Annotated in this window: 26 protein-coding genes and 1 pseudogene (1 of these 27 running past the window's edge); 19 read left to right on the top strand and 8 right to left on the bottom strand. The window is 72.4% G+C overall.

Annotated features, from left to right (window positions below; translation table 11 throughout):
• The 9 genes from ACZ3OF_RS35200 to ACZ3OF_RS35160 all read left to right on the top strand — a co-directional run.
• Positions 1 to 5,223, top strand: the final stretch of a protein-coding gene (locus ACZ3OF_RS35200; RefSeq protein WP_467308910.1) for a type I polyketide synthase. The gene continues 13,752 nt to the left of window position 1, outside the view; only the last 5,223 of its 18,975 coding nucleotides appear in the window; its start codon lies beyond the left edge, outside the window; the stop codon is at positions 5,221 to 5,223.
• An 82-nt stretch (positions 5,224 to 5,305) separates the two neighbouring features.
• The gene (locus ACZ3OF_RS35195) at positions 5,306 to 6,238 is read left to right on the top strand and encodes an ABC transporter ATP-binding protein (RefSeq protein WP_361680498.1); all 933 of its coding nucleotides are present in this window, start codon (positions 5,306 to 5,308) and stop codon (positions 6,236 to 6,238) included.
• Entirely contained in the window at positions 6,235 to 6,972 is a 738-nt protein-coding gene (locus tag ACZ3OF_RS35190; protein ID WP_467308908.1) for an ABC transporter permease, read from the top strand. The genes ACZ3OF_RS35195 and ACZ3OF_RS35190 overlap by 4 nt, the downstream gene beginning before the upstream one ends.
• A gap of 134 nt (positions 6,973 to 7,106) precedes the next feature.
• On the top strand, positions 7,107 to 7,709 hold the full coding sequence (locus ACZ3OF_RS35185; RefSeq protein WP_361680610.1) for a dTDP-4-dehydrorhamnose 3,5-epimerase family protein: 603 nt from the start codon (positions 7,107 to 7,109) through the stop codon (positions 7,707 to 7,709).
• Positions 7,706 to 8,722 (top strand): NAD-dependent epimerase/dehydratase family protein, encoded by a 1,017-nt coding sequence (locus tag ACZ3OF_RS35180; RefSeq protein WP_467308906.1) that lies wholly within the window; start codon positions 7,706 to 7,708, stop codon positions 8,720 to 8,722. The genes ACZ3OF_RS35185 and ACZ3OF_RS35180 overlap by 4 nt, the downstream gene beginning before the upstream one ends.
• Before the next feature lie 38 nt (positions 8,723 to 8,760).
• Positions 8,761 to 10,089, top strand: a complete 1,329-nt coding sequence (locus ACZ3OF_RS35175; protein ID WP_467308904.1) for an activator-dependent family glycosyltransferase — start codon at positions 8,761 to 8,763, stop codon at positions 10,087 to 10,089.
• Between the two features lie 22 nt (positions 10,090 to 10,111).
• Complete coding sequence (locus tag ACZ3OF_RS35170) at positions 10,112 to 10,822, top strand: class I SAM-dependent DNA methyltransferase (protein WP_361680509.1); 711 nt, start codon at positions 10,112 to 10,114, stop codon at positions 10,820 to 10,822.
• 14 nt (positions 10,823 to 10,836) lie between these two features.
• Positions 10,837 to 12,216, top strand: coding sequence for an NDP-hexose 2,3-dehydratase family protein (locus ACZ3OF_RS35165; protein ID WP_467308901.1), 1,380 nt, complete (start codon positions 10,837 to 10,839; stop codon positions 12,214 to 12,216).
• On the top strand, positions 12,213 to 13,322 hold the full coding sequence (locus tag ACZ3OF_RS35160) for a DegT/DnrJ/EryC1/StrS family aminotransferase (protein ID WP_467308899.1): 1,110 nt from the start codon (positions 12,213 to 12,215) through the stop codon (positions 13,320 to 13,322). The genes ACZ3OF_RS35165 and ACZ3OF_RS35160 overlap by 4 nt, the downstream gene beginning before the upstream one ends.
• Positions 13,323 to 13,344: 22 nt before the next feature.
• Here the strand turns inward: ACZ3OF_RS35160 and ACZ3OF_RS35155 are convergent, their stop codons facing one another.
• Together ACZ3OF_RS35155 and ACZ3OF_RS35150 are read right to left on the bottom strand one after the other, a co-directional pair.
• Positions 13,345 to 14,541: a cytochrome P450 gene (locus ACZ3OF_RS35155; protein WP_467308897.1), complete on the bottom strand. Its 1,197-nt coding sequence runs from the start codon at positions 14,539 to 14,541 to the stop codon at positions 13,345 to 13,347.
• A gap of 34 nt (positions 14,542 to 14,575) precedes the next feature.
• Positions 14,576 to 15,322, bottom strand: coding sequence for a thioesterase II family protein (locus ACZ3OF_RS35150; protein ID WP_361680521.1), 747 nt, complete (start codon positions 15,320 to 15,322; stop codon positions 14,576 to 14,578).
• 287 nt (positions 15,323 to 15,609) lie between these two features.
• Here ACZ3OF_RS35150 and ccrA point away from each other — a divergent pair, with 287 nt between their 5' ends.
• Together ccrA and ACZ3OF_RS35140 are read left to right on the top strand one after the other, a co-directional pair.
• Positions 15,610 to 16,866 (top strand): crotonyl-CoA carboxylase/reductase, encoded by a 1,257-nt coding sequence (ccrA, locus tag ACZ3OF_RS35145; RefSeq protein ID WP_361680524.1) that lies wholly within the window; start codon positions 15,610 to 15,612, stop codon positions 16,864 to 16,866.
• Positions 16,867 to 16,950: 84 nt separating this feature from the next.
• Positions 16,951 to 41,523 (top strand): type I polyketide synthase, encoded by a 24,573-nt coding sequence (locus tag ACZ3OF_RS35140; protein WP_467308895.1) that lies wholly within the window; start codon positions 16,951 to 16,953, stop codon positions 41,521 to 41,523.
• Positions 41,524 to 41,596: 73 nt separating this feature from the next.
• Here the strand turns inward: ACZ3OF_RS35140 and ACZ3OF_RS35135 are convergent, their stop codons facing one another.
• The 3 genes from ACZ3OF_RS35135 to ACZ3OF_RS35125 form a co-directional block, all read right to left on the bottom strand.
• Positions 41,597 to 44,578 (bottom strand): ATP-binding protein, encoded by a 2,982-nt coding sequence (locus ACZ3OF_RS35135; RefSeq protein ID WP_467308894.1) that lies wholly within the window; start codon positions 44,576 to 44,578, stop codon positions 41,597 to 41,599.
• Between the two features lie 347 nt (positions 44,579 to 44,925).
• The gene (locus ACZ3OF_RS35130; protein ID WP_467308892.1) at positions 44,926 to 45,501 is read right to left on the bottom strand and encodes an alpha/beta fold hydrolase; all 576 of its coding nucleotides are present in this window, start codon (positions 45,499 to 45,501) and stop codon (positions 44,926 to 44,928) included.
• A gap of 100 nt (positions 45,502 to 45,601) precedes the next feature.
• Entirely contained in the window at positions 45,602 to 45,814 is a 213-nt protein-coding gene (locus ACZ3OF_RS35125; RefSeq protein ID WP_467308890.1) for an alpha/beta fold hydrolase, read from the bottom strand.
• A 150-nt stretch (positions 45,815 to 45,964) separates the two neighbouring features.
• Between ACZ3OF_RS35125 and tap the strand changes: the two genes are divergently transcribed.
• From tap to ACZ3OF_RS35105, 4 genes are all read left to right on the top strand, one after another.
• Complete coding sequence (tap, locus tag ACZ3OF_RS35120) at positions 45,965 to 48,127, top strand: telomere-associated protein Tap (RefSeq protein WP_467308888.1); 2,163 nt, start codon at positions 45,965 to 45,967, stop codon at positions 48,125 to 48,127.
• A gap of 3 nt (positions 48,128 to 48,130) precedes the next feature.
• A complete protein-coding gene (gene tpg, locus ACZ3OF_RS35115; protein WP_467308886.1) occupies positions 48,131 to 48,688 on the top strand; it encodes a telomere-protecting terminal protein Tpg in 558 nt (185 codons plus the stop codon).
• Between the two features lie 356 nt (positions 48,689 to 49,044).
• On the top strand, positions 49,045 to 50,235 hold the full coding sequence (locus ACZ3OF_RS35110; protein WP_361680543.1) for a serine hydrolase domain-containing protein: 1,191 nt from the start codon (positions 49,045 to 49,047) through the stop codon (positions 50,233 to 50,235).
• A 79-nt stretch (positions 50,236 to 50,314) separates the two neighbouring features.
• Positions 50,315 to 51,139, top strand: a complete 825-nt coding sequence (locus ACZ3OF_RS35105) for a class I SAM-dependent methyltransferase (RefSeq protein ID WP_467308883.1) — start codon at positions 50,315 to 50,317, stop codon at positions 51,137 to 51,139.
• 167 nt (positions 51,140 to 51,306) lie between these two features.
• Here ACZ3OF_RS35105 and ACZ3OF_RS35100 read toward each other — a convergent pair whose 3' ends face one another.
• Positions 51,307 to 51,834, bottom strand: coding sequence for a transglycosylase SLT domain-containing protein (locus ACZ3OF_RS35100; RefSeq protein WP_361680549.1), 528 nt, complete (start codon positions 51,832 to 51,834; stop codon positions 51,307 to 51,309).
• A gap of 566 nt (positions 51,835 to 52,400) precedes the next feature.
• Between ACZ3OF_RS35100 and ACZ3OF_RS35095 the strand changes: the two genes are divergently transcribed.
• Entirely contained in the window at positions 52,401 to 52,574 is a 174-nt protein-coding gene (locus tag ACZ3OF_RS35095; protein WP_467308881.1) for a hypothetical protein, read from the top strand.
• Here the strand turns inward: ACZ3OF_RS35095 and ACZ3OF_RS35090 are convergent.
• A pseudogene (locus ACZ3OF_RS35090) lies at positions 52,553 to 52,967 on the bottom strand (ATP-binding protein). The gene ACZ3OF_RS35095 and the pseudogene ACZ3OF_RS35090 overlap by 22 nt on opposite strands.
• Before the next feature lie 761 nt (positions 52,968 to 53,728).
• On the opposite strand from ACZ3OF_RS35090, the gene ACZ3OF_RS35085 reads away from it, so the two are divergent.
• From ACZ3OF_RS35085 to ACZ3OF_RS35075, 3 genes are all read left to right on the top strand, one after another.
• Complete coding sequence (locus tag ACZ3OF_RS35085) at positions 53,729 to 54,067, top strand: MerR family transcriptional regulator (RefSeq protein WP_361680554.1); 339 nt, start codon at positions 53,729 to 53,731, stop codon at positions 54,065 to 54,067.
• Between the two features lie 231 nt (positions 54,068 to 54,298).
• Positions 54,299 to 54,502 (top strand): cold-shock protein, encoded by a 204-nt coding sequence (locus ACZ3OF_RS35080; protein WP_030325187.1) that lies wholly within the window; start codon positions 54,299 to 54,301, stop codon positions 54,500 to 54,502.
• Positions 54,503 to 55,301: 799 nt separating this feature from the next.
• On the top strand, positions 55,302 to 56,534 hold the full coding sequence (locus tag ACZ3OF_RS35075; protein WP_361680557.1) for a PP2C family protein-serine/threonine phosphatase: 1,233 nt from the start codon (positions 55,302 to 55,304) through the stop codon (positions 56,532 to 56,534).
• 428 nt (positions 56,535 to 56,962) lie between these two features.
• Here ACZ3OF_RS35075 and ACZ3OF_RS35070 read toward each other — a convergent pair whose 3' ends face one another.
• A complete protein-coding gene (locus ACZ3OF_RS35070; protein WP_467308878.1) occupies positions 56,963 to 57,451 on the bottom strand; it encodes a MarR family winged helix-turn-helix transcriptional regulator in 489 nt (162 codons plus the stop codon).
• Between the last annotated feature and the right edge of the window lie 220 nt (positions 57,452 to 57,671).

The raw sequence follows: 57,671 nt of genomic DNA, 5'->3' as shown, positions 1-57,671 counted from the left end.
CGGCCCGCCGCCCTCGCCGAGACGGACGACCCGGTCGTCATCGTCTCGATGAGCTGCCGCTACCCCGGCGGCGCCGACTCCCCGGAGCGCTTCTGGGAACTGGTCGCGGCCGGGACCGACGCCATGTCGCCGTTCCCCGCGGACCGGGGCTGGGACCTGTCGGGAGCAGGCGGGTTCACCGCCGAGGGCGGATTCCTGCACGACGCCACGGAGTTCGACGCGGACCTCTTCGGCATCTCGCCCCGCGAGGCCGTCGCCATGGACCCGCACCAGCGGGTGCTCCTCGAAGCCTCCTGGGAGCTGCTGGAGCGCGGGGGCATCGCGCCGACCTCCGTACGGGGCACGCGCGTCGGCGTCTTCGTCGGCGCCTCCGCCGCGGGCTACGCCATGGCCGGTGTCCTGCCGGAGGGCTCCGAGAGCCACGCCCTGACCGGAACCTCCAACAGCGTGCTGTCCGGCCGTATCTCCTACACCTTCGGCCTCGAGGGTCCGGCGGTGACCGTCGACACGGCATGCTCGTCCTCGCTGGTGGCGCTGCACCTGGCGGCGCAGTCGCTGCGTACCGGCGAGTGCTCCATGGCGCTCGCGGGCGGCGTCACCGTGATGCCCTCGCCCGCGGTGTTCGCCGAGTTCGGCCGCCAGGGCGGCCTGGCTTCGGACGGTCGGTGCAAGGCGTTCGCGGCTGGTGCGGACGGCACGGGCTGGGGTGAGGGTGTGGGTCTGCTGCTGTTGGAGCGGCTGTCGGACGCGCGTCGTAACGGGCATGAGGTGCTCGGTGTGGTGCGGGGTTCGGCGGTGAATCAGGATGGTGCGTCGAACGGTCTGACGGCGCCGAACGGTCCCGCGCAGCAGCGGGTGGTGCGGGCTGCGCTGGCCGCGGCCGGGTTGGAGACGTCCGAGGTCGACGCGGTGGAAGCACACGGCACCGGTACGCGGCTCGGTGACCCGATCGAGGCGCAGGCCCTGCTCGCGACGTACGGGCAGGACCGTGAAGAGCCCCTGTATCTGGGGTCGGTGAAGTCGAACATCGGGCACACGCAGGCGGCCTCGGGTGTCGCGGGTGTCATCAAGATGGTGGAGGCGATCCGTCGGGGTGTGCTGCCCCGGACGCTGCACGTGGACGAGCCGACGCCGCATGTGGACTGGTCGGCCGGCGCGGTGGAGCTCCTCACCGAGGACCGGCCCTGGCCGGAGACGGGTCACGCGCGCAGGGCCGGCGTGTCCTCGTTCGGGATCAGCGGAACCAACGCCCACGTCCTCATCGAGGAGGCCCCGCGTGAGCAGTCGCCGCAGGTGACCCCGCCGTCCGCCGACGAGCCCGGCAGCGCCGCTTCGCTCGTGCTCTGGCCGATCTCGGGCCGGTCCGAGGACGCGCTGCGAGCCCAGGCCGACCGGCTCCGCTCGCACCTCGACCGCACCGGCGCAGCGCTCGACCTGCGCGCTGTCGCCCGCCAACTGGCTACCGCCCGGGCCGTCCTGGAGCACCGGGCCGTCGTGCTGGCGCCCGACGCCGACGGCCTGCGCCGCGGGCTCACCGGGCTCGCCGGAACCGCCGGTGGCGTCACGGGAGCTGAGATCGTCCGCGGCGTGGCCGCCGGCGGCGACCTCGCCTTCGTCTTCTCCGGTCAGGGCGCACAGCGCGCCGGCATGGGCCGCGAACTGTACGAGAAGTACCCGGTGTTCGCCGACGCCTTCGACGCGGTCTGCGCCCACCTCGACCCGGACCTGGACCGCCCCCTGCGCGACGTCGTCCTCCATGACGCCGACGCCCTCGGCCGCACCGCCTGGACGCAGCTCGCCCTCTTCGCCTTCGAGGTGGCCCTCTTCCGGCTGCTGGAGTCCTGGAACGTGACCCCCGACCGGCTGGCCGGGCACTCCGTGGGCGAACTCGCCGCCGCGCACGTCGCCGGCGTCCTGTCGCTCGCCGACGCGTGCACCCTGGTGGCCGCCCGGGCCCGGCTGATGGGGGCGCTGCCCGAGGGCGGCGCGATGGTGTCGGTGCGGATGTCCGAGGCCGAGGCGCGCTCCGCACTCGCCGGGTACGAGACCCGCGTGGCGATCGCCGCCGTCAACACGCGCGACGAGGTCGTCCTCTCCGGCGACGCCGACGCTCTGGCGGAACTGGCCGAGGAAGGCAGGCGCACCGGCCGCAGGATCCGCTCCCTGGACGTCTCGCACGCCTTCCACTCCCCGCACATGGATCCCGTGCTCGAAGACTTCCGCGCCGTGGCCGGGACCCTGGGATACCGCCCCGCCCGTATCCCGTTGGTGTCCACGGTCACCGGTCTCGACGACGACGGTGCGATGTCCACCCCGGAGTACTGGGTCCGACAGATACGCGCCACCGTCCGCTTCTCCGACGCCGTCGGCACCCTCCTCGGCCAGGGCGTGACCCGCTTCGCCGAGATCGGGCCCGGGGCCGCGCTCACCGTCCCGCTGGAGCGGACCCTGGAACGCGCCCGCGCGCTCGACGACACCATCGCCCCTCTCGCCGTGGCGCTCCAGCGCTCCGGCCGGCAGGAGCCCGTCGCCCTGCTCACCGCCGTCGCGCGGCTGCACACGGCCGGTGTCCCCGTCGGCTGGGAGGCGCTCCTCGGGCCCGCCACCGGGCCCCGCCCCGATCTGCCGACGTACGCCTTCCAGCGGCGCCGCTACTGGCCCGCACCGCACCCCGTCGCGGCGCGGGACGCCGAGCGGACCGGCCGCTACCAGGTGACCTGGCGCCCCCTGCCCGAGCCGGGCCGGGCCGTGCCCCACGGCACCTGGCTCGCGGTGGGCGCCGGCGACGGCGGCGCCGCAGCCCTGCTCGCGCAACTGCGCGAGCAGGGAATGCGGGTGGCCGAGGTTCCCGACGCGGGGGACGACAGGCAGGCATGCGCCGAGGCGCTGAGGAGGGCTCACGAGGAAGCGTCCCCGGTCACCGGTGTGCTCTGCCTGGCCGACGAACCCGCCACCGTACTGGCCCTCGCCCAGGCACTCGACGACATCGCGGCGGACGCCCGCCTGTGGTGCCTGACCACGGGTGCCGTCGCCACCGGGCCGGCCGACCCGCCCGCCGACCCCGCCCGCGCCGCCGTCTGGGGACTGGGCCGCACCCTGGGCCTGGAGGCTCCGCACCGCTGGGGCGGCCTGGTGGACCTGCCCGCGAGCCCGGACCCGAGGACCGCGGCGCGCCTGGCCGCGCTGCTCGCCGCCGGTACGCCGGGCGAGGACCAGATCGCCCTGCGGGCCACCCCCATGGCCCGCAGGGTAACCACCGCCCCGCCGCCCGCCGGCGCCGCGCCCTGGCAGCCCTCGGGCAGCGTGCTGGTCACCGGTGGAACCGGCCGGCGCGGCCGGGCGCTGGCCACGGCGCTCGCCGCGCACGGAGCCGGACATCTCGTGCTCCTCAGCCGCCGGGGCGCCGACGCGCCCGGCGCCCGCGAGTTCGCCGCGAGCCTGCCCGTCGAGGTCACCCTCGCCGCCGCGGACGTCACCGACCGGGCCGCCGTCGCCGAGGTGCTGGCGGCGATTCCCGCCGACCGGCCGCTCACCGCCGTCGTCCACGCGGTGGGCGCGGAGCCGGACACCCCCTGGACGGAGCTGCGCCCGGGCGACCTGCGCGCCTCGGCCACGGCCGACGGCGCCCAGGTGCTGCACGACGTGACCGCCGACCTGGCCACCGGTCTGGAGGCGTTCGTCCTGATCTCCTCGGGGACCGGCGTCTGGGGCGGCACGGGAGCCTCCGTTCGCTCCGCCGGGAGCGCCCGGACGGACGCTCTCGCCGCGCACCGCCACTCCCTCGGCCTGCCCGCGACCTCGGTCTCCTGGGGGCCGTGGGCGACCGGCGAGGAGGACCCGGAAGCCCCGCGTTCCGGCCTGCGCCCCCTTGACCCCGCCACGGTCTGGGGCGCCCTGGCCGAGGCGGTGGCCGCGCCGGCGCCCTGCGCCGTCGTCGCCGACGTGGACTGGGGACGCTTCCACCCCGCCTACACCCTGGCCCGGCACCGCCCGCTGTTCGACGAACTCCCTGAGGTCCAGCGGCTGTCGGCCGCCCCCCGTACTCCGGCACCGGACGCGGACACGGGACCCGGCCTCACCGGGCCGGACCGGCAGCGAGCGGGGCTCGACCTCGTCCGTACGACGGCCGCCAGCGTGCTCGGGCACACCGACACCACGTCCGTCACTCCCGACCGCCCGTTCCTGGAGCTGGGCGTCGACTCGGTCGCCGCGCTGGAGATCCGCGACACGCTGGAGCAGGCCACGGGCCTGTCGCTGCCGGGCACCCTCGTCTTCGACCACCCCACGCCCGCCGCCCTCGCCCGCCACCTCGTCGGAGGTACGGCCGCCGACGGCGGCACCACCCCGGCAGGGACGGCGCCCGCCCCGGTGCTCGGCATCTCGCCCACCGACCGCAACCCGGTCGGCCTGCTCGACTCCCTCTACCGGGAGGCCGTGCGCACCGGGCGGATCCAGGAGTTCCTCGAACTGGTCGGCGAAACGGCGAAGTTCCGGCCCATGGCCGACGACGTGGCCGAGGCGGGCGGACCGGCCGTGCTCACCACCCTCGCCGACGGCCCGGCGCCCGAGCTGCTGGTCTGCGTCAGCGGCCTGACGGCCGGCGGCGGCCCGCACGAGTTCGCACGGCTGGCCGCACCGCTGCGCGGCGCACGCCGCGTGGCCGCGGTGCCCGTCCTCGGCTACGGCCGCGGCGAGCTGCTGCCCGCGACCCCCGAAGTCGCGCTGGACTGGCAGGCGCAGGGCGTCCTCGCCCACGCCGAGGACACCCCGGTCGTCCTCTTCGGGCACTCCGGAGGCGCGCTGCTCGCCCACCGGTTGGCGGTGCGCATGGCCGAACTGGGGGCCCCGCCTGCCGGGTTGGTGCTGGCGGACGTCTACGCTCTGGACGACCCACTGATGGTGGAGTGGAACGCCGAGCTTTCCGAGGGAGTCTTCGACCGGGTGGAGCAGTTCGTCGCCATGGACGACAGCCGTCTCACGGCGATGGCCTGGTACGGCAGCCTGTTCTGGACGAACCCGGACACCGACACCCGCTTCCCGACCCTTCTGCTGCGTGCCTCACAGCCGCTGCGCGAGCCCGCCGACGGCCGTGACTGGCGCAGCACGTGGAAGGCCGCCCGCGACGTCGTCGACGTACCGGGCGACCACTTCACGATGATGGCCGAGCACGTCGGGACGACGGCTCGCGCAGTCCACCGGTGGATCGGGGAACTTCCCCGATGACCACCGTGAACCCCACCACACCGACAGTCCGGCCGGCCCCGCCGGGAGCATCCGGAAGCGCCCGTTCCATGGAGGAACCCCGATGACCATCCAACCGCTGGCCCGTGCGATCGGGGTCTCCCGGCGCTACGGCGAGACGACGGCCGTGGACGGCATATCCCTCGACATACCCGCCGGCCAGCTGATCGGCCTGCTCGGCCCCAACGGCGCCGGCAAGAGCACCCTCATCAACCTCTTCACCGGCCTGCGCAAGCCCACGCAGGGCAGGGTCGAGCTGTTCGGCCGCGACCCCCGGCATGTGGAGGCCCGCCGCCGGATGGGCATGACCCCGCAGGAGACCGGCCTGCCCGAGACCCTCAAGGCCACCGAGGTGATGGACTTCGTGGCGGCGCACTTCACGCGCTCCGCCGACACGAAGGAACTGCAGGAGCGGTTCGGCATCACCGAGTTCGCCGGCCGCCAGGTCGGCGGCCTCTCCGGTGGCCAGAAGCGCCGCCTGGCCATCGCGCTCGCCTTCGTCGGCGAACCCGACCTGGTGTTCCTGGACGAGCCGACCACCGGCCTGGACGTCGAGGCCCGCCGCACGCTGTGGGACGGCATCCGCGCCTTCCACCAGGGCGGCGGCACGGTGGTGCTGACCAGCCACTACCTCGACGAGGTGGAGGAACTGGCCGAACGCGTCGTGATCATCGACCAGGGCCGCTGCGTCGCCGACGACAGCGTCGCGTCGCTGCGCCGGGTGAGCGGCCTGCGCCGCGTCACCGTCCGGATGGCCGAGGTACCCGCCCTGCCCGGCCTCGTCGCCGTCGAGCGGGAGGGCGACCGGGTGCACCTGATCTCCCAGGACTCCGACCAGATGGTGCGCGACCTGGTCGCCTCCGGCGCGGCCTTCGACGAACTCGACGTCAGCGCCGGGTCCCTGGAGGACGCCTTCCTCGCACTGCTCGGCCGTAACCGGGACGAGGCCCCGGGCACCGGCGAAACCACGCCCGTCGCGGAGGCGATCGCACGATGAACACCACTCTCGCCTATGTGAAGTTCGAGATCCTGGAGGCCCTCCGCATCCCCGCGGTCTTCTTCGGGCTGCTCTTCATGCCCGCCGGCGGCATGTTCGTGTTCGTCGTCCCCACGCTGGGCTCCGACCCCGCGACGGCGACCATGGGCACGGCCTCCATGTGCCTCTTCGCGGTGCTCATCATCTGCTCCGCGCAGTACGGCATGGGCATCGCCGACGCCCGGATGAAGCCCTGGGGAGGGTACGTCCGCACACTGCCCGGCGGACCGGTGCCGCGCATGGTCTCCATGGTGACGCTGAGCCTGCTGATGACCCTGCTCGGCGCGATCCCGCTGATCCTGGTCGCCGCCATCGGCACCGAGGCCAGTGTCTCCCCGGGCCGGCTGCTGCTCGGACTGCTGGCCCTGATGCTCGCGGTGGTGCCCTTCGCGCTCTTCATGCTGGCCATCGGGTACGCCGTCAACCCCTACCTGGTGGCCATGCTGACCAGCATCACCCCGCTGGTCCTGGTCGTCCTCGGCGGCCTGCTCGCCGACCCGTACGCGACGGAAGGCTTCATCGCCACCGTCGCTCCCTACACCCCGGTCCGCGGTGCGGCGGAGCTGGTGTGGGCAGCGGTGAGCGACTACACCCCGCAGCCCGCCTCGCTGATCGCGCAGGGCGTCTGGACCGTCGTCCTCGCATTCATCGCGTTCCGTGCCTACCGCGCCGACGAGGGCCGCCGCTTCCGCTGAGCGCACCCGCCCACTCCACACCCCCCACCCACACCCCCCACCCACACCGCGTGCGCCCCGTCCGCCCAACCGTGAGGTCTGCCGTGCCCGAAGTCCCGTCCGCCACCGCGCGCGACGCCGCCGTCACCGGCTCCATGTCCGTCCGCCCCCTGCGAGTGGAAGGCGCCTACGCCTTCACCCCGAAGGTCTTCCCCGACAGCCGGGGCGCCTTCCTCTCGCCGTACCAGGAGCCGGCGTTCACCGCCGCCCTCGGTCACCCGCTCTTCCCCGTCGCCCAGACCAACCACAGCGTCTCCGCCCGCGACGTGGTGCGCGGCGTCCACTACACCCTCACGCCGCCCGGCGCGGCGAAGTACGTCTACTGCGCGCGTGGCAGCGCCATCGACATCGTGGTGGACGTCCGCGTCGGCTCGCCCACGTTCGGCGCCTGGGACTCGGTGCTGCTCGACCAGACCGACCACCGCGCCGTGTACTTCCCGCTCGGCCTCGGCCACGCCTTCATCTCGCTCGAGGACGACACGGTCATGTCGTACATGGTCTCCAGCAGCTACGTCCCCGAGCACGAGCTGGCCCTCACGGTCCTGGACCCCGCGCTCGGCCTGCCGCTGCCGGACCGTGACCGAATGGTCCTCTCCGACCGCGACTCGGTCGCCCCCACCCTTGCCGAGGCGGCGGAGGCCGGGACACTGCCGTTGTACGAGCAGTGCCGGCAGATCGAGAAGGCGATGTACGCATGACGGCACGCCCCGGCGGCGACGGCCGTCCCCTGGTCGTCGTGCTCGGCGCGTCCGGCTTCATCGGCTCGCCGCTCACCCGCGCCCTGGCCGCCAGACCCGTCCGGCTGAGGCTGGTGGCCCGCCGCGAGACCCCCGTCCCCGACGGGGCGGTCGCCGACATCGAGGTGCACACGGCGGACCTCGCCGCCCCGGGCGCGATCGCCGACGCCGTCGAGGGGGCCGACGCCGTCTTCCACCTGGTCGCGGCCACCGAGGCGGGCTGGCGGGTCACCGAGGACGACCTCGCCGCCGAGCGGTTGAACGTCGGCCTGGTCCGCGACCTCGCCGCGGCGCTCGGCGCCGGAGACCGTGGCGCACGGCGCCCCGTCGTGGTCTTCCCCAGCACCACCACCCACCTGGGCGCCGCCCCCGGCGGGGCGATCGACCCGGGAGACGTGAAGAGCCCGTACGTACGGCAGAAACTGCTCGCCGAGAACGTGCTCGCGCACGCCGCCGCCGAGGGCGTACTGCGCAGCGTCTCGCTCTGCCTGCCCACGGTCTTCGGCCACGGCCCCGCCACCACCGCTCCCGACCGCGGCGTGGTCGCCGCCATGACCCGCCGGGCCCTGGCCGGCGAGCCGCTCACCGTCTGGGGCGACGGCTCGGTCCGCCGCGACCTGGTCTACGTCGACGACGTGGTGGAGGCCCTGCTGGCCGCCCACGACCACGCCGACCGGCTCTCGGGCGGCTACTGGGAGATCGGCACCGGCACCGGCGTCACCCTGCTCTCCCTCTTCACCGGCGTCGCCGAGGCCGTCGCCGCGCAGACCGGAAGCCCGGCCGTCCCCGTCGTGACCGTGCCCCCGCCCGACCACGCCGACCCGGCCGACAGCGAGGACGTGGTGGTCGACCCGGCACCCTTCCGCGCGGTCACGGGCTGGCGTGCGCGGGTGGAACTGCGGGACGCGCTGCGACGCACCGCCGCCGCGCTGGCGCCCACGGCCGCGCACTGGGGTGGAGCAGGCCAGGTGTAGGGGGGGTAGGGGGTGTTCGGCGCGTACGACCAGTCCCTATGTTCCTGCCGAGTACACCACCTCAGCGAACCCGGCCCGTTCCCGTCAACGGTCCCGTCTGGAGGACGGCAATGCGCATTCTCTTCGTGGCACATGCGGAGAAGACGCACTTTTTCAGCATGGTGCCCCTGGCGTGGGCGCTGCGCACTGCGGGCCACGAGGTCAGGGTCGCCACCCAGCCGGAGATGGCGGAGACCGTCACCAGGACCGGGCTGACGGCGGTGCCGCTCGGCGGCGACCACCGGTGGAAGCAGGTCATGGAGGCCAGCCAGGACGAAGGCTGGGGGTCCCGCGTCGCCGAAGCCGTCACGCGCTCGGCCGACCTGGGCCACGAGGAGCTCCTCCGCTTCTTCGACGAGACCACCTCCCGGTACTTCCGGACCGTCAACAACGACGAGTTCACGGACGCGCTGGTCGACCACGCCCGTTGGTGGCAGCCCGACCTGATCGTGTGGGAGCAGTTCACCTGGGCGGGAGCCATCGCCGCCCGGGTCACCGGTGCGGCACACGCCCGCATGCTGTGGGGGGCGGACGTGGTGACCCGCTCCCGCAACGACTTCCTGGACCGCCTCGCGGAGCTCCCCGAGGACCAGCGGACCGACCCGCTGCGCGACTGGCTCACCGAGTCGCTCGCCCGGCACGGCGCGGCCTACGACGAGACCGTCGCCAACGGACAGTGGACGATCGACGTCAGCCCGCCCGGCCACCGCATCGACAACGGCCTGCCGGTGGTCGGCGTGCGCTACATCCCCTACAACGGCCAGGCAGAGCTGCCCGAATGGCTCGCCGCCGAGCCGTCCAAGCCCCGCGTCGCCGTCACCGCCGGCATCTCCGTACGCGGCTACTTCGGCTTCGACATGTTCAGCATCGGCGCCCTCCAGGCCTTCGCCGGCCTCGACATCGAGCTGATCGCCACGCTGCTGCCGGCCCCGGGGGAGTCGGCGGACATGGCACCGGACAACGCCACCGTCATGGACTTCGTACCCATGCAGGGCCTGCTGCCGACCTGTTCGGCCGTGGTCCACATCGGCGGAGCGGGCGTGCAGTCCACCGCCGCCTACTACGGCGTCCCGCAGCTGATCCTGCCCGGCTTCTGGGACACGGTCGTACGCGCCGAACTCGTCCAACAGTCCGGCGCGGGCATCTCCCTGCCGCCGGGCCAGGTCACACCCGAGGGCGTGCACGACTCCCTCGTACGACTCCTCGAGGACCCGTCGTTCCGCACGGGCGCCGAGGCGCTCCGCAAGGACCTGCTGTCCGCGCCCTCGCCCAACGAAGTCGTCCCGGTCCTCGAGGACCTCACCGCCCGCCACAAGAGCGCAGTCTGAGCAGTCCGAGGGGACCACAGCCGTGTACGGTGCAGAATTCGCCGAGATCTACGACCTGATCCACCAGGGCCGGGGCAAGGACTACGCCCTAGAGGCGCAGTTCGTCGCCGGCCTCGCCCGCGAGAAGGCCCCGGCCGCCACCTCGCTGCTGGACGTGGCCTGCGCCACGGGCTCGCACCTGGGTGCCTTCGCCGAGACGTTCGAGACGGTCGCGGGCGTGGAGCTGTCCGCGCCCATGGTCGAGGTGGCCCGCCGCAAGCTGGGGGACACCGTCCACCAGGGCGACATGCGCGACTTCGACCTCGGGGCCCGGTTCTCCGTCGTCACCTGCATGTTCGGCTCCATCGGTCACGCCATGACGGAGCCCGAACTCGTCGCCACACTGCGCCGGTTCGAGGCGCACCTCGAAGACGGCGGCGTGGTCGTCGTCGACCCGTGGTGGTTCGACGACACCTTCACCCCGGGCCATGTGGCGGGCGACGTGTGCACCGTGGACGGGCTCACCATGGCCCGCGTCTCCCACGCCACCCGCCAGGACGACAAGTCCCGTATGGAGGTCCACTACACCGTGGCGGGTCCGGACGACGGCATCCGCCACTTCGTCGAGACCTACCTGGCACGCCTCTACACCCGGGAGCAGTACGAGAAGGCGTTCGCCGAGGCCGGTCTCGCCGCCGAGTACCTGCCCGGGGTGCAGAACGGCCGCGGACTGTTCCTCGCCGTACGCGCCTGACCGGGCCGCCCGACATGACACAGGTGACCGAGCAGGCATCCGCCACGCGGTTCGCCGAGTCGGCACGCGCCGTCGACGGTGTCCGTACGGACACGGCGGCCTTCGACGCCTGGCTCGCCGACTGCCGCGACCGCTTCCACACCACCGTCGAACTCCGCCCGCTGGACGCGCTGCAAGGCTGGTCGGTGGACCCGCACACCGGGGACGTCGGACATTCCAGCGGCCGGTTCTTCGCCGTACGCGGCCTCGACGTCCAGGTGCCGGGCGCCGCCGTGGAACGCTGGCAGCAGCCCATCATCAGCCAGCCCGAGGCCGGCATCCTCGGCATCCTCGTCAAGGAGTTCGACGGGGTGCCGCACTGCCTGATGCAGGCCAAGGCGGAGCCCGGCAACATCAACGGCATCCAGCTCTCGCCGACCGTCCAGGCGACCCGGAGCAACTACAGCGGCGTGCACCGCGGCAAAGCCGTCCCCTACCTCGAGTACTTCCGCGACACCGCTTCCCACCGGGTGCTCGCCGACGTCCTCCAGTCCGAGCAGGGCGCCTGGTTCCACCGCAAACGCAACCGCAACCTGATCGTCGAGACCACCGGCCCCGTCGAGGTCCTCGACGGCTTCTGCTGGCTGACCCTGGGACAGCTCCACCACCTGCTGCGCCAGGACGACCTGGTCAACATGGACACTCGTACGGTGCTGTCCTGCTTCCCCGCCGCCGCCCCCACGGCCGCCGAGTCCGGACCGTCGTACGGAGAGCTCCTGCGCTGGATCACCGAGGAGCGCACCCGCCGCGAACGCCACGTCCGCGAGATTCCGCTGAACTCCGTCACCGGCTGGCAGCTCAGCGACGGGCGCGTCACCCACCGGGACGGCCTCTTCTTCGACGTCGTCGGAGTCTCGGTGGAGGCGGCCGGCCGCGAGGTCGGCCGCTGGGACCAGCCGCTGCTCGCCCCGCGCGGCACCGGACTGGTGGCGCTGCTGGTCCGCGAGATCGACGGAGTGCCGCACGCGCTGCTGCACGCCCGGGTCGAAGCCGGCCACCTCGACGTCCTCGAACTTGCCCCCACAGTGCAGTGCACCCCGCAGACCTACGCGCACCTGCCCCCCGAGGCCCGCCCCCGCTTCCTCGACACCGTGCTGACCGCGCCGGAGGAGAACGTGCTCTTCAGCGCCGTCCACTCCGAGGAAGGAGGGCGCTTCCTGCACGCCCGCAACCGCTACGTGATCGTCGAGGCCGACGCCGGCCTCTCCCTCGCGGACTGCCCCGACTACCGCTGGACGGCGCTCCACGACACGGCCGCGCTGCTCCGCCACAGCCACTACCTCAACATCCAGGCCCGCTCCATCCTCGCCTGTCTACACGGCCTGGCCGGCCGGGAGGGAAAAGAGACGTCATGACCCTGCGCGTATGGGACTACCTCGACGAGTACGAGGCGGAGCGCGAGGACATCCTCGACGCGGTGGACCAGGTCTTCCGCTCCGGACAACTGGTCCTCGGACCCTCCACCACCGGCTTCGAGCAGGAGTTCGCCGCCTACCACGGGCTGGCGCACGGCGTCGGCGTGGACAACGGCACCAACGCCCTCGTCCTCGCCCTGCGCGCCCTCGGCGTCCGACCGGGGGACGAGGTCATCACCGTCTCCAACACGGCGGCGCCCACGGTCATCGCCATCGACCAGGTCGGCGCCACCCCCGTCTTCGTGGACGTGCGCGAGAGCGACTACCTGATGGACACCGCGCAGGCCGAGGCCGCGGTCACCCCGCGCACCCGCTGCCTGCTGCCCGTCCACCTCTACGGTCAGTGCGCCGACCTCGCCCCGCTGGAGAAGCTCGCCGCCCGCCACGACCTGGCGCTCCTGGAGGACTGCGCCCAGTCGCACGGTGCCCGGCAGCACGGCCGCCTCGCCGGCACCACCGGCAAGGCCGCGGCGTTCTCCTTCTACCCGACGAAGGTCCTCGGCGCCTACGGCGACGCCGGCGCGGTCGTCACCGACGACGCGGCCACCGACGCCGCACTGCGCCGGTACCGCTACTACGGCATGGAGCGGCGCTACTACGTCGAGCAGACCCCGGGCCACAACTCCCGCCTGGACGAGGTGCACGCAGAGATCCTGCGCCGCAAGCTGCGCCGGCTCGACGGCTACATCGAGGCCCGGCGCCGCGTCGCGGCCCGCTACGCCGAGGCGCTCGCGGACACCGACCTCGTCCTGCCGGAGGTGGTCTCCGGCAACGACCACGTCTATTACCTCTACGTCGTGAGGCACCCGCGCCGCGACGCCATCATCGAGGCGCTGCGCCCGCACGGCGTCGAGCTCAACATCAGCTACCCCTGGCCGGTCCACACGATGACCGGCTTCGCCCACCTCGGACAGCCCGAGGGTTCGCTGCCGGTCACCGAGGCACTGGCCGGCGAGATCTTCTCCCTGCCGATGTACGCCTCGCTCTCCGAGGAACGCCAGGACACGGTGATCGCCGCACTGCGCGAGGTACTGCGCACGCTTTGACGCCGGTCCGGTGCGGGGGCGCTCAGTGCGTGAGACGCAGCGGTAGCTCCAGCAGGCCGTGCAGGTTGAAGTGCTTGTTGACCGGCAGGTCCTCGCGCACCAGCTCGATCTTCGCGTACCGCTCCAGCAGATGGGAGAGGACGGTCGCGGCCTCGATCCGCCCCAGCACCGCTCCCAGACAGAAGTGCGGGCCCGCACTGAACGCCAGAGTCTTCGGCTCGGTGCGGGCCAGGTCCAGCCGGTCCGGGTCGGGATAGCGTTCCGGGTCCCGCCCGGCCGCGTCCAGCAGCCCCATGACGTGAGCCCCCTTAGGGATGAGCTTCCCGCCGATCTCCAGGTCGGCGGTGGCGATCCGGGTGGCCAGCGTGACCGGCGGGTCGAAGCGGGACAGCTCGTCCACGGCCGTCGGCATCAGCGAAGGGTCCGCCCGCAGCGCCTCCAGCGCCTCCGGCTGCTTCAGCAGAGCCAGCATGCCGTTGCCGATGAGGTTCACGGTGGTCTCATGACCGGCGTTGAAGATGAGCAGGATGTTGGCGACGATCTCGTCCTCGGTGAGCTGCTCACCGTCCTCCGCCTGCATCAGAACCGACAGCAGGTCGTGCTCCGGGTCGGCGCCGCGCCGGGACGCCATCAGATCCAGCAGATACCTGCGGAACTCCGGCTCCGCCTTGTTCATGGCGATCCGCCGGCTCGGCGAGACGTCCGGGTCCAGGACGTACCCCACCTTGTCCGTCCAGTCCCGGCAGCGCGCACGGTCCTCGACGGGGATACCGAGCAGCTCCCCGACCACCGCGACCGGCATCGGCAGCGCCAGGTCGCGGATCAGGTCCACCTCGCCGTCACCCATGGCGTCCAGCAGACCGTCCACGATCTCCGTGATGCGCGGCCGCAGCCGGTCGATGAAGCGTGGCGTGAACACCCGCGCGATCAGCTTGCGCAGCCGCCGGTGGTCCGCCCCGTCCTGCAGCAGCAGCCACTTGTCCACGCTGCGCATCACGGGACAGGTCGGCCCGCCCCGCGTCATCGCCCAGCCCGGCTCCTTGGGGAACGCGCTCGAGGAGTGCGGGGAGCGCAGCAGCGCGGACACGTCGTCGTAGCGGGTGAGCACCCAGTAGCCCAGCGGCGTACGGTGCACCGGATCTGTCTCCCGCAGCCGCCGGTAGTACCCGAACCGGTCGGCGGCCAGGGCGGGGTCGTTCAGGTCGTACAGCGCGCTCATGCCTTCGCTCCCTGTGCGTCGGTGGACTGCCGGCTCAGCTCTTGGCGAGCGCGGTACGGATCACGTCCAGCACCCGCGCGCTGTGGTCGAGCAGGAAGAAGTGCCCGCCGGACAGGACCTCCATCGCGAAGGGGCCGGTGGTGTGCCGTGCCCAGGCCTCGACCTCGGGGATGTGCGCCTTCGGGTCGGCGTCGCCGATCAGCGCGGTGACCGGGCAGCTCAGCGGCTCGCCCTGCTTCCACTCGTACGTCTCGGCGGCCCGGTAGTCGTTACGGACGGAGGGGAGCGCCATCCGCATGATCTCCTCGTCCTGGAGCAGCCGGCTGTCCGTACCGGCCAGCGCGCGCACCTCGGCGAGCAGACCGTCGTCGTCACGCTGGTGCACGGTCTCGTGGCGCGTCGCCGAGGGCGCGCGGCGGCCGGAGACGAAGACGTGGGCCGCGGGCCGGCCGGCCTCCATCAGCTGGGCCAGCTCGAAGGCGACGGTGGCGCCCATGCTGTGCCCGAGCAGCGCCGTCGGCTTGTCGTCCAGCCGGCCGAGCACCTCGTGGATGCGCAGGGCGAGTTCGGGAAGGTTGTCGATGCACGGCTCGTGACGGCGGTCCTGGCGGCCCGGGTACTGGATCGCGACGACATCCACCTGCGGGGACAGTGCCTTCGCCACCGGGAGCCAGAAGCTCGCCGAGCCGCCGGCATGCGGCAGGCACACGAGCCGGATCGGCGCGGCCGGGGCGGGCGCGTAGGCGCGGACCCAGGTCGAGGTGGTGTCGTGAGTCGTCATGTGGTCGTCCACTTCTCGCGTGCGGAAAGGCTGCCGTGATGCCAGCACCTCGCGGGCGCGCGGACAAGGGGAAGCCGGGGGAACAGGGGCACCCGGTGCCGGATGTCAGGGGGCGGCCGGTCCCGGTACGCCCGCAGGCCCCCAGGACTGGGGTTCCGGCGGGCCAGTAGGGGGTGTCCAGGCCCCGGGGCGGTGAGTAGCGTCCCGCTCCGCATGAGTGTCAACAATGAGGCAGATCCGAATCGGGCCGGCACACGCGTGCGTCGGCGCCGGGTGAGGGGGCGACCGTGTCACAACCGCTGTACGAGCTGGGCGACCCCCCGCCGCTGGGCGTGATCCCGGAGCAGATGTACGCGAACGTGATCCGCCAGGACCGCTTCGGGCCGCCCGCCAAGGCGATGCAGACCGAGGTCATGCCGGTGCCCCGTCCCGGGCGCGGCGAGGTCCTCGTCTACGTGATGGCCGCCGGGATCAACTACAACAACGTGTGGGCTTCCCTCGGGGAGCCCATCGACGTGATCGCCATGCGGCAGAAACTGCACGGCGCCACCGAGGACTTCCACATCGGCGGCACCGACGCCTCGGGCGTGGTCTGGGCCGTGGGCGAGGGCGTGACGCAGTTCAAGGTGGGCGACGAGGTCGTCACCTCGGGCGCGATCTGGGACGAGACCGCCGACGACATCCGGATGGGTGTCGACCCGCTCGCGTCGAAGTCGTTGACCGCGTGGGGCTACGAGTCCAACTACGGCTCCTTCGCCCAGTTCACGCGCGTCAAGGAGCAGCAGTGCCACCCGAAGCCCGCGAACCTGTCGTGGGAACGGGCGGGCAGCTTCCTGGTGACCGGCGCGACGGCCTACCGCCAGCTGACCAGCTGGGCGCCGCACGACGTGCGGCCCGGGGACCCGGTGCTGATCTGGGGCGGCTCGGGCGGCATCGGCTCGGCCGCCATCCAGGTCACGAACCTGCGCGGCGGCATCCCGATCGCCGTCGTCTCCAGCGAGGAGCGCGCGAAGTACGCCCTCGACCTCGGCGCCAAGGGCGTCATCGACCGCACCGAGTTCAACCACTGGGGGCGGCTGCCCGACCTCGACGACAAGGCCGCGGCGAAGGCGTGGACCGCCGAGGTCCGCCGCTTCGGCGCGAAGTTCTGGGAGGTCCTCGGCGAGCGCCGCAACCCGCGGATCGTCGTGGAACACCCCGGCGAGGAGACCCTGCCGACCTCGATGTTCGTGTGCGACAACGGGGGCATGGTCGTCATCTGCGGTGGCACCAGCGGATACAACGGCGACCTGGACCTGCGCTACCTCTGGATGCGCAGCAAGCGGCTGCAGGGCTCGCACGGCTCGAACACCCGCGAGAACCGGGCCGTCATCCGGCTCATGTCCGAGGGCCGCCTCGACCCGTGCATCACCTGGTGCGGCACCTTCGACGACATCGCCGAGGGCCACCAGATGCTCTACGAGAACCGTCAGGGCACCGGCAACTTCGCCGTCCTCGTCAACGCCACGTCGCACGGGCTGACCACGCTGTCTGGGGTCGGCTAGGGGTTGCCGGGTACGGATCACCGCTTCCTACGATGGCGCGTCGTCGGTGCCGGCCGAGACCATCCCTGAGCGGTGGAGAACTCGATGAATACTCGTGACGAGAAGGCCGTAGAAGCCCTCAGGGCCTCCCTGAAGGAGGTCGAACGCCTCCGCAGGCAGAACCGGGAGATGCGGGATGCCGCCCGCGAACCGGTGGCCATCGTCGCGATGAGCTGCCGGCTCCCCGGCGGCGTCGCGGCGCCGGAGGAGCTGTGGCGGCTGGTCGCCGACGGCACCGACGCGATCGTGGACTTCCCCACCGACCGCGGCTGGACGGAGACCGGGCCCGCCCCGGAGGGCTACGCCCGCCGGGGCGGATTCGTACCGCACGCCACCGACTTCGACGCCGCGCTGTTCGGCATCAACCCTCGCGAGGCCCTCGCGATGGACCCCCAGCAGCGCCTGCTCCTCGAAGCGTCGTGGGAGGCCCTGGAACGGGCGGGCATCGACCCGCACTCGTTGGCCGGCAGCGACACCGGGGTCTTCATCGGCGCCTCGCCGACCGGCTATGCCACGGTCGGGCGGATGCCGGAGAGCACGGTGGGCTACCAGCTGACCGGCAGCGCCCACAGCGTGCTGTCCGGCCGGCTCTCCTACGTCTACGGCCTGGAGGGCCCGGCGGTCACCGTGGACACCGCCTGCTCTTCGTCGCTGGCCGCGCTGCACCTGGCGGTGCAGGCGCTCCGCCAGGGCGAGTGCGGCCGGGCACTCGTCGGCGGCGTCGCCGTGATCACCACCCCGGACGCGTTCAGCGAGTTCGGCAAGCAGGGCGGCATGTCCTCCGACGGGCGCTGCAAGTCCTTCTCGGCCGGGGCGGACGGCACCGGGTGGAGCGAGGGCGTCGCGGTCCTGGTGGTGGAACGGCTCTCCGACGCGCGCCGGCTGGGGCACGACGTCCTCGCCGTCGTCCGGGGCAGCGCGATGAACCAGGACGGCGCGTCCAACGGCCTCACCGCCCCCAACGGCCCGTCCCAGCAGCGCGTCATCCGCGCCGCGCTCGCCGCCGCCCGGCTCACCCCCGCCGACATCGACGCGGTGGAGGCGCACGGCACCGGCACCAGACTGGGCGACGCCATCGAGCTGAAGGCCCTCCAGGACACCTACGGCCGGGACCGGGACACCGCCCACCCGCTGTGGCTGGGCTCCCTCAAGTCGAACATCGGCCACACGCAGGCCACCGCCGGCGTCGCCGGCGTGATGAAGAGCGTGCTGGCGATGCACCACGACCAGCTGCCGCGCACGCTGCACATCGATGAAGAAAGCCCCCACGCCGCCCGGCCGGGCGGCGGCGTCCGCCTGCTGAGCGAGGCACGGCCGTGGCCGCGTCGTGAGGCGCCCCGGCGGATCGGCGTCTCGGCGTTCGGCATCAGCGGCACCAACGTCCACGTGATCATCGAGGAGGCGCCGGCCCCGGACCCCGAAGGGCTGCCGGACGCCACCGGCTCCGAGCCGGACGAGGCGCGCCCCGCACGGCCCCACGGGCCGGTCGTCTGGCCGGTGTCGGCACAGACCGCCGCCGCGCTGCGCGTGCAGGCCGAGCGACTCGCCGGGCAGCTCCGGGAACGGCCCGACAGCCCGGCCGACGTCGCATGGTCGCTGGCGACGACCCGGGCCGACCTGACACACCGCGCGGTGATCTCCGGCGCCGGCCACGAGGACCTGCTCGCCGGGCTCGGCGCGCTGGCGGCGGGCGGACCCGCCGCGGGCGTGGTGACGGGCGTGGTCGGCGAGGGCCGGACGGCGTTCCTGTTCACCGGCCAGGGCGCCCAGCGCATGGGCATGGGCCGCGAACTGTACGACACCCACCCCGCGTTCGCGGAGGCCTTCGACGCCGTGTGCGCGCGGATGGACCTGGAACGGCCGCTGCGGGACGTGGTGTTCGGCGACGCGGAAGCGCTCGGCCGGACCGTCTATGCCCAGGCCGGCCTGTTCGCGCTGGAAGTCGCGCTGTTCCGCCTCCTGGAGACCTGGGGCATGTTCCCGGACGTCCTGCTGGGCCACTCGATCGGCGAGGTGGCCTGCGCACACGTGGCCGGAGTGCTGTCCCTGGAGGACGCCTGCCGGCTGGTGTCGGCGCGCGGCCGGCTGATGGACGCGCTGCCGTCCGGCGGAGCGATGCTCGCCGTGGAGGCCGCCGAGGACGAGCTGGAGCTGTCCGACGGGGTGGATCTCGCGGCCGTCAACGGACCCGCCTCGGTGACCGTCTCCGGTGACGCCGACGCGATCACGGCACTGGAGGAGCGACTCCGGTCCCAGGGCACCCGGACCAAGCGGCTCACCGTCTCGCACGCGTTCCACTCGCACCTCATGGAGCCGATGCTCGACGAGTTCGCCGCCGCCGCACAGGCGTTGACGTACCACACCCCCGAGATCCCCGTCGTCACCACCGCACCGGGCGACCTCGCCACCCCCGGCTACTGGGTGCGCCAGGTCCGCGAGCCCGTCCGCTTCGCCGACGGCGTGACGCAGCTGCGCGCCGACGGCGTGACCCGCGTGGTCGAACTGGGGCCGGACGGGGTGCTGTGCGCCCTGGCGCAGCAGAGCGCCGCCGACCTCGTCTGCGTACCCCTGCTGCGCAGGGACCGGGGCGAGCAGGAGACCGGCCTCGCCGCGCTCGGCCGCCTGTGGGTCTCCGGAGCCGACGTGGACTGGTCCGTCGTGCTGCCCGAAGGGCGCCGTGTCGACCTGCCCACCTACCCGTTCCAGCGCGAGCGCTACTGGCCCGAGCCGCTCACGGACGCCCCGGCCGCCGCCCCCACCCCCGCCGACGGTGACGAGGCCCGGTTCTGGGAGGCCGTCGACCGGGAGGACCTCGCCGAACTGGCCCGGACCCTCGGCATACAGGACCACGCCGGCGCACTGGAGGAGGTCGTACCCGCCCTCTCCTCGTGGCGGCGCTCCCAGCACGAGGACGCCGTCCTCGACACGTGGCGCTACCACGTCGCATGGAAGCCGCTCGCCGACGACCCCGACTCCACCACCCCCACCGGCACCTGGCTGCTCCTCACCTCCGAGGAGACCGCCCCCGCACAGGAGGTGGCGGACGCCCTGCGCGCCGCCGGAGCCCAGGTCCGCGAGATGACGCTGGCACCCACCGACGACCGGTCCGCCATCGCCGAGCGGGTGACCGACGCCGCCCCGGACGCGGTCCTGTACGTCACCGGAAACCCGGCCGGAAACCCGGCCGGAAACCCGGCCGGAAACCCGGCCGGAAACCCTCCGCAGACCGCGGCGGCCGAACTCGCGGCACTGCTCCGGGTGTTCCAGGGAGTCAGCGACGCGGAGTCCGACGCCCCCCTGTGGTGCCTGACCCGAGGCGCGGTGTCCACCGCGGACGACGACCTGACGACCGGCCCCGAACAGGCACTGCTGTGGGGCCTGGGCCGCGTCGCCGCACTCGAACAGCCGGCGGTGTGGGGCGGCCTGATCGACCTGCCGCCGACCGTGGACGGCACCACGGGCGCACTGCTGACCTCACTGCTGGCCGGCCACCGGGGCGAGGACCAGGTGGCCCTGCGCGACGGGCGAGCCTACGGCCGCCGAGTCGTACGAGCCCCCAAGGCCGAGGCCCCCACACGGCAGTGGACGACCGACGGCACCGTACTCGTCACCGGCGGGACCGGCGCACTGGGCGCCGACGTCGCCCGGTGGCTCGCGGGACGCGGCGTACCGCACCTGCTCCTGGCAAGCCGCCGCGGTCCGGACGCACCCGGCGCCGACGACCTGTCGGCCGAACTGACCGAGCTCGGCGCACGGGTGACGGTCGCCGCCTGCGACGTCACCGACCGGGAGGCGCTGGCCGCCCTGCTGGCCGCGGTACCCGCCGAGCACCCCCTGACCGGCGTCGTGCACACCGCCGGGGTCGGCGACGGCAGCCCGCTCCTCGAGACCGACGAGGCCGGACTCGCCGACGTGATCGACGGCAAGGTCACGGGCGCGGCCCTGCTCGACGAACTCACCCACGACCTCGACCTGTTCGTCGTGTTCTCCTCCATCGCCGCGACCTGGGGCAGCGGCGGACAGGGCGCCTACGCCGCCGGCAACGCGTACCTCGACGCGCTGGTGGCCGACCGCCGAGCGCGCGGTCTGACCGGCACGGCGATCGCCTGGGGGCCGTGGGCCGAGATCGGCATGGCCAAGGACGACGAGGTCGTGGAGGCGCACCGCCGGCGAGGGCTGGGAGCGCTGGACCCCACGCTCGCCATCAGGGGACTCGGCGGCGCGGTGGACCGCGACGAGACGTACGTGAGCATCGCGGACGTCGACTGGCAACGGTTCGCACCTGCCTTCCTCTCCGGACGGCCCAGCCCGCTGCTCGCCGAACTTCCCGAAGCCGCCGAGGCGGCAGGCGACCCGGCCGGTGCCCCCGACGCCGGCGCGGTGTCCTCCGAACTACGCGACGCGCTGGCCGCCGCACCCGAGTCGGAATGGCCGCGCCTCCTGCTGGAAGCCGTCCGCACCCACACCGCGAGGGTGCTCGGACACGCCGGAGCGGACGCCGTGGAACCCCGCCGGGCCTTCCGGGACGTCGGCTTCGACTCGCTGACCGCCGTGGAGCTGCGCAACGTCCTCACCGCCGAGACCGGACTGCGGCTGCCGGCGACCCTCGTCTTCGACCACCCGACCCCGGTGGCGCTGAGCGAGTACCTGCTCGGCGAGCTGTCCGGCGGAACGCGGACACCGGCGACGGCATCGGCGGCACAGCTCCCCGCCCCGGCCGCGACCGACGACGACCCCGTCGTGATCGTCGGCATGAGCTGCCGCCTGCCGGGCGGCGTGGACGGCCCGCAGGCGCTGTGGGACGCCGTCGTCTCCGGCGCCGACGGAACCGGCCCCTTCCCGGCCGACCGCGGCTGGGAGGCCGACGTCGCCCACGCGGCGTACGCGCTGCGCGGCGGCTTCGTGGACGCGGCGACGGACTTCGACGCAGGCCTGTTCAACATCTCGCCGCGCGAGGCGCTGGCCATGGACCCGCAGCAGCGCCTGCTGCTCGAAGCCTCCTGGGAGGCGCTCGAGCACGCCGGAATCGACCCGCTCTCCTTGCACCGAACCTCCACCGGCGTACTGGTCGGCGCCTCCTCGTCCGGCTACGGCATCGGCACCGACCTGGCCACGGGGACGGAAGGACACGTCCTCGCGGGCGGCGCCAACAGCGTGATCTCGGGCCGGGTCGCGTACACCTTCGGTCTTGAGGGCCCCGCGGTGACGGTGGACACGGCGTGCTCGTCATCGCTGGTCGCGATGCACCTGGCCGTGCAGGCACTGCGCCAGGGAGAGTGCGAACTGGCACTGGCCGGCGGCATCACCGTGATGGCCGTGCCGAGCATCTTCGCCGAGTTCGAGCGGCAGGGCGGGCTCTCCTCGGACGGCCGGTGCAGGGCCTTCGCGGACGCGGCCGACGGCACCGGCTGGAGCGAGGGCGTCGGCCTGCTGGTGCTGGAGCGGCTCTCGGACGCTCGGCGCAACGGCCATGAGGTGCTGGCCGTGGTGCGGGGCTCGGCCACCAACCAGGATGGCGCGTCGAACGGACTTACCGCGCCGAACGGCCCCTCCCAGGAGCGTGTCATCCGGCGGGCGCTGGCCGACGCGCGGCTGGGCACCGCCGACGTGGACGTGGTGGAGGCGCACGGCACCGGAACGACGCTGGGTGACCCGATCGAGGCGCAGGCACTGCTCGCCACGTACGGACAGGACCGCGAGGAGCCCCTGTACCTGGGGTCGTTGAAGTCGAACATCGGACACACCCAGGCGGCCTCGGGCGTCGCGGGCGTGATCAAGATGGTCATGGCCCTGCGCCACGGAGTGCTGCCGCCGACACTGCACGTGGACGAGCCGTCCTCCCGGGTGGACTGGGAGGCCGGGGCCGTCGAGCTGCTGACCGAGGCGCGCCAGTGGCCCGACACCGACCGGCCGCGCCGGGCAGGTGTCTCCTCGTTCGGAATGAGCGGCACGAACGCGCACGTGATCCTGGAGGCCCCGCCTCAGCCCGCCGACACGGTGCCCGCCGCCCCGGCGGGGGAGTCCGACGGCGTGGTGCCGTGGGTGCTGTCGGGCCGCACACAGCAGGCCCTGCGAGGGCAGGCCGCGCGTCTGCTCACGCACGTGCAGGAGCTGGACACGGACGGCGGACCGATGGTCGGTCGGATCGCTTCCTCCCTGGCGGCCACGCGTGCCGCTCTGGGCCACCGCGCGGTCCTCCTGGGCTCGGACCCGGCAGACCTGCGCCTGGCGCTCGAGGCGCTGGCCGAGGGCCACGAGGTCGCCGACGCGGTGACCGGTGTCGCGGGTTCCGCGCAGACCGGACCGGTGTTGGTGTTCCCGGGTCAGGGGTCGCAGTGGTTGGGGATGGGTCGGGAGTTGGCGGCGTGGTCGCCGGTGTTCCGGGAGGGTTTGGAGGAGTGTGCGGCGGCGTTGGAGCCGTTCGTGGACTGGTCGCTGTGGGACGTGCTCGACAGCGAGGACGAGGCGTTGTGGGGTCGGGTGGATGTGGTCCAGCCGGTTCTGTGGGCGTTGATGGTGTCGCTGGCCCGACTGTGGCGGTCGTGCGGCGTGGTCCCGTCCGCGGTGGTGGGCCATTCGCAGGGTGAGATCGCGGCCGCTGTGGTGGCCGGTGGTCTGTCGGTCGTGGACGGGGCGCGTGTGGTTGCGCTGCGTTCACGTACCCTGCGGGCTCTGGCCGGTCGGGGTGGGATGGTGTCGCTGGCGGCGGGTCCGGAGGTGGCCGCCGAGCTGGTGTCCGGCTTCGAGGGCCGGGCGTCGGTGGCCGCGGTCAACGGTCCCGGTTCGACGGTGGTGTCCGGTGAACCGGACGCGCTGGACGAGCTGATGGCCTTGTGCGAGACGCGTGCGATTCGGGCGCGCCGCGTCCCGGTGGACTACGCCTCGCACTCACCGCAGGTGGAGGAGCTGCGCGAGCAGATCCTTACTGACCTTGCTCCGATCGTTCCCAAGTCGTCCATTGTTCCGCTGTATTCGTCGGTGACCGGTGGCCGTATCGACACCGTCGTGATGGACGCGGGTTACTGGTACGAGAACCTGCGGTCGCTGGTCCGGTTCGATGAGGCGACGGCCGCGCTGCTGGCCGACGGCCGGTCGGTGTTCCTGGAGTCCAGCCCGCATCCGGTCCTGACCCCTGGCATCGAGGAGACCCTCGAAGCCGCCGACGTCGAGGGCACCGTCCTGGGCACCCTGCGGCGTGACGAAGGCGGAGCACAGCGGTTCCTGACCGCGCTGGCCCAGGCATGGACCGCCGGCGTGGACGTCGACTGGTCGAGCCTGCTGCCCGCCGGCCCCCGGATCGAGCTGCCGACGTACGCCTTCCAGCGCGAGCGGTACTGGCCGAAGCAGGCCATGACCGGAGACGTCTCGGCCGTCGGCCAGTCCGCGCTCACCCACCCCCTGCTGGGCGCGGTCGTCGCCCTCCCCGACGGCGGTGCGGTGCTGACCGGCCGGTTGTCACCTTCCGCCCACGTGTGGCTGGCCGACCATGTCGTGCTCGGCGCGCAACTCGTGCCCGGCACCGCGCTGGTGGAGATGGCGCTGCAAGCCGGCGACCAGGTCGGCTGCGGAGTGCTGCGCGAACTCGTGCTCCAGACACCGCTCGCCCCGGCGCCCGGGGGCGTGGCGATCCGAGTGGCAGTGGGAGCGGCCGAGGACGGCGGCGACCGCTCGGTGGAGATCTTCTCCCGTCCCGCCGACGAAGCGGAATGGGTCTGCCATGCCGCAGGCCTGCTGGGCGTCTCGGAGCCCCCTGCCCCGGCGGACACCGGCACGACCGGCGAGGAGGCATGGCCCCCCGCCGGTGCACGTCCGGTGGAGACAGCCGGCTTCTACGACGGCCTTGCCGCCGCCGGATACACGTACGGCCCCGCGTTCCAGGGGCTGCGTGCCGCGTGGCGACAGGGCGAGACGGTCTTCGCGGAGATCGCACTGGAGCAGGAGTCCGACACCGACGGGTTCGGGATCCATCCCGCACTGCTCGACGCCGCGCTGCACGCGGCGGGCCTGGCCACCGTGGCCGGAGACCAGGGGACACGGCTGCCGTTCGCGTGGAAGGGAGTGTCCCTCCACGCCACGGGTGCCACGTTCCTGCGGGTGACGCTGACCGTCGGAGAGGACGGACTCGCCGTCCGGGCCACCGACCCGGCAGGACTGCCGGTGGTGACCATCGACTCCCTCGTCCTGCGCGAGATCACCCCCGACGCGCTCTCCCAGGCGCTGACCCGGGCCCAGGACCACACCGTCCGCACCACCCTCTTCGCCCTCGACTGGACGCTCCTCCCGGACACCGGAAACCCCCCGCCCGACACCACGGACTGGGTCACCACCGGTCTGTCCGCCTCCGGTACGCACCCGGCCGACACGACCCCGCCCGCACCGGTCACGTTGCTCGCCCTGCCGGACCCCACGCCCGGGGCCGACACGGCGGACGCGGTCCGGCGGACCACGCACGACGTCCTGCACACCGTCCAGGAGTGGCTCGCCGACGAACGGTCCGCTCAGGCACGCCTGGTGGTCCTCACACGCGGCGCGGTCCCCGCGGCCCCCGGACAGGCCGTGACCGACCTCGCCGGGGCGGCGGTCTGGGGCCTGCTCCGCTCGGCGCAGACCGAACACCCGGGCCGGATCGTCCTGCTCGACCGTGACCCGGCGGGCGGCGACGACGAGACCTGGCCCGCCTGGGCCCTCGTCGACGACGAACCGCAGCTCGCCGTCCGCGACGGCCGGGCCCGGGTGCCCCGCCTCGCCCACCGCGACACCGACGGCGCGCTCGAACTCCCCGCCGAGACGACCGCCTGGCGGCTGGACGTCACCGACGAAGGAACCCTCGAGAACCTCGCCCTCGTCGCCAACCCCGAAGCCGACGCCCCCCTCGCACCCGGCGAGGTCCGGGTCGCCGTGCGCGCCGCCGGAGTGAACTTCCGGGACGTCCTCATCGCCCTCGGCATGTACCCCGACCAGGCCCAGATGGGCGCCGAAGCGGCCGGCGTGGTGACCGAGACCGGACCCGGCGTCACCGATCTGGCCGTGGGCGACCACGTGTTCGGCTTCTTCAGCGGCGGCATCGCCTCACGCGCCGTCACCGACCGCCGCCTGCTGGCGCCCATCCCCACAGGCTGGTCCTTCGCCCAGGCGGCGACCGTGCCGGTCGTCTTCTCCACGGCGTACTACGGCCTGACCGACGTGGCGGCAGCCCGCTCCGGAGAGTCGGTGCTCGTGCACTCGGCGGCCGGAGGCGTCGGCATGGCGGCGATCCAACTCGCCCGCCACCTCGGCCTGGAGGTGTTCGGCACGGCGAGCCCCGGGAAGTGGGACACGCTGCGCTCCGCCGGCCTCGACGACGCTCACATCGGTTCCTCGCGCGACCTCGCCTTCGAGGACCGCTTCCGGTCCGCGACCGGCGGCCGCGGCGTGGACGTGGTGCTCAACTCGCTGGCAGGCGAGTTCGTCGACGCGTCGCTGCGGCTCCTCGCCGACGGCGGCCGGTTCGCCGACATGAGCCGCACCGACCTGCGCGAGGCCGCGCAGGTGGCGGCCGAGCACCCGGGAACGCACTACCGGGCGTTCAACCCCGCCGAAGCGGGAGCCGACCGCATGCGGGAGATCCTCCGCGAGGTCCTCGCCCTCTTCGACAGCGGCGCACTCACCCTGCTGCCCACCACCGTGTGGGACGTACGGGACGCGGCCTCCGCGTTCCGGTTCATCAGCCAGGCCCGTCATGTCGGAAAGAACGTCCTGACCGTACCGGCACCCCTCAACCCCGACGGAACCGTCCTGATCACCGGCGGCACCGGGACGCTGGGCGGACTGCTCGCCCGGCACCTCGTCACCGAGCACGGCGCCCGGAACCTCCTGCTGCTCAGCCGCCGTGGCACACAGAGCGCGGGCGCGGCCGAGCTGCTCGACGACCTCCACGCGCTCGGAGCCCGGGCGGAGATCGTGGCCTGCGACGCCGCCGACCAGGAGGCGCTGGCGGAGGTCCTTGCGGCCGTCCCCGCCGAACACCCGCTCACCGGCGTCGTGCACGCGGCAGGGGCCCTCGACGACGGCGTGTTCGAGGCGATGACGCCCGCCCGCCTGGACGCCGTACTCCGGCCCAAGGTGGACGCGGCCGTCCATCTGCACGAACTGACCGCCGACGCCGACCTCGCCCTCTTCGCGCTCTACTCCTCCGCCGCGGCCACCTTCGGCACCGGCGGCCAGTCCAACTACGCGGCGGCGAACGGCTTCCTCGACGGCCTCGCCTCGTGGCGCCGCTCCCACGGCCTGCCCGCGCAGTCCCTGGGCTGGGGTCTGTGGGAACAGGCCAGCGAGATGACCGGCCATGTGCTCGACCCCTCGACGGCACCGTCCGCGAGCAGGTCCGGCAGCAGGAAGGTCCCCACGCTGGACACCGAGCTGGGCCTTGCACTGTTCGACGCCGCGTCCGCACTGCACCTCCCGCACCTGGTGCCCGTCGCCCTCGACCGCACGCGCGACACGGCGGTCCCGGCGCTGCTGCGCGGGCTGATCCGCCCACTGGGCCGACGGGCCGCCGGCCGGGACTCGGACACCCGCAGCACCCTCGCAGGGCGGCTGCACGGGCTGTCCGCCGCGGAACGGCGCGAGGCCGTGCTCGATCTCGTACGCGGCAACGCCGCGACGGTCCTCGGGCACGCCCACACCGACGCGATCGGTGCCCGCCAGGCCTTCCGCGCCCTCGGCTTCGACTCGCTGACGGCCGTGGAACTGCGCAACCGTCTGAACGCCGCGACCGGTCTCCGACTCCCGGCCACCCTTGTCTTCGACCACCCCACCCCGGCGGTGCTCACCGACCATCTCGTCGGCCTGCTGGGCGGCGAGCCCGCGCCGGAGGCCGCCGTACGACCGGAGACGGCCGCCGCCGCGCACGAGGAGCCGATCGCGATCGTCGGCATGGCCTGCCGACTGCCCGGCGGGGTCGCCTCACCGGCGGACCTGTGGTCGCTGGTCAGCACGGGCGCGGACGCGATCGCCGGCTTCCCGGCGGACCGGGGTTGGCCGGCGCGCGTCGTCGCGGGGGAGGCCGCACGCGGCGGGTTCGTGGACGGGGCGACGGAGTTCGACGCGGGGCTGTTCGGGATCTCGCCGCGTGAGGCGCTGGCGATGGACCCGCAGCAGCGGCTGCTGCTCGAGGCCTCGTGGGAGGCGTTCGAGTCCGCAGGCATCCGCCCCTCCGACGCGCACGGATCGGCCACTGGTGTCTTCGTCGGTGCCGCCCACGCCCAGTACGGCCTGGGAATGCACCTGCCGGACTCGGCGGCCGGCCACGTGATGACCGGCACCGCGACCAGCGTGGCCTCGGGCCGGGTGGCGTACGCCTTCGGGCTCGAAGGGCCCGCGGTGACGGTGGACACGGCGTGTTCGTCGTCGCTGGTGGCGCTGCACCTTGCGGTGCAGGCGCTGCGCAACGGCGAGTGCGACATGGCGCTGGCCGGTGGTGTCACGGTGATGTCCACACCTGGTGTCATCACCGAGTTCGACCGGCAGCGCGGCCTCGCCTCGGACGGCCGGTGCAAGGCGTTCGCGGACGACGCGGACGGCACCGGTATGTCCGAGGGCGTGGGCCTGGTGCTGGTGGAGCGGCTGTCGGATGCTCTCGCGCGTGGTCATGAGGTGTTGGCGGTGGTGCGGGGTTCGGCGGTCAATCAGGATGGTGCGTCGAACGGTCTGACGGCTCCGAACGGTCCGTCGCAGGAGCGGGTGATCCGGCGGGCGCTGGCGAACGCGCGGCTGGCTCCGTCGGACGTGGATGTGGTGGAGGCGCACGGCACGGGAACCAGGCTGGGTGACCCGATCGAGGCGCAGGCGCTGCTGGCGACGTACGGCCAGGACCGCGCAGACCCCCTGTACCTGGGGTCGGTGAAGTCGAACATCGGTCACACGCAGGCCGCTGCGGGTGTGGCGGGTGTGATCAAGATGGTGCTGGCGATGCGGCACGGGATCGTGCCGGCGACGCTGCATGTGGACGAGCCGTCGTCGCGGGTGGACTGGTCGGCGGGCGCGGTGCGCCTCGCGACGGAGAACCGGGAGTGGCCGGAGGCGGACCGTCCGCGTCGGGCGGGTGTCTCGTCGTTCGGGATCAGCGGCACCAACGCCCACATCATCCTCGAACAGGCCCGATCCGGCGCCCCCGTGGATGTGGTGGACGCGCCGGGAACCCTGAGCTGGGTCGTCTCGGCCCACACGGCAGAAGGACTGCGCGCCCAGGCGGAGCGCCTGACCCAGGCGTCCGCGGAGCACGAGCTCGCCGCGCAGGACGTGGCGTGGTCACTGGCCACGACCAGAGAGGCCCTGGACCACCGAGCGGTCATCGTGGGCAGCACCCCGTCGGACCTCACGGACGGCCTGTCCGCCCTGGCCGCTGCCGAGCCCTCGAACCGGGTCGTCACCGGCACGGTGCGCGAGGGCCGGACCGGGTTCCTGTTCTCGGGTCAGGGCGCGCAGCGGGTCGGGATGGGGCGTGAGCTGTATGGCGCCTTCCCGGTGTTCGCGGACGCGTTCGACGCAGTCTGTGCACGTGTGGACCTCGAACGGCCGCTGCGTGAGGTGGTGTTCGGAGACGGCGAGGCACTGGACCGGACGGTGTATGCCCAGGCCGGGCTGTTCGCGGTCGAGGTGGCACTGTTCCGCCTCGTCGAGTCATGGGGTGTGACCCCGAACGTGCTGGTCGGCCATTCGATCGGCGAGCTTGCAGCCGCACACGTGGCCGGGGTGCTCTCCCTGGATGACGCTTGCGCCCTGGTCTCCGCCCGTGGCCGGCTGATGGACGCGCTGCCGTCGGGCGGCGCGATGCTGGCCGTCGAAGCAGCCGAAGACGGGCTGGAACTGCCCGACGGCGTGGACCTGGCAGCCGTCAACGGCCCCACCTCCCTGACGGTTTCCGGTGACGCCGACGCGATGACGGCGCTGGAGGAGCGGCTGCGCGCCGAAGGCGTACGAGTGAAGCGGCTGACCGTCTCCCACGCGTTCCACTCGCACTTGATGGAGCCGATGCTGGCCGAGTTCGCGACGGTCGCGAAGTCGTTGACGTACAACGCCCCGACCATTCCGGTCGTCACCACCGCGCCCGGGGACATGGCGAGCCCGGACTACTGGGTCGGTCAGATCCGTCAGCCCGTCCGCTTCGCCGAGGCGATCGCCTCCCTCACCGGCCACACGCGTTTCCTCGAACTCGGCCCTGATGGCGTGCTGTGCGCCCTGGCCCAGCAGTCCGTCGGCGAGGGCGTGTTCGCGCCGTCGCTGCGCAAGGACCGCGACGAGAGCGAGGCGGTGCTGGCGGCGCTGGGACGTCTGTGGGCCTCAGGTGTCGAGGTGGACTGGGCCACGGTGCTGCCCGAGGGCCGCCGCGTCACGCTGCCGACGTACGCCTTCCAGCGCGAGCGTTACTGGCCCGAGGCGGCCGCGATCGGTGCGGAGGCCGGTACCGCCGGGCTCTCCGACGAGATCGAAGCCCGCTTCTGGGAGGCCGTCGAGCGCGAGGACCTCGTAGGACTCGCCGACACCATCGGACTACCGGACACATCGGAGCACCTGGACTTGCTCCCCGCCCTCTCGGCGTGGCGGCGCTCGCGCCGCGAGGAGTCGCTGACCGAGTCCTGGCGCTACCGCGTCACCTGGACCCCGCTCGCCGGCCTCGCGGAGACGGCCGCCTCGGCCGGCGCCCTGTCCGGCACCTGGCTGCTCGTCGGCGAGCCCCGGCCCGCCATAGCCGCCGCACTCCGCGCCGCCGGTGCCGACGTATGTGAAGTGGCCGGGGACGCCGAAAGCCTCGGTGCCGTCCCGCACACCGTCACCGGCATCGTCGTGGTGGTCCCATCCACCGCGGTGGTGACCGAATCCGTGGCCCTTCTGAGGCTGCTGGACGAGGCGAAGATCGACGCTCCTGTGTGGCTGGTCACGAGCGGGGCGGTGTCCGTCGGCCGCTCCGACCCGCTGCGCAGCCCCGAACAGGCACAGGCATGGGGACTCGGCCGAGTGGCGGCCCTGGAACAGCCGCGCCGCTGGGGCGGCCTGATCGACCTCCCGGCCGAGCCCGACGCCCGCGCGACCCGGCTCATGGTGTCCCTCCTCGCGGGCGGCACCGGCGAGGACCAAGTGGCGGTGCGCACCTCGGGTGCGTACGGCCGACGACTGGTCCGTACGACCGGGAACGGCCCGGTCGCAGCGCCCTGGACGCCCACCGGCACCATCCTGGTCACCGGCGGGGCAGGAGCGCTCGGCGGACACGTGGCGCGTTGGCTCGCCGGGCGCGGCGCACCCCACCTGGTGCTGCTCGGCCGCCGGGGCGCGGACACGCCCGGCACCGAAGCACTGGTGGCCGAACTGGCCGCTCTCGGGACCGAGGCGACCGTCGCCGCGTGCGACGTCACCGACCGGACCGCGCTCGCGGCGGTGCTGGACGCGATCCCGGACGCGCACCCGCTGACCGGCATCGTGCACGCGGCCGGAGCAGGACAGGCCAGGCCGCTCGCGGACACCGACGGCGCCGAGATCGCCCGCGTCCTGGACGCGAAGGTGGCCGGCGCCGCACACCTCGACGAGCTGACCCGTGAACGCGGCCAGGAGCTGGACCTGTTCGTCGTCTTCTCGTCGATCGCCGCCACCTGGGGCAGCGGCGGGCAGGCCGTCTACGCGGCCGCCAACGCCCACCTGGACGCGCTCGTCGAACAGCGACGGGCACAGGGGACCACGGGCACCTCGGTGGCGTGGGGACCGTGGGCCGGACCCGGCATGGCCGAGGTGGGCGGAGCGGAGGAGCACCTGCACCGGCACGGTCTGGTCGCCCTCGACCCGCACCTCGCCGTCGTCGCCCTCGCCCGCGCCGTGGACCTGGGCGAGAGCTGCGTGACCGTCGCCGACGTGGACTGGGCACGATTCGCCCCCGCCTTCGTGTCCGGTCGCGACAGCGCCCTCCTCACCGGACTGCCCGAGGCCGCCGCGGCACTCGCGCCCGTACCGACGGCCGGCGCCCAGGTGTCGGGGTTCCGCGACAGCCTCGTCGCAGCGCCCGAGGGACGACGCCACGGGATACTGCTCGACCTGATCCGGTCGCGTGCCGCCGTCTGCCTCGGCCTGCCCTCCGCGGCGGCCGTCGAGGCCGGCCGGTCCTTCCGCGATCTCGGCTTCGACTCGCTCACCGCCGTCGAACTGCGTGACCTGCTGGGCGCGGAGACCGGGCTCGCGCTGCCCGCGACCCTCGTCTTCGACCACCCGAATCCCGACGCGCTGGCGGCACATCTGGCCGGCGAGCTGCTGGAGCACGCCGGCCCGCTCGCCTCGGCGACCCCGGCCGTCCAGGGCACCGTCGTGGCCGCCGCGGACGAACCGATCGCGATCGTCGGCATGAGCGCCCGCTACCCCGGCGGGGTGCGCTCGGCCGATCAGATGTGGGACCTGGTCGCGCGCAAGGGCGACGGCGTCGCCGGATTCCCGGCCGACCGGGGATGGCCGGCCGACGCCATGGAAGGCGTATCGGCCGCCGGCGGCTTCGTCGACGGCGCGACGGAGTTCGACGCAGGCCTGTTCGGGATCTCGCCGCGTGAGGCGCTGGCGATGGACCCGCAGCAGCGGCTGCTGCTCGAGGCGTCGTGGGAGGCGTTCGAGTCGGCCGGGATGAATCCGCGCTCACTGCGCGGCCGGCCGGTCGGCGTGTTCGCGGGAGCCTCCTCGTCCGGGTACGGCGACGCCGGCGGCCTGGACGGAGCCGAGGGATACCTTCTCGCCGGCACCGCCAACAGTGTGATCTCGGGCCGGGTGGCGTACGCCTTCGGGCTCGAAGGGCCCGCGGTGACGGTGGACACGGCGTGTTCGTCGTCGCTGGTCGCGATGCATCTGGCGGCGCAGGCGCTGCGCAACGGCGAGTGCGAGATGGCGCTGGCCGGCGGCGTGACGGTGATGACGACGCCGGGCGTGTTCGCGGAGTTCGAGCGCCAGGGCGGCCTCGCCTCGGACGGCCGGTGCAAGGCGTTCGCGGATGCCGCCGACGGCACGGGCTGGGGCGAGGGCGTCGGCGTGCTGGTGCTGGAGAAGCTTTCCGACGCGCGTCGGCTGGGGCACGAGGTCCTGGCGGTCGTGCGGGGCTCGGCCGTCAACCAGGACGGCGCGTCCAACGGTCTGACCGCCCCGAACGGCCCCTCCCAGCAGCGGGTCATCCGCCAGGCACTGACGGCCGCGCGGCTTGCCCCGTCGGACGTCGACGCGGTCGAGGGGCACGGCACGGGGACGCGGTTGGGCGACCCGATCGAGGCGCAGGCCCTGCTGGCGACGTACGGGCAGGATCGCGACGAACCCCTGTACCTGGGCTCGGTGAAGTCCAACATCGGGCACACCCAGGCTGCTTCCGGTGTCGCCGGCGTGATCAAGATGGTGCTGGCCATGCGGCATGGCATCCTTCCGGCGACGCTGCACGTGGACGAGCCGTCGTCGCAGGTGGACTGGTCCGCCGGTGCGGTGCGGCTGCTGGCCGAGGCACGGGAGTGGCCGGAGGCCGGCCGTCCCCGTCGGGCGGGCGTGTCGTCGTTCGGGATCAGCGGCACCAACGCCCACATCATCCTCGAACAAGCCGAACCCACCCCGCAGGCCGCCCTCCCGGCGGCCACGCCGGGCGCCCTGGGCTGGGTCGTCTCGGCCCACACCGCAGAGGGTCTGCGCGCCCAGGCGGAGAGCCTGGTCCGCGTGCACGCCGAGCTCGACGTCGCCGCGCGGGACGTGGCGTGGTCACTGGCGACGGGTCGTGCGGCGCTGGAGCACCGGGCGGTCGTGCTCGGTGACGACCGGGACGAACTGCTCACCGGTCTGGGCGCACTGGCCGAGGACAGGCCCGTGCCGTCCGTGGTCCGCGACGCGGCCGAGCCCGGCGGGCTGGCGCTGATGTTCACGGGGCAGGGCGCGCAGCGGGCCGGGATGGGCCGTGAGCTGTACGAGGCGTTCCCGGTGTTCGCGGACGCGTTCGACGCGGTGTGTGCGCGGGTCGACCTCGAACGGCCCCTGCGTGACGTCGTGTTCGAAGACGGCGAGGCACTGGATCGCACCGTATACGCGCAGGCCGGACTGTTCGCGGTCGAGGTGGCTCTGTTCCGGCTTGTGGAGTCCTGGGGTGTGACCCCGGACGTGCTGATCGGACACTCGATCGGCGAGCTGGCCGCCGCACACGTGGCCGGCGTGCTGTCCCTCGACGACGCCTGCGCTCTCGTGTCCGCGCGTGGCCGGCTGATGGACGCGCTGCCGTCAGGCGGCGCGATGCTGGCCGTCGAAGCGGCCGAAGACGGGCTGGAACTGCCCGACGGCGTGGACCTGGCAGCCGTCAACGGCTCCACCTCCCTGACGGTGTCCGGCGACGCGGACGCGATCGCGGGCCTGGAGGAGCAGCTCCGTGCGCAGGGCGTACGGGTCAAGCGGCTCACCGTCTCCCACGCGTTCCACTCGCACCTGATGGAGCCGATGCTCGACGAGTTCGCGAAGGTCGCGAGCTCGCTGACGTACCACGCGCCGACGATCCCCGTCGTCGCCACCGCACCGGGTGATCTGGCGAGCCCGGACTACTGGGTCGGTCAGATCCGTGAGCCCGTCCGGTTCGCCGACGCCGTACGCCAGGCGCAGGACTCCGGTGCCACCCGCTTCCTCGAACTCGGCCCCGACGGGGTGCTGTGCGCCCTTGCCCAGCAGACCCTCCCCGAACACGCTCCCGCGCCGTTGCTGCGTAAGGACCGGGCAGAGACGGCCACCGTGCTGCGTGCGCTGGCGGGCCTCTGGGCTTCGGGCGTCGCGGTCGACTGGGCCACGGTGCTGCCCGAGGGCCACCGCGTCACGCTGCCGACGTACGCCTTCCAGCGCGAGCGCTACTGGCCGCAAGCCGCCGCCACGGACGCTGTGCCCGCCGCCGACGCGGTGGACACCCGCTTCTGGGACGCGGTCGAACGCGCCGACGTGGACCAGCTCGCCGGCCTCCTCGGCTCCGACGATTCCGTGGACCTGCTCACCCCGGCTCTGCCGGTGCTTTCCTCGTGGAGCCGTCAGCGGCGCCGCGAATCCGTGCTCGACGCGTGGCGCTACCGCACGACGTGGCGCCCGGTCGCCGGCCTGCCCGCGACCACCCCGTCCCTGACCGGCCGCTGGCTGCTGGTCGTACCCGAGTCGCCCGCCGACGAAGCCGCTTCCGCTCCGGCCGACGCGGTCGCCGCGGCGCTCGCCGCCGCCGGTGCCGAGCCGTTCCGGCTCGTGGTGCCGGCCGGCACGGACCGGGCCGCACTCGCCGCTCGGATCGCCGCCGCAGGCGAGGTGCACGGAGTGGTCTCGCTCGCTGCCTGGGCGCAGCAGTCGGCACCGGGCTCGGCGGTGCCCGCCGGGCTCACGCTGAACCTGAACCTGTTCCAGGCACTCGGCGATGCCGGGATCACGGCCCGCTGCTGGGCGCTGACCTCCGGAGCGGTCTCCGTCGGACGCGCGGACACGCTGACCCACCCGGTACAGGCACAGACCTGGGGACTGGGACTGGTCGCCGCACTGGAACACCCGGACCGGTGGGGCGGTCTGGTCGATCTCCCGCCCGTCCTGGACACACGGGCCGGGGCCCGGCTGGCCGCCGTCCTCGGCGGAAGCACGGGCGAGGACCAAGTGGCCGTGCGTGACTCCGCGGCGTACGGACGACGCCTGGTGCGCGCGGAATCCGGCGCGGGCGGCGCGTCGTGGTCGCCGTCACGCCCCGGTTCGGTCCTGGTGACCGGTGGCACCGGCGCGCTGGGCGCGGTGGTCGCCCGTCGGCTCGCCGACCGAGGCGTACCGTGCGTGCTCCTGCTGAGCCGGCGCGGCACACAGGCCCCCGGCGCGGCCGAACTCGTCGCGGAACTGGGCGAGCGGGGCACGCGGGTGATCGTGGCGACGGGCGACGTGAGCGACCGGGAGGCGCTGACCGCGGCACTGGCTCAGCTCCCGGCGGAACTCCCGCTGACCGGAGTCGTCCATGCCGCAGGCGCGCTGGACGACGGCACGCTCGACACCCTCACCCCCGACCGCTTCGAGGCGGTACTGACGGCGAAGGCGTCCGGCCTGGTGGCGCTCGACGAACTGACCCGGCCGTACGACCTGGACTTCTTCGTGGCGTTCTCGTCGCTGGCCGGGACGGTCGGCAGCGCCGGGCAGGGCAACTACGCCGCGGCCAACGCCTTCGTCGACGCGTGGATGCGCGGGCGGCGCGACCAAGGGCTGCCCGGGGCGTCGATCGCCTGGGGACCGTGGGCGCGCCACGGCATGGCAGCCGAGGACCAGGCCGTGGCCGGGCGACTGCGCCGCGGCGGCCTGTCGCCCATGGACCCGGAACTGGCCGTGACGGCGCTCGAACAGGTCATCGCGGGCGACGACGCCGAACCGCAGCCGGCGGTGGCCGACATCGACTGGTCGCTGTTCGCCGCCGGGCTCACCGAGAGCCGGCCGAGCGTCCTGCTCTCCGAACTGCCCGAGGCGGCCTCGGCCGTACGGGCCCCGAGCGGTGACCCCGGCGCGGCCGAAGGGTTCAGGGCCGAGCTGGCGGCGGCGTCGGCGACCCGACGCGGCGGCCTCCTGCTGGACGCGGTCCGCGCGTGGGCGGCGGCGGTGCTCGGGCACCGCTCGGCGGACGCGATCGGTGCCCGCCAGGCCTTCCGTGACCTCGGCTTCGACTCGCTGGCAGCCGTGGAGCTGCGCAACCTGATCGGTGCCCGCACCGGTCTGACGCTGCCCGTCTCGCTGGTGTTCGACCGGCCGACCCCGGAGGCCCTGGCGGGCTTCCTCGGACAGGAGATGTTCGGCGCGGAACGGCCGGTGGAGCCGGCGGTCGCCGGGACCCTCACCGGGACCGGCGCCGGCGCGCCCGACGAGCCGGTGGTGATCGTCGGTATGAGCTGCCGGTTCCCCGGCAGCGTGGCGACGCCCGACGAACTGTGGGGACTGCTGACGGGCGGAGTCGACGCGATGACCGGGTTCCCGGCCGACCGCGGCTGGAACCCCGGCAGTGCCCGCGCGGCGTTCGCGCCTGAGGGCGGTTTCGTGGACGGGGCGACGGAGTTCGACGCAGGCCTGTTCGGGATCTCGCCGCGTGAGGCGCTGGCGATGGACCCGCAGCAGCGGCTGCTGCTCGAAACCTCGTGGGAGGCGTTCGAGTCCGCCGGCGTGGATCCGCGCGGCGTGCGGGGCAGCGCGGTCGGCGTTTTCGCAGGCACGAACGGCCAGGACTACCCCCAGGTGGTCGCCGCCTCGGGCGAACCGATCGAAGGACACGTGGCCACCGGGAACGCGGCGGCGGTCCTCTCCGGCCGGGTGGCGTACGCCTTCGGGCTCGAAGGGCCGGCGGTGACCGTGGACACGGCGTGTTCGTCGTCGCTGGTGGCGCTCCACCTGGCGGCCCAGGCACTGCGCAACGGCGAGTGCGACATGGCACTGGCCGGTGGAGTCACGGTGATGTCCACGCCGACGGTGTTCGCGGAGTTCGAGCGACAGGGCGGACTGGCGGCCGACGGCCGCTGCAAGGCGTTCGCGGATGCCGCCGACGGCACGGGCTGGGGCGAGGGCGTCGGTGTGCTCCTGGTGGAGCGGCTGTCGGATGCTCTCGCGCGTGGTCATGAGGTGTTGGCGGTGGTGCGGGGTTCGGCGGTCAATCAGGATGGTGCGTCGAACGGGCTTACGGCGCCGAACGGTCCGTCGCAGGAGCGGGTGATCCGGCGGGCGCTGGCGAACGCGCGGCTGGCTCCGTCGGACGTGGATGTGGTGGAGGCGCACGGCACGGGAACCAGGCTGGGTGACCCGATCGAGGCGCAGGCTCTGCTGGCGACCTATGGGCAGGATCGCGCAGAGCCGCTGTATCTGGGGTCGGTGAAGTCGAACATCGGTCACACGCAGGCTGCTGCGGGTGTGGCGGGTGTGATCAAGATGGTGCTGGCGATGCGGCACGGGATCGTGCCGGCGACGCTGCATGTGGACGAGCCGTCGTCGCGGGTGGACTGGTCGGCGGGCGCGGTGCGCCTGGCGACAGAGAACCGGGAGTGGCCGGAGGCGGACCGTCCGCGTCGGGCGGGTGTCTCGTCGTTCGGGATCAGCGGCACCAACGCCCACATCATCCTCGAAGCCGCACCCGCCGCCGAGGACGCCGCGACCGACCCGCGGGATGACGCCGCGGCGCCGTGGCTGCTGACGGGCCGTTCGGCCAAGGCGTTGGCCGCACAGGCGGAGCGGCTGCGCGGGTTCCTCGCCGGAAGGCCGGACCTGGCACCCGTGACGGTGGCCCGTACCCTGCTGTCGCGCGCCCGACTGGAGCACCGGGCGGTGGTGTCCGGTGCCGACCGCGACGAGCTGCTGGCCGGCCTGAGCGCGCTGGCCACCGGCGAGCCTGCACGGGGCGTGGTGCAGGACCGGGTCGTGCACGGCGGACTGGCGTTCCTCTTCTCGGGCCAGGGCGCGCAGCGGGTCGGTATGGGCCGTGAGCTGTACGAGGCGTTCCCGGTGTTCGCGGACGCGTTCGACGACGTCTGTGCGCGGGTCGACCTCGAACAGCCGCTGCGAGACGTCGTGTTCGGAGAGGACACAGAGCTTCTGTCGCGTACCGCGTACACGCAGCCTGCTCTCTTCGCGGTCGAGGTGGCTCTGTTCCGGCTTGTGGAGTCCTGGAGTGTGACCCCGGACGTGCTGGTCGGCCATTCGATCGGCGAACTGGCCGCCGCACATGTTGCCGGGGTGCTGTCCCTGGATGACGCGTGTGCCCTTGTCTCGGCGCGTGGCCGTTTGATGGACGCGTTGCCGTCGGGTGGCTCGATGCTGGCAGTCGAAGCGGCCGAGGCCGGGCTGGAACTGCCCGACGGCGTGGACCTGGCGGCCGTGAACGGCCCCACCTCGGTGACGGTCTCTGGCGATGCGGATGCGATCGCGGGCCTGGAGGAGCAGCTCCGTGCGCAGGGCATACGCGTGAAGCGGCTCACCGTCTCCCACGCGTTCCACTCGCACCTGATGGAGCCGATGCTCGACGAGTTCGCGAAGATCGCGAAGTCACTGACGTACCACTCCCCGACGATCCCGGTCGTCACCACGGCACCGGGCGACCTGGCGACCCCTGACTACTGGGTCGGCCAGATCCGCGAGCCCGTCCGTTTCGCGGACGCGATCGCCTCCTTGACCGGCCACACGCGTTTCCTCGAGCTCGGCCCGGACGGCGTGCTCTGCGCCTTGGCCCAGCAGACTGCCGCTGAAGGTGTGTTCGCGCCGTCGCTGCGCAAGGACCGCGACGAGAGCGAGTCGGTGCTGGCGGCGCTGGGACGTCTGTGGGCCTCAGGTGTCGAGGTGGACTGGGCCACGGTGCTGCCCGAGGGCCGCCGCGTCACGCTGCCGACGTACGCCTTCCAGCGCGAGCGTTACTGGCCCGAGGCGGTCGCGACCCGCGCGGAGGCCGGTACCGCCGGGCATTCCGACGAGGTCGAGGCCCGGTTCTGGGAGGCCGTCGAGAAGGAGGACCTCGCCGGACTGGCCGACACCATCGGACTCCCCGATGCCCTCGACGAGTTCGGGACCCTGCTGCCGGCGCTCTCCTCGTGGCGCAGGCGCTCCCGGGAGGACTCGGCGCTGGCCGGGTTGCGCTACCGGGTCGACTGGCGGCCCACCGTGGTGCCGGATGCCGCGCTCGACGGAACCTGGCTGCTCGTCATCGAGACGGGCGACGCGGACGATGACGCGGGCGTCGGTGACGCGCTCCGATCCGCCGGTGCCGAGGTCGTCCGCCTGGCGGTGGACGCGGCCCGGCCCGACAGGGACGACCTGGCCGCACGCCTCCGGGCGTCCGCCGACGCCGTCACGGGCGGTATCACCGGTGTCGTCCACGTGGCAGGACCGCACGCCGGCCTGCCGATGGAACTCACCCTCGTCCAGGCCCTCGGCGACGCCGAGCTCGGCGCACCCCTCTGGTGCCTGACCCGCGGCGCCGTCGCGGTCAACGCGGGCGACCGGGTCACCCAGCCCGAGCATGCCCAGCTGTGGGGCTTCGGGCAGGTCGCCGCGCTCGAGAACCCCAAGCGGTGGGGCGGCCTGATCGACCTGCCCGTCGACCAGGGCGCGTGGAACCCGGCCAGGCTGGTCGCCGTCCTCGCCGGCGTCACGGGCGAGGACCAGGTCGCCGTACGCGGCGGTCGCGTCCTCGGCCGCCGCCTCCTCCGGGCCGGCCACGCGGAACAAGCCGCACCGGCCTGGACACCGTCGCGACCGGGCACGGTGCTGGTCACCGGCGGCACCGGTGCGCTCGGAGCCACCGTGGCCCGGTGGCTGGCCGACCGGGGCGTCGCGCATCTGCTGCTCACCGGCCGCCGGGGCTCGAATGCCCCCGGCGCCGCGGAACTGCTCGCCGAGCTGAGGGCCAAGGGCACCCAGGTGACCGTCGCGCAGTGCGACGTCTCCGACCGGGAAGCGGTGGCCGAGCTCCTCGCCTCCGTCCCGGCGGACCTGCCGCTGACCGGCGTCGTCCACGCCGCGGGTGTCCCCCAGTCGGAGCTGGTCGAGCGAACCGGTCCCGAGGCCATCGCGGAGGTGACCGACGGAAAGGTACGAGGGGCGGCCCACCTGCACGAGCTCACCACGGGCACCGACACGTACGCGGACCTCGAACTCTTCGTGGTCTTCTCGTCCATCGCGGCCACCTGGGGCAGCGGCGGGCAGGCTCTCTACGCGGCGGGCAACGCGTACCTGGAGGCACTCGTCCGCGCCCGCAGGGACCGTGGGCTGGCCGGCACCTCGGTGGCATGGGGGCCATGGGCGGGATCCGGCATGGCCGCGACGGGGGAGGCGGAGGAGTATCTGCACCGCCGCGGTCTCACCCCCCTCGATCCGCAGCTCGCCACCGCCGCGCTGGCGCAGGCGATCGACGGCGGAGAGTCCGCGCTGACGGTCGCCGACGTCGACTGGGCGCGGTTCACACCGGTGTTCACCTCGGGCAGGCCGAGCCCTCTGCTGGGCGAGCTGCCGGAGGCGGTCCGCGCGCTGACCGCGGAGGTACCGGACGACGAGGGCGACACCGGCCTGCGCGACCGGCTCGCCACCCTCAGCGCCGGCGAGCGGCTGGCCGAACTCGGCCGGCTGATCCGCCACACGCTCACCGTCGTCCTGCGCTACGCCCCGGACGAGCACATCGACGACTCGCGGCCCTTCAGCGACCTGGGATTCGACTCCCTGACCGCGGTCGAGTTCCGGGACCTGCTGGCCCGGGAGTGCGGGCAGCCCCTCCCGGCCACGCTCGTCTTCGACCACCCGACGCCGGCCGCGCTCGCCGACCATCTGCACCGCACGCTGCCGGGCGCCGCACCGGTCACGGACGTCGGGCCGCTGATCGGAGCACTGGACGCGCTGGAGGCCGTGGTGGCCGACAGTCCGCCGGACGAGCTGTCGAAGGCGCGGCTCACCGTCCGGCTGCAGGCCTTCCTCGACACGTGGACGGCGACCGGTCCGGTCGCCAGGAACACCACCAGGACGGCCCGGGCGGCCGATGCCGGCGACACCGCCGACGAGCCCGTGGCCGACCGGATCGCCGCCACCGATGACGACGACGAGCTGATCAACCTCATCCGTGAGCAGCTCGGCGACGGCCCGGCCGACTGATCCTGCCCCGCGACGCGACGTGGCCCGGACCGGTTCCACACCGGTCCGGGCCACGTCGTCTGCCGACAGTCGCTCAGCTCACCTTGTCCTGCACCTTCCTCGGCTGGTGGTCGTCCATCGCCAGCAGCCAGCTCGGCAGGTCGGTGCGCTGACGTACGTTCAGCTTGCGGTAGGTCCGGGTCAGATGCTGTTCCACCGTGCTCACGGTGATGAAGAGCGCGTCGGAGATCTGCCGGTTGGTCTGCCCCCGCGCGGCCAGCACCGCCACCCGGAGTTCGGCCTCGCTCAGTACGTCGTCGCGGTCGGCGTCCTCCGCGGCCGGCGGCTTGCCCTGCTGCTCCTGCCACTCCGGTGCCTGCCGCACCCAGGGCGCGGCGTCCGGACCCTGGGCGGAGTCGTCGGCGCGGAACAGGAAATGGCGGGTGCGCCCCGGTTCCCCGGACTGCCGCAGCACCTGGTCGGTGTCGGCCAGCGCCCGGGCGAGCCCGCGCCGGTCACCGCAGGACTGGAACAGCTCCACCGCCTTGGAGAGCAGCTTGCGCCGATGGTCGGGCGCGGCGGTGGAGGCGAGCAGATGCAGCGCCCTGCCCCGGGTCCGCTCGTCGAGACCGTGCGGAACGTGCAACTGCTCCCGCAGGAGCTGCGCGGCGTGGGTACGGTTCCCGAGCGCGATCTGGACGCGCGCCAGCTCCAGTCGCCAGGGCACCAGCCCCGCTGCCTCCAGATTCCAGCCGCGCATCATGGCACCGCAGCGCTGGAAGTCCGAGGAGGCGGCCTGGTGCCGCCCCATGCCCAGATGGTGGGAGCCCCGGGCGATCAGATAGTGCGCGCCCACCGGGGTGCGGAACATCCCCGGTGGCACGGGCTCGGCGAGCCAGCGGTCGGCCTCGGCATGCCTGCCGGCCTCCGTCGCACAGGAGATCAGCGTGCCCAACGGCCCGCCGACGGCAACTCCCCACGCGGGCGCGGGCAGGTCCTCCAGCGCGGCACGGGCACCCTGCTCCGCCTCGGCCAGGTCGCCCAGGCGCAGCGCCGCCTCCGCGCGGATCGACCGCACGACACCCCGCCACACAGGAGTGTGGCGGGCCTCGGGCCGGCCGAGCAGGATGCCGCTCCACGCCACGACCCGGTCGGCGCGCCCCGCGTACAGCAGTGCCAGCAGGGGAGCGACGAGCAGGCCCCGGTCGCCCCGGTCGAGGTGGTGCCGCTGCAGGAACTGCTCGGCGGCGGCCGTACTGTCCACCTCGTCCGTCGGGAGCAGAGCGCTGCCCAGCACGGAGACGGCCTGAAGGAGCGGACTGACCGAGTGGGGTGCGGTGGCCGCCTTGCTCCAGAGGCTCTGCGACTGCCGCGCCGACACCAGGAAGTCTGGGTGGGAGAGCGAGACCAGGAGGCGCATCGCCTGCAGCCGTCCGTCCTCGGGGCCCGCCGTCTCGGCGGCCTTCGCCTCGGGACCTGCGGCGACCGCTTCGGCGGCCTCCTCCGCCCGCCCCTGCCACAGCAGGTACGGAACCGCGGCAACGGCCGCCGAGACCGGGTACCCGTCGGTCTTCGCCGACCGCACCAGCCTGTCCAGGTCACCGTTGGCCGCCAGCGGATTGACCTGCCAGCGTGCGCTGACCAGCATGCTCGTGAGGGCCTTGCGTCGCTCCTCGTCGCTGCCTGCCTCGCAGCCGAGCCGCAGGTAGGCCACCGTCAGGTCGGGCCGGCCCGCGGACAGGGCGTACTCGGCGGCATCCTGGAGCACGGGCGCCACCCACTCCTCCTCCGTGAACCCGGAGGCGACCAGGTGCCCGGCGACCGCGCTCGACTCGGCGCCGTACTCGTGCAGCGTCTTCGCGGCCCGCTCGTGCAGCCACTGCCGTATCTCGGCCGGCGTGTCGGACAGTACGGAGTGCAGGATGCGCGGGTGCCGCAGCCGGTCGCCGTCGACGAGCCCCGAGCTGTGCAGGACCCGCAACGCCGACGCCACGGAAGCGGGCAGCAGGCCGAGGAGCTGGCCGAGCAGCTCCTGCGACACCGGCCGGTCGAGCACCGCCAGCGCCCGGGCGACCTTCCTGGCCTCCGGCTCGTGGCGGTAGAGACTGTGGAGCACGGCCCTGCCGAACGCGTCCCCGACGCGCGGCACCGACGCGTGCACGCCTTCCTCCTCGCGCCGGTCGGGCTCGCCCACCAGCGCCTGGACGAGCAGCGGATTGCCACCGGTCATGTGCAGCAGCCGCTGAGCCTCCTGCAGCACCTCACTGCCCCTTGCGCCCCCGGACTCCCCGCCGCGCTCCTGCAGCAGCTGTGCGACGGAGTCCCCGGTCAGGGGAGGCAGCGTGATGTGGGACAGCCGCGGCCGGCTGCGCAACTCCGCATGGAACAGGGAGTTCGCGGGGCGCAGGGTCGACGTCTCCGACAGCAGCACCATGATCGGGGCGTGGTGCAGCCGCCGGGTCACGTACAGCAGGCAGTGCAGCGACGTCGCGTCCGCGTGCTGGAGGTCGTCCACCACGAGCACGAGCGGACCCCGGTCGACCAGGTCGAGAAGCGTCGCGAAGACGTCGCGCAACAGCGGTGGCCACATGGGCCCTTCGGCCGGCAGCTCGTCCGCTGCCGCCCACCTGGCCTCGGCCGTGGGAATGGCGCCGGCGGCCTCAGCCATCAGCTTCTCGACCCGTGTGGTGTCGCACCCCGCCAGCCGGGCGCCGTGCAGGAGCTGCCCGAGCACCCCGAAGGGCAGGCCCTGTTCCGCACGGGACCCGGCTGCCGTCAGCACTCGCGCGCCGGTTGCGGCGGCCCACTTGCCGAAGGTCTCCAGCAGTTGTGTCTTGCCCATGCCCACCGGGCCCGTCACCAGGGCCACATGCCCCATCCTGTGTTTCTCACAGGAATGCAAATTCCGGCGGAGTTGGGCGAGTTGCTCGCCTCGTTCGATCAGCACGACTGGTCCTGCCTCCCCGTCTGCGGTGCCGGACCAGCAGTTATGGTGCTGGCCGACACTGCTCCCCGTACCGCGCCGCCGGACATGCCCGCTCGTATCGGTGCGTGTCCCTAGCGGGGGTGACTCCATGCCGCTGACGCGGATCCCCGGAACCGACAAAAGTTCTCAAAATCAAAGCAATGCCGAAGTCAAACCTTGGTCAGAGTTGCATGTGCGTCTCAGGAGACGCAACAGAAGCAATCGAGGCCAACCGGTGAAGCGAACGCCACCGTGTGGGGGCCCCGTGAAGGGAAACCGTGGCCGTGAAGCGTCGAAAAATGGCGCTTTTCCCTGGCCGAAGCGGGTAGGGAAGTTCTCGAGCCAGGACACGTCGTGGTCATCGCCCACCCGGAGGGGCCCGAGTTGTGGTGCGAGTTCGCGGGCGCGTCCACGGCGATCGTGGAGACGGTCTGGAGTGTTTCTCTAGTGGCCGAAGACTAGGGGTGGCGGGCTGTCCGTTCCGGCCCGCGGAGCGACGGGAAGTCCCGCCGTCCCTCCTCACTCATCCGAAGGGAACCCGGTGGCGAGGAGGCCGACAGCTGCCCCGGTGCGTCCTCCCGGAGGAGGTGACCCGCGCCTTCGATCCAGTGCAGCTCGGTGTGGGGGATGTGCGAGTGCAACCACTCCGCGTGCTCCGGGGGGAGTATGCGGTCCTCGCGGCCCCAGATGAGGCGTACAGGCAGCGACATCCCGCCCAGCAGGCTCTCGTACGCGGCGGTGTCCACCTGCCTGATCTGGCTGTACTGACGGTAGAACGCGGCCTGTCCTTCGGCCCCCCGCCACGGTGCGAGATACGCGTCGAGGACGCCGGGCCGGAAGCCGGTGTGCGTCGCGTGCCGCATATGGCCGACGACCAGTGCTTCGTGCGCGTAGTCCGGAAGCTTCCGGAAGACATCCGTGTGCTCCAGGACGAGCCGGAAGAGCCCCCGCTCCCACTCACCGCCGCTCACCGCGTCGAAGAGGGTCAGGTCCCGGTAGTTCCGCTCCTCCAGCAGCAGCGTTCGGAGTGCCAACGGCCCCGCCGATGTCATGGGCGACGACACTGGGGCTGTCCAGCCCCCAGTGGTCGAGGAGCCGGGCGAGGTTTCTCGCGTGAGCCCGCAGGCTGAGGTCCTACCCACTCACGCCGGTCCCCGACTGGCCGAAGCCGAGATGGTCGAAGACGAAGACCGTGCGGTTACGGGCGAGTGCCGGAGCGATGTCCCGCCAGAGGAAAGAGGAGTACGGGGTGCCGTGCACCAGCACGACAGGCTCTCCGCTGCCGAGGACCCTCCACCGCACCATCCCCCCGGGCGTCTCGAACTCCTCGCCGAGTGTCCAGTTCACAGCGCCTCCCGAACTCACCTCATCAGCATCCCTCCTGCCTGGGACTGGGCGCCTCCCCAACCCGCCACAGCCGACATGAGAAATCCATGCGAAATCCAACGCGAATCCCGACATGCGATCGGGGTAGGGTGTGGCCCGGAGGTGAGTGCTGTGCCCACGGAGAACGAGCTGTTCAGTGCCATCGATGCGCTGCTGGAACAGGTCGCCCAGGATGACCTTCCGTCACCCGACGAACGCAAGCGCCTGCGGGAAGCGGCCGGATTGAGCCAGGAACAGATCGCGAGGGCGCTGAACAGCCGGCGCGAGACCATCGGGAACTGGGAGACGGGGGCGACCGAGCCGCGGCCGCCGAAGCGCGCCGCCTACGCCCGCCTCCTGGAGGGTCTCGCCGCGCGCTTCCCCGCCCCGGACACGCCCAGGGTCACGGACACGCCCGCCGCCCCCCCTGCTGCCCCGGAGCCGGCCCCGGCACCCGCCGCAGCACCACCGCCCCGCCCCGAGGCAAGCACCCCCACCACCCCCACACGCACACCCACAGCCACACCCGCACCCACAGCCCCGACGCGTCGCCCGGGTACGAAGAAGGCCGCGGCGAAGAACCCCACAGTCGCCGTCGAGGACCCGCGCTTCGAGAACGGGCCGCTCGCGGTGATCGACTGCGGCCAGGACGGACAGGTGTCGGCGTACTGCGTCGGCGGCCTGGTCCTGGACGTGCCCGCCAAGAGCATCCCGGCACTCGTGGAGTGGACCCTCGCGGAGGCGCGCCTCGGACAGCCGCGGCTGCACCGCAACGGCAAGGACGCCGACCCGATCCTGGTCCTGATGCCCTCCGCGCTGGAGCGCTACGGCCTGCCTGCCGCCCTGTCGGAGGAGGAGCGGCGCGCCGGCCGACTCCCGGCCGGCCACAAGGTCCTCAAGCAGTTGGAGCGGGCCGAATGGCAGCTCACCCAACGCGGGTTCGGGCCGTGGGCACGGATCTTCCGTCCGGCCGAAGGGGCGAAGCGCAACTGCGTCCAGCTGTGCATCCCGGCCTGGAACGCGCTGGACGTCCGTGAGTGGGACGACAAGGACCACCCGGTCCTGCCCACGATGGGCGCGGCCGACCTGGCCCGGTTCCTGGGTACGTACGCGACGCGCGTGATGACGCCTCGCGGCACCACGGCAGTCACCGGTCTGGAGCTGATGGTGGCACTCCACCCGCCGACCATGGCCGTGAGGGACGAGAGGACGCGGGAGTGGCGCGGCGCCCCGGCGCCGGGCGCGCTGACGGCCGTGTACGAGCCCGTGGAGTGCGAGGTCCCCGACGGGCACCCCGTACTCAAGGGCACGTACGCGCGCCACCACCAGCGGACCCCCGCCGAGATGCTGATGGAGGAGTCCTTCGACTGGTGCCGTCCGCTGACGGACGCGGAGTGCATGAAGCCGTTCGTCGTCGGCATCGACGTCAACATGGCGTTCGCCGCCGCCGCGAACCGGCTCACCGTAGGCCTGGGCGGCCCGACCCACCTCACCAACCCAGCGTTCGACCCGAAACTGCCCGGCTCCTGGCTGATCGACCTTTCCCACATCGAGTTGGACGAGCGGCTGCCCAGCCCTTTCACGGCGCGCGGGGAGCGCCCCGAGGGCCCGGCCTGGTACGCCACGCCCACCGTCGCGTACGCGGTGGAACTCGGCTACCAGGTGCAGCCGATCGAGGCACACGTCCGCTACGAGCACGGCGCATACCTGGACGCCTGGTACCAGCGGCTGCGCGACGCCTACATGGCGACGATGGCCGACCTCGGCGTCGTGTCCGGAATGGAGGAGCAGGCGTTCCTGGAAGCGATGGCACGGCACAAGCAGGTAGACCCCGAGATGGCGCTCGTACTCAAAGCGATCAAGGCGACCGCCAAGGGCGGCATCGGGAAGCTGCGCGAACGCCCCAGGAACACGCCGCTGTTCGAGCCGTGGCCGGCCCTGGCACGCAAGGAGTGGCGCCCCGACATCCGGGCCGCCGTCCTGGCGACGACGCGGGTCAACATGCACCGCAAGATGATGAAGGTGGCGGCCGCCGCCGACATCTACCCCGTCGCGATCGGCACCGACTGCGTCGTCTACCCCTCCGACGGGCCGACCCCGCTGGACCTCCTGCCGCGCACCCCGGACGGCAAGCCGGTGCCCGGCGGCTTCCGGCTCGGCGTGAGCCCCGGGATGGTCAAGCACGAAGGCACCCAGACCACCCTGTGGGCCGAAGAACAGTACGAGAAGCACGGCCTGGTGAACATCGCCCGCATCATCAAGGACGGCGGCAGGCCCGCCGACGACGGGGAGTAGACGATGCCCGACCAGCTCGGAGACAGCCTCGACCGCGCGGTGGAGAAGGCGTTCACCCGCCCGATCCCCAGATCCGCGCAGGCGCAGATGAAGTACCTGGTCAAGCAGCTCAAGGGCACCAAGGCCACCGCCCTGGCGCTCGGTGTGTCCCAGCGGACCGTGGAACGCTACGTCAAGGGAGAGCTCAAGCGGCCCCGAAAGGAGCTCGCAGCGCGCATGGAGCGCGAGGTCAGGAAGCGCTGGCAGCCCCAGATCAGGGCCAAGGCGAAGAAGAAGGCCGCGACCACCGACGGCATCGTCGTCGCCACCCGGGCCCGTTTCGGCTTCACCGCGGCCCCGGGCTCCACGGACGACGCCCGAGTCCGGCACATCACGCAGGCGCTGCCACCGCAGTGGGCCGAGCGACTGTTCGCCGCCCGCGACGCCGGCGCCACCGAGCAGCAACTCCTCGACATCGCCGCCCAGGGCCTGGGTCAGATGTACTTCCGCGACAACGACCGCCGCGCCCAAGACCTGCTGGTGGAGTTCACCGACGTCGAAGAGATTGAGGTAGAGCTCTAAACAGCCACCCCCCGAACACCCCCCGAACACCTTGGGAGCCCGGACCACTTGGTCCGGGCTCCCTCGCGTATCCATCTGTTGTGCTCGGTGGCGTTCGGAAGCCGCCCCTGTCGCCCTGCCTGGGTCGACGGCCGAAGACTCTCAGCCGCGCGCCCATCACGGACCGCCCGGGGCCGGGGCCGCCATAGAGGACATACCCCGGAACGATGACGCCGCATCACCGCCCTGACCAGTCAAAGGGCAACCCTTGGGCCGTATGGAGCATCGGGCAGGCACGTCCCCACGGTGCGTCCGATGCTGGGGCGGACCCATCGAACCGGGTGTCCTCCGCCCGGCGTCACCGCGAAGGAGCCCCCGTGTCGGCACGCTCTGCAGTCCGTTCCCGTTCGCGCGCACGCTTGCGGCTGTCCGTCGCCGGCCTGGCCGCGTTCACGGCACTCGCCGCCCTGGGCCAGCCCGCACAGGCCACAGCCACGCCGCCGTCCCCGGACGGAGCGCTGCAGCGACAGCTGAACGACCTCGTCCGTACGGCCGGAGGACCGCCCGGAGTGATCGCGACGATGCGGCAGGGCGGCCGGACGACGGTCTACCGTGCGGGCGTCGCCGACACGACGACGGGCCGCCCGCCCCGTGCGACCGACCACATGCGGATCGCGAGCGTCGCCAAGGCCTTCAGCGGAGCGGTCGCCCTGCGCCTGGTGGACCGGGACAAGCTGAGCCTCGACGACACGATCGGCGAGCTCCTGCCGTCACTGCCCGCAGCCTGGCATCAGGTGACGCTCAGGCAGCTGCTCAGCCACACCAGCGGTCTGCCCGACTTCTCGACGGCGCCGGCGTTCCTCGAGATCCTGCAGGAAGACCCGCGGCACCACTTCGACTCCCGCCGCCTGCTCGACTTCGTCGCCGACGAAGGCCTGGTGTTCCAGCCGGGATCGCGGTACGAGTACTCGAACTCCGACAACATCGCCGTAGCGCTGATGGCCGAGGCGGTCACGGGGCAGCGGTACGAGCGGCTGCTCGAACAGCTCGTGTACCGGCCCCTCGGCCTGCGGCAGACCAGCCTGCCCCAGGGCTACCGGCTGCCGGAGCCGTACCTGCACGGCTACGACGTGACGCCGCCCGCCCCGCCGGAGGACATCAGCGAGGTCCTCAGCGCGTCGGGCGTCTGGGCCTCCGGCGGAATCGTCTCGACACCGAAGGACCTCAACGCCTTCATCCGTGCCTGGGCCGGCGGACACGGCTTCCTCTCGAAGGAGACCAGGCACCAGCAGCGGACCTTCATCCCCGGCGCCGCCTCGGAGCCCGCCGGCCCCGGCGTCAACGCGGGCGGACTGGCGATCTTCCGCTACACGACGCGGTGCGGCACGGTCTACGGGCACACCGGCAACTTCCCGGGCTACACCCAGTTCGCGGCCGGCACCGCGGACGGCAAGCGTTCCCTCACGTTCTCGATCAACACCCAGACGAGCAAGAGCCTCAAGCCGGAACTGCTGGCCAAGGTCCGCGCCGTCCAGGAGGACTTCGTCTGCGCCCTGCTGCGACGCTGACTCCAGGCGGATGGCCGCCCCGGCGCGTCACCCTCCTGGCCCTGACCTCGCGGCCTCAGCACGGGTAGGGATGAGGGACATGAGTAACGAGAATGCCGCCGGCCAGTCCGTGAAGGCGAAACACCGGGCGATGTGGGCCCTGGGCGACTACTCCGCCGTGGCGACGCAGGTCATTTCCGAGCTGGGGGGCGTACTGGTGCAGGGGTGCGACATCCGGGAGGGCGACCGTGTCCTCGATGTCGCGGCCGGCTCCGGGAACGCGGCCATCCCCGCCGCTCTCCTCGGCGCCGATGTCATCGCCTCCGACCTCACGCCCGAGCTCCTGGAGGTCGGGCGCAACCTCGCGGCGGAGCGCGGTGCTCGGCTGGACTGGCGGGAGGCCGACGCCGAGGCCCTGCCCTTCGAGGACGGAGAGTTCGACACGGTGATGTCGTGTGTCGGCGTGATGTTCGCCCCGCACCACCAGCAGGCGGCCGACGAACTGGTCCGGGTATGCCGCCCGGGCGGCACCATCGGCCTGATCAACTGGACCCCGGAGGGGTTCATCGGGCAGATGTTCGCCACGATGCGCCCGTACGCCCCTCCGCCGCCGCCCGGCGCCCAGCCGCCGCCCCTGTGGGGCGACCCGGAACACGTGCGCTCCCTGCTCGGGGACCGGGTGACGGACGTCGACGCCCGCCGGCAGCCGCTGCGCGTCGACCGGTTCGCGCGGCCGGAGGAGTTCCGGGACTTCTTCAAGGCCTGCTACGGGCCGACCATCGCCACGTACCGCTTCATCTCCGAGGACCCCGAGCGGGTGGCCGCCTTGGACGAAGCCCTCGCCGAACTGGCCTCGCAGCACCTTGCCGACGGTGCCATGGACTGGGAGTACCTGCTGCTCACAGCCCGGCGGGCTGACGCGTAGGAGTAGGGCCTGCTACGAACGGCAAGGGGCCCGGCTGTGCCGGCCGGGCCCCTTGTTTCGTTCCCTGCCACGGCTGCCGGAGACATGAGCTGTCCGGTCCTGCTTGTGCCGATGGCGTCGGTTGCTCCGACGGTCCTCGAGGCGCTCGTCGGGCTGGGAGGAGTGGATCAGTAGGCGGAGTCGACGTTGTCGATGGAGCCGTACTTGTCGGCCGCGTAGTTGGCGGCCGCAGTGATGTTGGCGACCGGGTCGGTCAGGTCGTGCGGGGTGCCGTCGACGTGATAGGCGTCGAAGGTCGGCTGGATGACCTGGAGCAGGCCCTTCGACGGCGTGCCGTTCTGCGCGTTCACGTCCCAGTTGTTCTGCGCGTTCGGGTTGCCGGAGGACTCACGCATGATGTTGCGGTGCAGGCCCTCGTAGCTGCCCGGGATCTGCTCGGCCTTCATGATGTCCAGAGCTTCCTTGATCCAGCCGTCGAGGTTGTCGGCGTACTTCTTCTTCGCCTTCTTGGCCGCCGGAGCGTCCACCGCCGACACCTGGGACGCCGAGACATTCGCCGATACCGGGGCTGCCTGAGCGGGCGACGGGGCCAGCGTGAGCGCCGCTGCTGCGGCACCCGCGGTGGCGATGCCTGCGACGGACAGCTTGCGGAATCGGACGATGCGGCTGGTGGTGTTCTGCGTGGGGGCGGTCATACGCGAGTAACTCTCCATCTGACGACAACGTGGGGATGCCGACCGAAACGTGGTGCGGCGGAAGCGGAGCGGCACTCCGCGAGGCGGTGGACGGTCGAGCGAACCTGCTCTGCTGTCCGTCCGCATGGGATCCCCGGAACGACAGCCATGGTTAGGGGCGCTCCGAGCTCAGTGCAAGGGTGTGACGTACTACCCCACCGCATAGCAAATGTCCGGAATGGCCTCCGCGGTCCACCTGGGCACGGGATCGCGGGGCCTCCGCGTACTACCTCCCTTAGGACGTGGCGTGGCTCCTGTGCGGGGCATCACAGCCCATGGCTCCTGTCGCAGCGATCCCATGACTGAACGATCAGGGCGACTCGCGCTCCGTAGCCAGCCGAACCCGACATCACGCCGGGCTCCTCCCCGACCTCCTGGCAGCCCTGACCTCCCCAGCGGCCCGGCAGCCCGCCGAGGACGAAGCGGCGATCTTCGCGCACCACGGACTGCCCTACCAGCGCGGCGCGAACGGTGAGCGGCAACTCGCCCGCCGCTGACCGGCCGCCCATCCAGGAGGTGCCTGACCCGTGACGCTGTTTCTGATCCGCGTCATCGCGGCGATCGCCTTGGGCATCATCGGCGCAGTCGCCGAGGGGCTGTTCTACCTGCTGGTCATCGGCATCGTGGTGTTCGCCGCCGCCCTGGTCTACCTGGGGATGCACGTGCGGCGCTCCGGCCGCTACAGCCGCACGCTCCGCTGACCGGCTGCGCCGGCGCCGTGATGCTCCCGGGGGAGTAGGGCGCTCGCCGTCTTGCCGCCGGCCGCCTGGCGGGTCACGGGGGTGGCGCGGGCGAGCCGGTTGCCCATGGGCCAGCCGAGGCCTCCGGTGCCGCCGTTCATGTCGGGGGTGTGCATGCGCGGCAGCTGGGGGCTGGGATCGTGCACGGCCACCTCGATGCTCTCCGGGTGCGCGGTCAGCCAGGGTGCAGGTGCCGCCGCCGTGGCGCAGGGCGTTGGTGACGAGCTGGGAGAGGACCAGGACCACCGTGTCGGCGGCCTCGGGTGTGACCGCCGGTAGGTGACCTTCGAGGGACTCCCGAGCGCTGCCGTGCCCCGGCTGCGGTCTGTTAACCCGGCTCGTCGCGGTATCCATCACTGTTCGAGGGCGATTACCTCCCTGTCGAACACGTGAAAATCTATGTCGGCCGGAGTAGACATTGAGCAGTGGTGTGGTTATGGTTTCTTCCGTAGCCCAGAGAGATCGCAGGGCCCGGCAGAGATGAACTGCCGGGCAGCAGTATCCGCAGTTGCAGTTCGCAGGACGGTGCGGTGGTGGAGTTTCGAAGCCAGGGTTGTTGCAGGACGGCGACGGGACTGACGACCGGACCGGGCGGCCCGCAGTGATCAGGGGCCGCCGCCGTAGTGGCAGTACCCAGCAGTGAAGTCAGTGAGCAGCACCTCGGTGAAGGCGTCGGCTGCGGACGCGCGCACCGGGAGGTTCGGCAGTGGGGTTCTAAGCCAGAGCAGACGCAGGACGGGCGACGGGGCTGGCTGCCGAAGAGTGGCGCTGTCACAGGTCACTGAGCGGTTCGCATCACCAGCAGTACGCAGTATCAGCAGTAGGAAGTTCCCGTTTGGTAGGTAGTTGATCACCGAGGGAAGAACGGAGGAACGAAGCGCCATCAGGATCGCCCGGGCGGAAGTCTTGAGTCCGGGTACCGCAGGACATCGATAGTGAGGTGGTCTCCGGTCAAGCAACCGCGATCCCCGCACCCCCGACAGCAGCCAGGTCGGGTGGGCGGACACAGAAGGCCGGCGCAGTATCAGGGTCGGCAGGTGGTGTAGTAGTTCCTTCGGGGCCCTGGTGCCGTACGGCACCAGGGCCCCTCCATGCGTTCCATGAGAGAGGTGCAGATGACAGCAGACGACTCGTACGGCCGTCTCGACGACGACGACTACCCCGCCTACACCATGGGCCGGGCCGCCGACATGCTCGGCACCACACCGAACTTCCTCCGCGCCCTCGGGGACGCCCGCCTCATCACCCCGCTGCGGTCCGAGGGTGGCCACCGCCGCTACTCCCGCTACCAGCTCCGCATCGCTGCCCGAGCCCGCGAACTCGTCGACCAGGGCACCCCTATCGAGGCCGCGTGCCGCATCATCGTCCTCGAGGATCAGCTCGAGGAAGCCCAGCGCATCAACGCCGAGTACCGCCGCACCGCCGAATCGGCGAACCCCACGGCCGCGGCCTGACACGGTTGTGCGCCCGCCGGATACCGGCGGGCCCGCGCACACATACGGGCGTTTCCTGTGGTGACAGGGTGTGGGGACGTGTAGCGTCCCGGTTAGCTGTCGTGGTTCGGAAGTTCCCTCTGCCCATGCCAACGCGTGGGTTTTTTGCTGTGCTGTGCCGCAGGAACCAGGGCGATCACCTCCGTCTCCCGCATGGTGTGGGAGGCGTTCATCGACTGGAAGGCATGAGACATGGCTACGGGAACTGTGAAGTGGTTCAACGCGGAGAAGGGCTTCGGCTTCATCGCCCAGGACGGTGGCGGCCCGGACGTCTTCGCCCACTACTCGGCGATCAACTCCTCGGGCTTCCGTGAGCTCCAGGAAGGCCAGACCGTGACATTCGACGTCACCCAGGGCCAGAAGGGCCCCCAGGCGGAGAACATCAACCTGGCCTGACCTTCACCACCCCGCCGGCGGGGAGAGGGGCCGCGATCCGGACAACGGACTCGGGGCCCCTTTCGTTGGCACGGACGGACGAGGCTCTCTCCTGGCCCGAGGAGGCTTTCGACCGCGCAGCGGGCGGGAGGTGCAGTACGCCGGGGGACCCGGGCGGATCCCGTCGCGGCGGTGGTCAGCCCACGCGGCGTTCCGTTCCGGAAGAGCGTCCGCCCTGTTTGGCGCCGGGCCGTGTGCGGCCGACGTTGCCCCCTCGACGATGACCCGAGCTCGGGGCGGAGAAGGTGCTGGACGACCACGGCCGCCCAGATCTCCATCCGCCCCTTGGCCCTGTCCCCGTTCCGCTGAGCCCAGGAAGCCTCTTGCAGGGCGGTACGCACCACCGGTACCGGCCGGTGGGCATCGGGGCGCGCGGCGCCAGGTTCTCCGGATGCGGCGGGACTGTAGGAAACACCATGACGGTGGCGCAGCGGATGGCCCACGTCCCGCAGGGTCATGAGGCTCACTTCGTCGCCCGGGCAGCAGGACCTTGAGCTATTCGAGCGAGCGGGCCCCGACCAGAGCGTCGGCGATCGCATTCTCGTTCAGCTCACCGCCGCGACGCGCCCCTGGCCGACCTCCCGGCGAGCAACTCACCGAGGACTCCTGCGGTCGCCGCGGTGGTGCCGTGGCCCTGGTCTTCGTGCTGTCCTGGCGGTGCTCGGCGTACGTGGTCCGGGTCGTCGGCGGGGGAGAGGTCGGGCCGGGCCCGATGCCGCGTGCCAAGCTGGTAGGAGGGGCTGGTGGAAGGGATGCGGTCGTGAGCGGTGGTCACAGTGGACTGCCCCGGTTGCTGACGGCAGCGGAGACGGCAGCGCCGGCGGACGCCGTCGATGTGCTCGCGGAGGACCTGCGGCGGCGTTTCAGCGCCACAAAGGTCTCCTTCCTCATCGTGGACCTCACGGGGAAGGCGGTGGCGCGACTGTCCACCGCCGCTGCGGAGAGCGAGCGGGAGGCGGAGCGGATCCCCCTGTTCGGCAGCGTCTACGAGGAGGTGATCCGCACCCAGCGGCTGCTTCAGGAAGTGACCCGTCAGGGGCAGCGGGTGATCGTGCCCGTGACCAACCGGGGTGATGCGATCGGGCTGCTGGAACTGCTGCTGCCGGCCGACCCCGGCAAGGACGTCCTGGATGCGGTCGTGGAAGCCGCCCACATCCTGGCCTACGTCGTGATCGCCAACGGCCGCTTCACCGACCTCTACACGTGGGGTAAGCGTTCCAGGCCCCCCACCCTGGCAGCGGAGATCCAGTACCAGCTGCTGCCGCCGTCGCTGTCGTGCGAGGCCGCGCAGTTCACGCTGTGTGGGAACCTGGAGCCGTCCGAGGACCTCAGCGGTGACACCTTCGACTACACCGTGGACCGCGACACCCTGCACGTCTCGGTGACCGACCCCATGGGCCACGACCTCGATTCCGCCCTGATCGCCACCGTCCTGGTAGGCGCCCTGCGTGGCGCCCGCCGGGCGGGCGCCGACCTGGCCGAACAGGCCCACCTCGCCGACCAGGCACTGATCAGCCACCGCCATGGCCACGCCACCGGCCAGCTGCTGCGCATCAACCTGCACACCGGACACGCCCAGCTCCTCAACGCGGGCCATCCCTGGCCGCTGCGCATGCGCGAGGGAACCGTCGAGACCATCACCTGCGAGGTGGACCATCCCTTCGGGCTGTCCGAGCTGACCCCCCACCCCTACCGCGCACAGGACCTCGACCTGCGGCCCGGTGACCGCCTGCTCATGTTCACCGACGGCATGCTCGAACACCACGGCGAGCAGGTCGACCTCCCCGCCCTTCTGGAGCGCACCCGAAACCTGCACCCGCGGGAGACCACGCTGGCGCTGACCTCCGCAGTCCACGACGCCGCCGACGGCCGGCTCGCGGACGATGCCACGGTCGTGTGCCTGGACTGGCACGGCCCCCAAGAGACCCAGCGGCACGTCAGCTCCGGCGCGGACACCCAGCAAGCCTCAGCCGCACGCACGAAGCAACCGTGACCAGGACGCCCCTGGACACTGCGACGTCACTATTGGTGCGAAACCAAGCGTGTGGGCCGGGTTAAGGACTTCCTTCGGACGCGGTCGTAAGAGCGCTCGGCGGATTCGGGGTACCCGTTCACGACCTGCCCGGCCTGCAAGCCCTACCGGAAGGGCACCGTGGAGGCCCTGAACAGCGCGGTGGAACAGATGCTGCTGGTCTCTCTGTCGGGCTACACACACTGTGCCCGCCCCGCGCAGGCGTACCGACCGGATCCTGTGGAGGACCTGCTGTCCTACCCGGACTTCGTCAGTGTCTTCCTGGCGTGGGTGGCCTGGTGGCAACACCGAGCACCGTCACGCACTGACGCCGCTTTGGGCGGGGTGTGGCGAGGGCGGTAGTCGGTTCGGTCTTGTCCTGTGGGTTGGGTTGGGCTGGTGGGGGGTGGTCAGTTGTTCCCGGTGGTGCGTGTTTCTTCGAGGGAGGTGGTGAGGATGGTGGTGGCGCGGGTGAGGCAGTCGTTGAGTACTGCGATTTCTTGTGGGGTGTAGTCGGCGAAGAGTTCTGCGATGCGGCGGTAGTTGGTTCCGTAGGCCTGGAACAGCCGCTCTGCGGCGGTGGGGTCGGCGATGACGTGGACGCGTCTGCGGTCGTTCGGGTCGTTGCGGCGCCGGGCGTATCCGGCGCGTTCGAGCCGGTTGATGACTCCGGTGATGGCCCCTGTGGTCAGGTTCGCCCGCTGTGCGAGGTCGCCTGCGGTGAGCGGCTGCTGTGCTCCCTCGGCTTCCAGGATGAAGCCCATGCAGGTGAGGTCCGTGACGTTCAGGCCCAGTCGCTGGGCCACGTCGTGCTGGGCCACGATGCCCAGTGCGATGAGGTGATCCATCTGGGCGTGTGCCTGCTCGGGGGTGGAACGGGGGCGCTCCTTGCCATCCAACGCAAACTTCCCTTACTATCTAAGTAGCTTAGCTCGTGAGATAAATCTTCTCCTGAGTCAGCGTATCCCCAGCTTCCGGAAAGGACGCCATGAGCGCGCACGGCGATGTGGATCTTGGTCATACCGTGGCCGGGTGGATGGGAACGGTGATCGCTTTCGTCGGTTTGGGTGTCCTGGCGCTCGCCGTGGTCGTGGTCTCCCTGCCGCTCGCCGTGTTGGG

The organism is Streptomyces sp. NPDC022552 (assembly GCF_055561875.1).
The sequence above is the reverse complement of the archived record's forward strand: the minus strand, read 5'-3'. Positions and strand labels throughout refer to the sequence as shown.

What these genes read in the sequence shown, in the direction of transcription:
- ACZ3OF_RS35195 (WP_361680498.1), top strand. Translation starts at nt 5,306, where the DNA reads ATGACCATCCAACCGCTGGCCCGTGCGATCGGGGTCTCCCGGCGCTAC.
- ACZ3OF_RS35190 (WP_467308908.1), top strand. Translation starts at nt 6,235, where the DNA reads ATGAACACCACTCTCGCCTATGTGAAGTTCGAGATCCTGGAGGCCCTC.
- ACZ3OF_RS35185 (WP_361680610.1), top strand. Translation starts at nt 7,107, where the DNA reads ATGTCCGTCCGCCCCCTGCGAGTGGAAGGCGCCTACGCCTTCACCCCG.
- ACZ3OF_RS35180 (WP_467308906.1), top strand. Translation starts at nt 7,706, where the DNA reads ATGACGGCACGCCCCGGCGGCGACGGCCGTCCCCTGGTCGTCGTGCTC.
- ACZ3OF_RS35175 (WP_467308904.1), top strand. Translation starts at nt 8,761, where the DNA reads ATGTTCCTGCCGAGTACACCACCTCAGCGAACCCGGCCCGTTCCCGTC.
- ACZ3OF_RS35165 (WP_467308901.1), top strand. Translation starts at nt 10,837, where the DNA reads ATGACACAGGTGACCGAGCAGGCATCCGCCACGCGGTTCGCCGAGTCG.
- ACZ3OF_RS35160 (WP_467308899.1), top strand. Translation starts at nt 12,213, where the DNA reads ATGACCCTGCGCGTATGGGACTACCTCGACGAGTACGAGGCGGAGCGC.
- ACZ3OF_RS35155 (WP_467308897.1), bottom strand. Translation starts at nt 14,541, where the DNA reads ATGAGCGCGCTGTACGACCTGAACGACCCCGCCCTGGCCGCCGACCGG.
- ACZ3OF_RS35150 (WP_361680521.1), bottom strand. Translation starts at nt 15,322, where the DNA reads ATGACGACTCACGACACCACCTCGACCTGGGTCCGCGCCTACGCGCCC.
- ACZ3OF_RS35140 (WP_467308895.1), top strand. Translation starts at nt 16,951, where the DNA reads ATGAATACTCGTGACGAGAAGGCCGTAGAAGCCCTCAGGGCCTCCCTG.
- ACZ3OF_RS35135 (WP_467308894.1), bottom strand. Translation starts at nt 44,578, where the DNA reads ATGGAGTCACCCCCGCTAGGGACACGCACCGATACGAGCGGGCATGTC.
- tpg (WP_467308886.1), top strand. Translation starts at nt 48,131, where the DNA reads ATGCCCGACCAGCTCGGAGACAGCCTCGACCGCGCGGTGGAGAAGGCG.
- ACZ3OF_RS35105 (WP_467308883.1), top strand. Translation starts at nt 50,315, where the DNA reads ATGAGTAACGAGAATGCCGCCGGCCAGTCCGTGAAGGCGAAACACCGG.
- ACZ3OF_RS35100 (WP_361680549.1), bottom strand. Translation starts at nt 51,834, where the DNA reads ATGACCGCCCCCACGCAGAACACCACCAGCCGCATCGTCCGATTCCGC.
- ACZ3OF_RS35085 (WP_361680554.1), top strand. Translation starts at nt 53,729, where the DNA reads ATGACAGCAGACGACTCGTACGGCCGTCTCGACGACGACGACTACCCC.
- ACZ3OF_RS35080 (WP_030325187.1), top strand. Translation starts at nt 54,299, where the DNA reads ATGGCTACGGGAACTGTGAAGTGGTTCAACGCGGAGAAGGGCTTCGGC.